General features: G+C 59.6%; 54 protein-coding genes and 4 tRNA genes (2 of these 58 running past the window's edge). 47 read left to right on the top strand and 11 right to left on the bottom strand.

Annotated elements, in window-relative coordinates; translation table 11 throughout:
- The 9 genes from L6418_RS07705 to L6418_RS07665 all read left to right on the top strand — a co-directional run.
- Positions 1-472 carry the 3' end of a glycogen/starch/alpha-glucan phosphorylase gene (locus L6418_RS07705; RefSeq protein ID WP_237246340.1) on the top strand. Its footprint begins 2,033 nt before the window's first position, so the window shows 472 of its 2,505 coding nt (coding positions 2,034-2,505); its start codon lies beyond the left edge, outside the window; its stop codon occupies positions 470-472.
- 94 nt (positions 473-566) lie between these two features.
- Entirely contained in the window at positions 567-1,871 is a 1,305-nt protein-coding gene (gene tig / locus L6418_RS07700; protein ID WP_237246339.1) for a trigger factor, read from the top strand.
- A gap of 2 nt (positions 1,872-1,873) precedes the next feature.
- Complete coding sequence (gene clpP, locus L6418_RS07695; protein WP_269807798.1) at positions 1,874-2,500, top strand: ATP-dependent Clp endopeptidase proteolytic subunit ClpP; 627 nt, start codon at positions 1,874-1,876, stop codon at positions 2,498-2,500.
- A gap of 42 nt (positions 2,501-2,542) precedes the next feature.
- Positions 2,543-3,799: an ATP-dependent Clp protease ATP-binding subunit ClpX gene (gene clpX, locus L6418_RS07690; RefSeq protein ID WP_237246338.1), complete on the top strand. Its 1,257-nt coding sequence runs from the start codon at positions 2,543-2,545 to the stop codon at positions 3,797-3,799.
- Positions 3,800-3,883: 84 nt separating this feature from the next.
- Entirely contained in the window at positions 3,884-6,301 is a 2,418-nt protein-coding gene (gene lon / locus L6418_RS07685; protein ID WP_237246337.1) for an endopeptidase La, read from the top strand.
- A gap of 127 nt (positions 6,302-6,428) precedes the next feature.
- A complete protein-coding gene (locus L6418_RS07680; RefSeq protein WP_013029928.1) occupies positions 6,429-6,704 on the top strand; it encodes an HU family DNA-binding protein in 276 nt (91 codons plus the stop codon).
- A gap of 11 nt (positions 6,705-6,715) precedes the next feature.
- Positions 6,716-6,791: transfer RNA gene (locus tag L6418_RS07675), tRNA-Val, on the top strand.
- Between the two features lie 24 nt (positions 6,792-6,815).
- A tRNA-Asp gene (locus L6418_RS07670) sits at positions 6,816-6,892 on the top strand.
- Positions 6,893-6,968: 76 nt separating this feature from the next.
- Complete coding sequence (locus L6418_RS07665) at positions 6,969-8,852, top strand: SurA N-terminal domain-containing protein (RefSeq protein WP_237246336.1); 1,884 nt, start codon at positions 6,969-6,971, stop codon at positions 8,850-8,852.
- 64 nt (positions 8,853-8,916) lie between these two features.
- On the opposite strand, the gene fabI is transcribed toward L6418_RS07665, so the two are convergent.
- Positions 8,917-9,702, bottom strand: coding sequence for an enoyl-ACP reductase FabI (gene fabI / locus L6418_RS07660; RefSeq protein WP_237246335.1), 786 nt, complete (start codon positions 9,700-9,702; stop codon positions 8,917-8,919).
- Between the two features lie 293 nt (positions 9,703-9,995).
- Here fabI and ccmA point away from each other — a divergent pair, with 293 nt between their 5' ends.
- Genes ccmA through ccmI form a run of 9 tightly spaced genes read left to right on the top strand, consistent with a single transcriptional unit; the run spans position 9,996 to position 16,936 of the window.
- Complete coding sequence (gene ccmA / locus L6418_RS07655; RefSeq protein WP_237246334.1) at positions 9,996-10,610, top strand: cytochrome c biogenesis heme-transporting ATPase CcmA; 615 nt, start codon at positions 9,996-9,998, stop codon at positions 10,608-10,610.
- Positions 10,607-11,290 carry a heme exporter protein CcmB gene (gene ccmB / locus L6418_RS07650; RefSeq protein ID WP_237246333.1) on the top strand — a complete coding sequence of 228 codons (684 nt, stop codon included), beginning with the start codon at positions 10,607-10,609 and terminating at the stop codon, positions 11,288-11,290. The genes ccmA and ccmB overlap by 4 nt, the downstream gene beginning before the upstream one ends.
- Positions 11,291-11,294: 4 nt before the next feature.
- Complete coding sequence (ccmC, locus tag L6418_RS07645; protein ID WP_237246332.1) at positions 11,295-12,038, top strand: heme ABC transporter permease CcmC; 744 nt, start codon at positions 11,295-11,297, stop codon at positions 12,036-12,038.
- On the top strand, positions 12,035-12,226 hold the full coding sequence (gene ccmD, locus L6418_RS07640) for a heme exporter protein CcmD (protein WP_237246331.1): 192 nt from the start codon (positions 12,035-12,037) through the stop codon (positions 12,224-12,226). The genes ccmC and ccmD overlap by 4 nt, the downstream gene beginning before the upstream one ends.
- Entirely contained in the window at positions 12,216-12,701 is a 486-nt protein-coding gene (gene ccmE / locus L6418_RS07635; protein WP_237246330.1) for a cytochrome c maturation protein CcmE, read from the top strand. The genes ccmD and ccmE overlap by 11 nt, the downstream gene beginning before the upstream one ends.
- Positions 12,702-12,721: 20 nt before the next feature.
- Positions 12,722-14,707, top strand: coding sequence for a heme lyase CcmF/NrfE family subunit (locus L6418_RS07630; RefSeq protein WP_237246329.1), 1,986 nt, complete (start codon positions 12,722-12,724; stop codon positions 14,705-14,707).
- On the top strand, positions 14,704-15,231 hold the full coding sequence (locus tag L6418_RS07625) for a DsbE family thiol:disulfide interchange protein (protein ID WP_237246328.1): 528 nt from the start codon (positions 14,704-14,706) through the stop codon (positions 15,229-15,231). The genes L6418_RS07630 and L6418_RS07625 overlap by 4 nt, the downstream gene beginning before the upstream one ends.
- The gene (locus L6418_RS07620) at positions 15,228-15,689 is read left to right on the top strand and encodes a cytochrome c-type biogenesis protein (protein WP_237246327.1); all 462 of its coding nucleotides are present in this window, start codon (positions 15,228-15,230) and stop codon (positions 15,687-15,689) included. The genes L6418_RS07625 and L6418_RS07620 overlap by 4 nt, the downstream gene beginning before the upstream one ends.
- Positions 15,686-16,936: a c-type cytochrome biogenesis protein CcmI gene (gene ccmI / locus L6418_RS07615; RefSeq protein ID WP_237246326.1), complete on the top strand. Its 1,251-nt coding sequence runs from the start codon at positions 15,686-15,688 to the stop codon at positions 16,934-16,936. The genes L6418_RS07620 and ccmI overlap by 4 nt, the downstream gene beginning before the upstream one ends.
- Before the next feature lie 184 nt (positions 16,937-17,120).
- Here the strand turns inward: ccmI and L6418_RS07610 are convergent.
- Positions 17,121-17,196 (bottom strand) — tRNA-Asn (locus L6418_RS07610).
- A gap of 145 nt (positions 17,197-17,341) precedes the next feature.
- Here L6418_RS07610 and L6418_RS07605 point away from each other — a divergent pair.
- Positions 17,342-20,335, top strand: coding sequence for an AsmA-like C-terminal region-containing protein (locus L6418_RS07605; RefSeq protein ID WP_237246325.1), 2,994 nt, complete (start codon positions 17,342-17,344; stop codon positions 20,333-20,335).
- A gap of 8 nt (positions 20,336-20,343) precedes the next feature.
- Here L6418_RS07605 and L6418_RS07600 read toward each other — a convergent pair whose 3' ends face one another.
- From L6418_RS07600 to L6418_RS07590, 3 genes are all read right to left on the bottom strand, one after another.
- Positions 20,344-21,309, bottom strand: a complete 966-nt coding sequence (locus L6418_RS07600) for an HDOD domain-containing protein (RefSeq protein WP_237246324.1) — start codon at positions 21,307-21,309, stop codon at positions 20,344-20,346.
- Between the two features lie 4 nt (positions 21,310-21,313).
- On the bottom strand, positions 21,314-22,507 hold the full coding sequence (locus L6418_RS07595; RefSeq protein ID WP_237246323.1) for a pyridoxal phosphate-dependent aminotransferase: 1,194 nt from the start codon (positions 22,505-22,507) through the stop codon (positions 21,314-21,316).
- A gap of 77 nt (positions 22,508-22,584) precedes the next feature.
- Positions 22,585-23,490, bottom strand: coding sequence for a sensor domain-containing diguanylate cyclase (locus tag L6418_RS07590; RefSeq protein ID WP_237246322.1), 906 nt, complete (start codon positions 23,488-23,490; stop codon positions 22,585-22,587).
- Positions 23,491-23,640: 150 nt separating this feature from the next.
- Between L6418_RS07590 and L6418_RS07585 the strand changes: the two genes are divergently transcribed.
- The 3 genes from L6418_RS07585 to L6418_RS07575 all read left to right on the top strand — a co-directional run bounded on the left by L6418_RS07585 (position 23,641) and on the right by L6418_RS07575 (position 25,831).
- On the top strand, positions 23,641-24,528 hold the full coding sequence (locus L6418_RS07585) for an ROK family protein (RefSeq protein ID WP_237246321.1): 888 nt from the start codon (positions 23,641-23,643) through the stop codon (positions 24,526-24,528).
- Positions 24,529-24,576: 48 nt separating this feature from the next.
- Positions 24,577-25,380, top strand: a complete 804-nt coding sequence (locus L6418_RS07580; protein ID WP_237246320.1) for a zinc-dependent peptidase — start codon at positions 24,577-24,579, stop codon at positions 25,378-25,380.
- Between the two features lie 121 nt (positions 25,381-25,501).
- A complete protein-coding gene (locus tag L6418_RS07575) occupies positions 25,502-25,831 on the top strand; it encodes a c-type cytochrome (protein WP_237246319.1) in 330 nt (109 codons plus the stop codon).
- Between the two features lie 192 nt (positions 25,832-26,023).
- On the opposite strand, the gene L6418_RS07570 is transcribed toward L6418_RS07575, so the two are convergent.
- A complete protein-coding gene (locus L6418_RS07570; RefSeq protein WP_237246318.1) occupies positions 26,024-26,584 on the bottom strand; it encodes a peroxiredoxin in 561 nt (186 codons plus the stop codon).
- A gap of 91 nt (positions 26,585-26,675) precedes the next feature.
- Positions 26,676-27,305 carry a hypothetical protein gene (locus L6418_RS07565; protein ID WP_237246317.1) on the bottom strand — a complete coding sequence of 210 codons (630 nt, stop codon included), beginning with the start codon at positions 27,303-27,305 and terminating at the stop codon, positions 26,676-26,678.
- A 159-nt stretch (positions 27,306-27,464) separates the two neighbouring features.
- On the opposite strand from L6418_RS07565, the gene uvrB reads away from it, so the two are divergent.
- Together uvrB and L6418_RS07555 are read left to right on the top strand one after the other, a co-directional pair.
- Complete coding sequence (uvrB, locus tag L6418_RS07560) at positions 27,465-29,489, top strand: excinuclease ABC subunit UvrB (protein ID WP_237246316.1); 2,025 nt, start codon at positions 27,465-27,467, stop codon at positions 29,487-29,489.
- A 49-nt stretch (positions 29,490-29,538) separates the two neighbouring features.
- Positions 29,539-30,027: a low molecular weight protein-tyrosine-phosphatase gene (locus L6418_RS07555; protein WP_237246315.1), complete on the top strand. Its 489-nt coding sequence runs from the start codon at positions 29,539-29,541 to the stop codon at positions 30,025-30,027.
- A gap of 70 nt (positions 30,028-30,097) precedes the next feature.
- Here L6418_RS07555 and L6418_RS07550 read toward each other — a convergent pair whose 3' ends face one another.
- Complete coding sequence (locus tag L6418_RS07550) at positions 30,098-32,581, bottom strand: Rne/Rng family ribonuclease (RefSeq protein ID WP_237246314.1); 2,484 nt, start codon at positions 32,579-32,581, stop codon at positions 30,098-30,100.
- Positions 32,582-32,942: 361 nt separating this feature from the next.
- On the opposite strand from L6418_RS07550, the gene L6418_RS07545 reads away from it, so the two are divergent.
- Together L6418_RS07545 and L6418_RS07540 are read left to right on the top strand one after the other, a co-directional pair.
- Positions 32,943-33,881, top strand: a complete 939-nt coding sequence (locus L6418_RS07545) for an RluA family pseudouridine synthase (protein ID WP_237246313.1) — start codon at positions 32,943-32,945, stop codon at positions 33,879-33,881.
- A gap of 14 nt (positions 33,882-33,895) precedes the next feature.
- A complete protein-coding gene (locus L6418_RS07540) occupies positions 33,896-34,264 on the top strand; it encodes a hypothetical protein (RefSeq protein ID WP_237246312.1) in 369 nt (122 codons plus the stop codon).
- Here the strand turns inward: L6418_RS07540 and rlmM are convergent.
- The gene (rlmM, locus tag L6418_RS07535) at positions 34,261-35,280 is read right to left on the bottom strand and encodes a 23S rRNA (cytidine(2498)-2'-O)-methyltransferase RlmM (protein WP_237246311.1); all 1,020 of its coding nucleotides are present in this window, start codon (positions 35,278-35,280) and stop codon (positions 34,261-34,263) included. The two genes, L6418_RS07540 and rlmM, sit on opposite strands and share 4 nt — an antisense overlap.
- 80 nt (positions 35,281-35,360) lie before the next feature.
- On the opposite strand from rlmM, the gene L6418_RS07530 reads away from it, so the two are divergent.
- Positions 35,361-36,017, top strand: coding sequence for an HAD family hydrolase (locus tag L6418_RS07530; protein ID WP_237246310.1), 657 nt, complete (start codon positions 35,361-35,363; stop codon positions 36,015-36,017).
- A gap of 26 nt (positions 36,018-36,043) precedes the next feature.
- Positions 36,044-37,000, top strand: a complete 957-nt coding sequence (locus L6418_RS07525; RefSeq protein ID WP_237246309.1) for a S49 family peptidase — start codon at positions 36,044-36,046, stop codon at positions 36,998-37,000.
- Here L6418_RS07525 and L6418_RS07520 read toward each other — a convergent pair.
- Positions 36,992-39,025: a thioredoxin domain-containing protein gene (locus tag L6418_RS07520; RefSeq protein ID WP_237246308.1), complete on the bottom strand. Its 2,034-nt coding sequence runs from the start codon at positions 39,023-39,025 to the stop codon at positions 36,992-36,994. The genes L6418_RS07525 and L6418_RS07520 overlap by 9 nt on opposite strands.
- On the bottom strand, positions 39,025-39,633 hold the full coding sequence (locus tag L6418_RS07515) for an arylesterase (protein ID WP_237246307.1): 609 nt from the start codon (positions 39,631-39,633) through the stop codon (positions 39,025-39,027). Before L6418_RS07515 ends, L6418_RS07520 begins: the two co-directional genes overlap by 1 nt.
- Here L6418_RS07515 and L6418_RS07510 point away from each other — a divergent pair.
- From L6418_RS07510 to pheT, 19 genes are all read left to right on the top strand, one after another.
- Entirely contained in the window at positions 39,632-40,300 is a 669-nt protein-coding gene (locus L6418_RS07510) for an ABC transporter ATP-binding protein (protein WP_237246306.1), read from the top strand. The two genes, L6418_RS07515 and L6418_RS07510, sit on opposite strands and share 2 nt — an antisense overlap.
- A gap of 34 nt (positions 40,301-40,334) precedes the next feature.
- Entirely contained in the window at positions 40,335-42,809 is a 2,475-nt protein-coding gene (locus L6418_RS07505) for an ABC transporter permease (RefSeq protein ID WP_237246305.1), read from the top strand.
- 120 nt (positions 42,810-42,929) lie between these two features.
- Positions 42,930-43,307: a 30S ribosomal protein S6 gene (gene rpsF, locus L6418_RS07500; protein WP_237246304.1), complete on the top strand. Its 378-nt coding sequence runs from the start codon at positions 42,930-42,932 to the stop codon at positions 43,305-43,307.
- Positions 43,308-43,333: 26 nt separating this feature from the next.
- Complete coding sequence (priB, locus tag L6418_RS07495) at positions 43,334-43,612, top strand: primosomal replication protein N (protein WP_237246303.1); 279 nt, start codon at positions 43,334-43,336, stop codon at positions 43,610-43,612.
- Positions 43,613-43,621: 9 nt separating this feature from the next.
- Complete coding sequence (rpsR, locus tag L6418_RS07490) at positions 43,622-43,891, top strand: 30S ribosomal protein S18 (protein ID WP_237246302.1); 270 nt, start codon at positions 43,622-43,624, stop codon at positions 43,889-43,891.
- A 10-nt stretch (positions 43,892-43,901) separates the two neighbouring features.
- Positions 43,902-44,351: a 50S ribosomal protein L9 gene (gene rplI, locus L6418_RS07485; RefSeq protein WP_237246301.1), complete on the top strand. Its 450-nt coding sequence runs from the start codon at positions 43,902-43,904 to the stop codon at positions 44,349-44,351.
- A gap of 174 nt (positions 44,352-44,525) precedes the next feature.
- Positions 44,526-45,911, top strand: coding sequence for a replicative DNA helicase (dnaB, locus tag L6418_RS07480; RefSeq protein WP_237246300.1), 1,386 nt, complete (start codon positions 44,526-44,528; stop codon positions 45,909-45,911).
- A 63-nt stretch (positions 45,912-45,974) separates the two neighbouring features.
- A tRNA-Val gene (locus L6418_RS07475) sits at positions 45,975-46,051 on the top strand.
- Between the two features lie 37 nt (positions 46,052-46,088).
- On the top strand, positions 46,089-46,643 hold the full coding sequence (locus tag L6418_RS07470) for a hypothetical protein (RefSeq protein ID WP_237246299.1): 555 nt from the start codon (positions 46,089-46,091) through the stop codon (positions 46,641-46,643).
- Positions 46,644-46,654: 11 nt separating this feature from the next.
- Positions 46,655-47,605 (top strand): MlaD family protein, encoded by a 951-nt coding sequence (locus tag L6418_RS07465; protein ID WP_237246298.1) that lies wholly within the window; start codon positions 46,655-46,657, stop codon positions 47,603-47,605.
- 11 nt (positions 47,606-47,616) lie between these two features.
- Positions 47,617-48,414 carry a hypothetical protein gene (locus tag L6418_RS07460; RefSeq protein WP_237246297.1) on the top strand — a complete coding sequence of 266 codons (798 nt, stop codon included), beginning with the start codon at positions 47,617-47,619 and terminating at the stop codon, positions 48,412-48,414.
- A 7-nt stretch (positions 48,415-48,421) separates the two neighbouring features.
- Positions 48,422-50,209, top strand: a complete 1,788-nt coding sequence (locus L6418_RS07455) for an adenylate/guanylate cyclase domain-containing protein (RefSeq protein ID WP_237246296.1) — start codon at positions 48,422-48,424, stop codon at positions 50,207-50,209.
- Positions 50,209-50,991: an ABC transporter permease gene (locus tag L6418_RS07450; RefSeq protein ID WP_237246295.1), complete on the top strand. Its 783-nt coding sequence runs from the start codon at positions 50,209-50,211 to the stop codon at positions 50,989-50,991. The genes L6418_RS07455 and L6418_RS07450 overlap by 1 nt, the downstream gene beginning before the upstream one ends.
- 111 nt (positions 50,992-51,102) lie before the next feature.
- Positions 51,103-53,016, top strand: coding sequence for a threonine--tRNA ligase (thrS, locus tag L6418_RS07445; RefSeq protein ID WP_237246294.1), 1,914 nt, complete (start codon positions 51,103-51,105; stop codon positions 53,014-53,016).
- A 21-nt stretch (positions 53,017-53,037) separates the two neighbouring features.
- A complete protein-coding gene (gene infC / locus L6418_RS07440; protein WP_237248712.1) occupies positions 53,038-53,556 on the top strand; it encodes a translation initiation factor IF-3 in 519 nt (172 codons plus the stop codon).
- A gap of 129 nt (positions 53,557-53,685) precedes the next feature.
- Positions 53,686-53,883: a 50S ribosomal protein L35 gene (rpmI, locus tag L6418_RS07435; RefSeq protein ID WP_013029864.1), complete on the top strand. Its 198-nt coding sequence runs from the start codon at positions 53,686-53,688 to the stop codon at positions 53,881-53,883.
- Positions 53,884-53,892: 9 nt separating this feature from the next.
- The gene (gene rplT / locus L6418_RS07430) at positions 53,893-54,252 is read left to right on the top strand and encodes a 50S ribosomal protein L20 (protein WP_237246293.1); all 360 of its coding nucleotides are present in this window, start codon (positions 53,893-53,895) and stop codon (positions 54,250-54,252) included.
- Between the two features lie 60 nt (positions 54,253-54,312).
- Entirely contained in the window at positions 54,313-55,323 is a 1,011-nt protein-coding gene (gene pheS, locus L6418_RS07425; RefSeq protein WP_237246292.1) for a phenylalanine--tRNA ligase subunit alpha, read from the top strand.
- Positions 55,324-55,325: 2 nt separating this feature from the next.
- Positions 55,326-57,671: the 5' portion of a phenylalanine--tRNA ligase subunit beta gene (pheT, locus tag L6418_RS07420; RefSeq protein ID WP_237246291.1), read on the top strand. It continues 9 nt past the right edge of the window; only the first 2,346 of its 2,355 coding nucleotides appear in the window; its start codon is at positions 55,326-55,328; its stop codon lies off the right edge, out of view.

Here is a 57,671-nt window from a genome sequence, read left to right as displayed (position 1 = left end):
GAAGTTCATGATGAACGGTGCCATCACCATCGGCACGCTGGATGGCGCGAACATCGAGATCCGCGAGGAAGTGGGCGAAAAAAATTTCTTCCTGTTCGGGTTGACCGCAGGTCAGGTGGAGGCGGCTCGGGGAAGCTACGATCCCGCTTCCATCGTCGCTGCCGATGCCGACCTGGCGCGGGTCATGCACCTGCTGGAAAGCGGACATTTCAACCTGTTCGAGCCGGGGTTATTCGACCCCATCGTCCAGTCCATTCTGAGCCCGAACGATCCATGGCTGACGGCAGCCGATTTTCGCGGTTTCGTGGACGCCCAGCGCAAGGTGGCGGAGGTTTATCGCGACCGAGAGCGCTGGACGCGCATGAGTATCCTGAATTCAGCAGCCAGCGGCAAATTCTCCAGTGATCGTACCATCCTCGATTACAACCGCGACATCTGGCAGCTGAGTCAAGTGCCTGCGCATGCCGAGTGAGCGGACGGACGGGCCTTCCCGTCCCGTTTCATGTATCATTGAGACCTGCGATATCCGATTTGTGAAGCCTGCTTAATTCAAAGGAAGTGTCAGTATGTCAAATGTAGAGACTTTGAGTGGATTGCAACGCCGTTTGAACGCATCCATCCCCCAACAACAATTGCGCGGCGAAATGGAAGCGCGCCTGAAGCGCATAGGCCGTACCGCAAAGGTGCACGGTTTCCGCCCGGGCAAGGTGCCATACAAGGTGCTGGAACAGCAATATGGAGCATCGGTGCAGCAGGAAGTGCTGGGCGAGAGCCTGCAGCGCTCGTTCGCCGAGGCTGCCATCTCCAATAAGCTGCAGGTCGCAGGCTATCCGCAGTTCGAGATCAAGACTGCGGATCTGAACGCACCGCAGATCGAATACAGCGCGACCTTCGAGGTCTATCCGGATGTCGTTATCGGCGACATCTCCGGCGAAACCGTCAACCGCGTCGTATTCACGCTGAGCGATGCCGATGTGGAGGAGACGATCAATACCATGCGCAAGCAGCGCGCCACGTTCAAGAAAACAGATCGTGCCGCGCAGAACGACGACCAGGTGCGTATCGATTTCAGCGGTACCTTGAACGGCGAGCTGTTCGAGGGCGGTACGGGCAAGGATTTCGCATTCGTGCTGGGGGCAGGGCGCATGCTGCCGGATTTCGAAAAGGCGATCGTCGGTATGAAGGCTGGAGAGACCAAGGCGTTCGACATGACTTTCCCGGCCGATTATCACGGCAAGGATGTGGCGGGCAAACAAGTCACCTTCACCATCACCGTGCATGCGGTCGAAGCGGCGCATCTGCCTGAAGTGGATGCCGAGTTCGCCAAATCCATGGGGGTGGCGGATGGCGATGTGGCCAGGCTCAAGGCCGAGATTCGCGACAACATCGGCCGCGAGGCGGCGCGCCGGGTGAAAGTGCGCAACAAAGACAACGCGATGGAGGTGCTGCTCAAGGTTGCAGAGCTGGAGGTGCCCCAATCCCTGTTGGAAAGCGAGGCGCAGAATCTGATGCACCAGGCGAGGCAGGATATGGAAGCGCGCGGCATCAAGCTTCCGAAAGGCATGCAGTTGCCGGCGGATCTGTTCGTTGAACGTGCGACCAAGCGCGTGAAACTGGGCCTGATTCTGGCTGAGTTGGTGAAGAAGCACAGTCTGAATGCGAAGCCGGAGCAGGTGAATGCACTGGTACAGGAATACGCCCAAAGCTATGAGCATCCGGAAGAGGTGATACGCTGGTACAACGGAGATCCTTCGCGTCTGCGCGAAGTGGAGAATCTGGCGCTGGAAGACAACGTGGTCGCATGGGTGATGGCGGGAGCCAAGGTCAGTGACCAGCCGACCACGTTCAACGAATTGATGGGGAGCAACTGAACATGCTGAATGATTCCACCAGGCAAACGATGGAACCGCAAGACATCGGCATGATCCCGATGGTGGTCGAGAGCAGCGGACGCGGCGAGCGTGCCTATGACATCTATTCGCGTCTGCTCAAGGAGCGCGTGGTGTTTCTGGTGGGCGAAGTCAACGACCATACTGCCAACCTGATCGTTGCGCAGATGCTGTTCCTGGAATCTGAGAATCCGGACAAGGATATCCACTTCTACATCAATTCGCCGGGCGGATCCATCTCTGCGGGCATGGCGATCTACGACACCATGCAGTTCATCAAGCCCCAGGTCTCCACGCTGTGCATCGGCATGGCTGCATCGATGGGCGCCTTCCTGCTGCAGGCAGGCGCGAAGGGCAAGCGTTTCGCATTGCCGAATTCAACCGTGATGATCCATCAGCCGCTGGGCGGGTTCCGTGGCCAGGCTTCGGACATCGAGATCCATGCCAAGTACATCCTGAGCCTGCGCGAGCGCCTGTATACCCTGATGGCCCAGCATACCGGACGCACCGTCGAGGAGATCGCGCGCGACAGCGAGCGGGACAACTTCCTGACCGCAAAGGAGGCGATGGAATATGGCCTGGTGGATCAGGTACTGGACAAGCGGGTTTAAGTAATTTGGTTGGCTGCCGATAATTTCGGAGCGGAGGTGCAAATGACGTCGGATAAGAACAAGGGTGACAAACTGCTGTACTGCTCGTTCTGCGGGAAGAGCCAGCACGAGGTGCGCAAGTTGATTGCGGGGCCGTCGGTGTTCGTGTGCGACGAGTGCATCGCGCTGTGCAACGACATCATCCGCGAAGAAACGCAAAGCAGCATCGGTGCGGAAAAGACCGACAAGAATGACCTGCCGGTCCCGCACGAGATATGCGCCAGGCTGGATGAATATGTCATCGGCCAGCGCCAGGCGAAGAAGATATTGTCGGTGGCGGTGTACAACCACTACAAGCGCCTGCGGAGCACGGATGCGGACGGTGTGGAGCTGGCCAAGAGCAACATACTCCTGGTGGGTCCAACAGGATCGGGCAAGACCCTGCTGGCGCAGACGCTTGCAAGGCTGCTCAACGTACCTTTCGTCATGGCGGATGCCACCACCCTGACCGAGGCAGGCTATGTCGGCGAGGACGTCGAGAACATCATCCAGAAGCTGCTGCAGGCCTGCGACTACGATGTGGAGCGGGCGCAGCGCGGTATCGTCTACATCGACGAAATCGACAAGATCTCGCGCAAATCCGACAATCCATCGATCACGCGGGACGTCTCGGGCGAGGGCGTGCAGCAGGCCTTGCTCAAGCTGATCGAAGGGACCAAGGCATCGATTCCTCCGCAAGGCGGACGCAAGCATCCGAATACCGAGTTCCTGCAAGTCGATACCAGCAACATCCTGTTCATCTGCGGCGGTGCGTTCGACGGCTTGGAAAAGGTGATCCGCAATCGTTCCGAGAAGGCCGGAATCGGCTTCTCGGCCAATCTGGCCAAGCGTGAAGACAGCAAGGATATTGGCGCAGTGCTGCGCGATGTCGAACCGGAAGACCTGATCAAGTTCGGCCTGATCCCCGAGTTCGTCGGCCGCTTGCCGGTGGTGGCGACCCTGGAAGGGCTGGATGAGGCTGCATTGATGCAGATACTGACCGAACCCAAGAATGCGCTGACCAAGCAATACCAGAAGCTGTTTTCGATGGAAGGTGTGGAGCTGGAATTCCGCGAAGGCGTATTGAATGTGATTGCCAAAAAGGCGCTGGCACGCAAGACCGGTGCGCGCGGATTGCGTTCGATCCTCGAAAATGCGCTATTGGACATCATGTTCGACCTGCCTTCGGAGGAGAACGTGAGCAAGGTGGTGCTGGACGAGAATAGCGCCGGCGAAATCAAACCCATCGTGATGTACGCTGATACGCCCAAGGTGGCGTAACGACGGCCCTGGCGGGCAGGACTTGAATTACGGGGTCCTGTCCCCATATCACCGTCACTCCCCAAACTTTGAGAGTCCCGAATCATGGCCGAAAACGATCCTATCTCTACATCAGCTGACCTGTTCCCACTACTGCCCTTGCGCGACGTGGTGGTATTTCCGCATATGGTCATTCCGCTGTTCGTCGGCCGAGCCAAGTCCATCAAGGCGCTGGAGGCAGCCATGGAGGCTGGCAAGAGCATCGTATTGGTGGCGCAAAAATCGGCTGCCAAGGACGAGCCGGCGACCGAGGACATCTATCGCATCGGCAGTATCGCCAATATCCTGCAGATGCTGAAGCTGCCGGATGGCACGGTCAAGGTATTGGTTGAAGGTACGCAGCGCGCCAAGGTATTGCGCATATTCGACGACAAGTCTCATCTGGATGCGGAAATACAGCCGGTGCCGATCGACGAGGAGATCGGGCATGAGGCGGAAGCGATGCGCCGCGCCCTGATCAACCAGTTTGATCAATACGTAAAACTGAACAAGAAGATACCGCCGGAGATCCTGACTTCGCTGGCGGGGATTGACGATGCCGGCCGTCTGGCCGACACCATCGCCGCGCACTTGCCGCTCAAACTGGAACAGAAGCAGGAAGTGCTGGAGATATTCGATGTGCGTCAGCGCCTTGAACACCTGCTTGGCCTGCTGGAGGCCGAACTGGACATCATGCAGGTCGAGAAGCGCATTCGCGGGCGAGTCAAGCGCCAGATGGAAAAGAGCCAGCGCGAGTATTACCTGAACGAGCAGGTCAAGGCGATCCAGAAGGAGCTGGGTGAAGGCGAAGACGGCGCGGATATCGAAGAGGTCGAGAAAAAGATCAAGGCCGCGCACATGCCGAAGGATGCGCGCGCCAAGGCGGAAGCGGAATTGAAGAAGTTGCGCCTGATGTCGCCGATGTCGGCCGAGGCAACCGTGGTGCGCAATTACATTGACGTGCTCGTCTCGCTTCCCTGGAAGAAGAAGACCAAGATAGATACCGATCTCAAGCATGCTGAAGATGTGCTGGAAGCCGATCATTACGGGCTGGACAAGGTTAAAGAGCGCATCGTTGAATATCTTGCCGTGCAGCAACGCGTGAGCAAGATGAAGGCGCCTATCCTTTGCCTGGTCGGCCCTCCGGGCGTGGGAAAAACTTCGCTGGGGCAGTCCATTGCCCGGGCCACCAACCGCAAATTCGTGAGGATGTCCCTCGGCGGCGTGCGCGACGAATCGGAGATACGCGGGCATCGCCGCACTTACATCGGTTCCATGCCCGGCAAGATATTGCAGAACATGAGCAAGGTCGGGGTGAAGAATCCGCTCTTCCTGCTCGATGAAGTGGACAAGATGGGCATGGATTTCCGCGGTGATCCCTCGTCCGCGTTGCTGGAAGTGCTCGATCCCGAGCAGAACCATACTTTTGTCGATCACTACGTCGAAGTCGAATACGACTTGTCCGACGTGATGTTCGTTGCCACTTCCAACAGCATGAACATCCCTGCGCCATTGCTGGATCGCATGGAAGTGATTCACGTCTCCAGTTACACCGAAGACGAGAAGGTCAACATCGCCACCCGTTACCTGCTGCCCAAGGCCATCAAGAACAATGGCCTCAAGGAAGAGGAGATCAGCGTTTCCGAAAGCGCGATCCGCGACATCCTTCGCTATTACACGCGCGAAGCAGGGGTGCGCAGCCTGGAGCGCGAATTATCCAAGATCTGCCGCAAGGTGGTGAAGTCGCTCTTGCTGAAAGGGCGCGACAACAAGGTTACGATCAATGCCCGCAACCTGGACAAGTATCTGGGAGTGCGCCGCTACAGCTATGGCATCGCAGAGAAGACAAACCAGGTCGGCCAGGTCACGGGTCTGGCATGGACTGAAGTCGGCGGTGAATTGCTGACCATCGAAACTGCCGTGTTGCCGGGCAAGGGCAAAACCACTACTACCGGCAAGCTGGGCGAGGTGATGCAGGAGTCGATTCAGGCCGCCTTGAGCGTTGTGCGCAGTCGTGCGCGGACATTGGGTATCGCCGAGAACTTTTACGAGAAGAGCGATCTGCATATCCACTTACCCGAAGGTGCGACACCGAAGGATGGCCCCAGCGCCGGTATCGGAATCTGTACCGCGATGGTGTCGGCCTTGACCGGCATCCCGGTGCGTGCGGATGTTGCAATGACCGGCGAGATCACCTTGCGTGGCGAAGTGTTGCCGATCGGCGGCCTGAAAGAGAAGCTGCTGGCCGCTCAGCGCGGAGGCATCAAGGTCGTGCTGATCCCGGAAGAGAACACCAAGGATCTGGTCGAGATACCTGATAACGTGAAAAACAAACTGGATATTCATCCGGTTAAATGGATAGAGCAAGTGCTGGAGATGGCGCTGGAGCGCACGCCAGAGCCGTTGCCGGAGCCGGAAGCAGTAGCGGTATCATCTCCCGCAGTGATAAGCGAAACAGGAGCATCGGCTGCAATCAAGCATTGACGCGGGTTGGCGCGGTGTCGGTATGCTTGGAAATTTTTTGCAATTGCTTGACCCACTCAAAAACCCTTGATATAAAGCCGCTGCAGGGCTTTCCTGTGTTCTCAACTAACAAGCAAAGGGGAATCGCGTGAGTAATAAATCTGATCTGATCGAAGCAATTGCAAAATCCGCTGACATTTCCAAGGCCGCTGCAGGTAGAGCGCTGGACGCGACTATTGAATCCATCAAGAAATCCCTGAAGAAGGGCGAACTCGTCAGCTTGGTTGGTTTTGGCACTTTCTATGTCGGTAAGCGTGCTGCACGAAACGGCCGCAATCCCCGCACTGGCGCAACGATTAAAATCAAAGCTGCGAAGGTTCCGAAATTTCGCGCTGGCAAAGGTCTGAAAGATGCTGTAAACTAGCAATCTTTGTCGGGTGCTTAGCTCAGCTGGTAGAGCACCGCCCTTACAAGGCGATTGTCGGCGGTTCGATCCCGTCAGCACCCACCAGAGATTGTTGGTTTTTAGGTTCATGGAGTGGTAGTTCAGTTGGTTAGAATACCGGCCTGTCACGCCGGGGGTCGCGGGTTCGAGTCCCGTCCACTCCGCCAAACAGAGGCGAACGAAAGTTCGCCTTTTTTCATATGGGATGTCCGAAGTGACGTTCCTTCTTTCGGGTAGGATGTTATGTTCGATTTCGTACAAGAGAAGAAACGGCTGGTGCAGATCGTACTGGCATTGATCATTTTGCCGTTCGCTTTCTGGGGTGTGGATTCATACCGTAAATCCGGCGGCGCTTCGCCACTGGCAACTGTTGACGGCGAAAAGATCGGGCAGCAGGAATTCGATAATGCGCTGAACCAGCAGCAGCAACGATTCCGCGAAATGGCAGGCGCCAATTTCGATCCCTCTTTTTTCGACAAGCCGGAAATCAAAACCTCGGTGCTGGACAGGCTGGTCACCCAGCATCTCATGGCGATAGAGGCAAGAAAAGCCGGCCTCAGTATCGCTGACGAACAGATCGGGCAAATAATCCTCAGCATCGGCGCTTTCCAGAAAGACGGGAAATTTGATCGGGGGCTCTACGAGTCCGTGTTGAAGGAAAAAGGCAAAACACCGGCGGATTTCGATGCGGAGATCCGACGCGCGCTGCTCATTCAGCAATTGACAGATGCCTATTCCCAGAACGGTTATGCCGCCAAGGCTGTGGCCGAAAACCTGATCCGTTTGAACGAGCAACAGCGCGTCGTGGCGGTTGCGAATCTGGATGCTGCCTCCTTCCTGAAACAGGTCAAATTGCCGGACAACGCGGTCAGCGATTATTACGACAAGAATTCCCAGGAGTTCCAGGTGCCCGAGCGTGCCAAGGTCGAATATGTGGTGCTTTCCGCAGATTCCTTGCTGTCGCAAGTAACGGTATCCGACGATGAAGCCAGGCAGTACTACGAGGAGCACAAGGCCGAATTCGGTACTCAGGAACAACGCCAGGCTGCGCATATCCTGATCGGCGTGTCCAAACAGGCATCTGACGCCGAGAAGCAGGCGGCAAAGGACAAAGCCGAGCAGGTATTGCAGCAGGTCAGGCAGGCCCCCGCCAAGTTTGCCGCATTGGCCAAGCAGTATTCACAAGACCCCGGTTCTGCGGCCAATGGCGGTGATCTGGGCATGTTCGGCCGGGGGGCGATGGTCAAACCGTTCGAAGATAGCGTGTTCAGTCTCAAGGTGGGGGAGATCAGCGGTTTGGTGCAGACGGATTTCGGTTACCACATCATCAAGCTGATCGCCGTGAAACCAGCCAAGGTCCAGGCATTCAGCGAGCTGAAGGGAATGATCGCACAACGCCTGAAATCCCAGAAAGCCGGTGACAAATTTGCGGAGCTGGCGGAGAAATTCAGCAATACCGTCTATGAACAGAGCGACAGCCTGAAACCGGCAGCGGAATTGGCGAAAGTCGCGGTGCAGCAGGGAACATGGCTGAGCAAGGGGCAGGCTCCGGCCGGCATATGGACGGATAAGGCATTGCAAGCGGTCTTTTCGGAAGATGCGCTGAAAAACAAGCGCAATACTGCGGCGGTGGAAGTTGCTCCCAATACCCTGCTGGCGGCACGCGTGACTGAATACAAGCCTGCAAGCATCCGTCCATTAGCGGAAGTTTCTGCCGGCATCCAGCAGAAATTGCTGCAAGCGCAGGCATCCGAACAGGCGGCGCAACAAGGCAAGAAGCTGCTGGAGCAGCTGCAAGGCGGAGAAAAAGCCAGCGTGGCGTGGAAGGCGGTACAGAGCGTCTCGCGTAACCAGCGCGGCACCATCGATCCCCAATTGCTGCAGGCGATATTCCGTGCCGACACGAGAAAACTGCCGGCTTATGTCGGGATTGCCGGTGCGAACGGCTATGTGCTGGCACGTATCGATGCAGTGAAGAACGACGCGGCCATCGATGAGAACAAGCTTGCGCGCTATGAACAGCAGATCCGCCAGATTACGGGTGAAGCTTTGTTGATGGCCTACATGGCAGATGCCAAGAAACGAGCCAGTGTCACGATGAAGAACTTTGTGGCGGATGCCAAGTAGCAAGGTTACGATTGCTGCTGTTCGAAAACGCCGCTCATCGAGCGGCGTTTTTTATTGCGGAAGGTCAGGCCTCCGTTGAGCCAAGCGCAGTGGTATTGAATCCTCCATCCACATAAGTGATTTCGCCGGTCACCCCGCTGGCCAGATCGCTGCACAGGAAAGCTGCCACATTGCCGACTTCCTCGATCGTGACATTGCGTTTGAGCGGGGCGTGTTTTGCGTTGTAGGAAAGCAGTTTGGCGAAATCCCCGATGCCTGCCGCAGCCAGCGTTTTGATCGGTCCGGCCGAGATGGCGTTGGCACGTATGCCTTTGCGGCCGAGTTCCATGGCCAGATAGCGCACGCTGGATTCCAGGCTCGCTTTGGCCATTCCCATCACGTTGTAGTGCGGCATGGTACGCACCGCGCCCAGGTAGCTCATGGTCAGCAATGCCGCCTTGTCGGATAAATATGGCAGGGCCATTTTGGCCATGGCCGGGAAACTGTAGGCGCTGATGTCGTGAGCGATGCGGAACGCCTCGCGACTGAAACCATCGAGAAATTGTCCGTCCAGTGCCTCGCGCGGCGCGAACGCGATGGCGTGGACGAAACCGTCGAATTGGGGCCAATGCTTGGCCAGTTCGCTGAACAGTTGTTCAATCTCTGTATCCGAAGAGACGTCGCAGGGAAATACCAGCTGGCTGCCGAACTCCTTGGCCATTTCCGTCACGCGTGCTTGCACGCGTTCACCCTGATAGGTAAAGGCGAGCTCGGCTCCTTCCCGATGCATGGCCTGGGCGACGCCATACGCGATCGAGCGATTGCTGATCATTCCCGTCACCAGAATGCGCTTGCCTGCCAGAAACCCCATATTAACCCCTTGTAATAAATTGATAATTTTCGATTATAGCTGCATCACCCTGCCAGCAGTATATAGATGGAAGCGGATTCATGGGGTGGGGCGGCGATGCTTGCCAATGAATGGATCGATGGTTGGATCTGTTGCGGCCGGATTGCAGATGGGGCTGCGCAGCTGATTTCCGTCAAGAGAACGTTCATTTGCGGTTCTGTTTGCGAAATTTGGACGGAGAACAGCGCCACGCTTTAGAAGTGCCGCCTTTAATCGTATATAATTTCCAACTATTCATTTCGGATACTCCCTTCATGCTGGAAGTTGGCAATCTCGCGTGCAGTCGCGGCGATCATCGCTTGTTTTCTGGATTGAGCTTCAGCTTGCATGCCGGGCAGATCATGCAAGTGCAGGGGGCGAACGGCAGCGGCAAGACCAGCTTGTTGCGCACGCTATGCGGCTTCATCACGCCGGACGAAGGTGAGATATGCTGGAACGGCAAGCCTGTCGGCGAGCTGGGCGAGGATTACTACGCCGAGCTGCAGTACATAGGGCACTTGAATGCCATCAAGGATGAATTGAGCGCGCTTGAGAATCTGCAGATGAGTGCCGGTCTGGCGGGTTACACGGTGACCGAGCAACAGGCAGTTACTGCTTTGAGGCGTATGGGTTTGCAACGCCGCGAGCACTTGCCGGTGCGGGTGCTGTCGCAAGGCCAGCGACGCCGAGTCGCGCTGGCGCGCTTGTTGATTAGCGACGCGCATTTGTGGATACTGGACGAGCCATTGACCGCACTCGATGTGGGGGCTGTTGGTTTGATGCAGGAACTGATCGGCGAACACTTGTCAAAAGGCGGCATGGTGATCTTTACCACGCACCAGCCCTTGCAGGTGGCAGGCGTGCAGACACGAGAGTTGGTCTTGTCATGAACAGGCTCTCGCTGTTCGGATTGCTGGGCCTGGTGATTCGGCGTGATCTGCTGCTGGCGATGCGCCGACGCGCAGATGTGCTGACCACCCTGGTCTTTTTTGTGATGGTGGCGAGCTTGTTTCCCCTGGGGGTGGGGCCGGAACCGGAGATGCTGCGCAAGATGGCATCCGGCGTGGTGTGGGTCGCGGCTTTGCTGGCCTCCATGCTGTCCTTGCCGCGCATGTTCTCGGCTGACTACCTGGACGGCACGCTGGAGCAGATGCTGCTTGCGCCTCAATCCCTCACTGCGCTGGTGCTGGGCAAGATCGTGGCGCACTGGATGTTGTCCGGCCTTCCGCTGGTGCTGATCGCACCGGTGCTGGGGCTGCAATTCGATATGTCGGCACAGGCATTGGGAATGCTGGTGCTCGCGTTGCTGCTGGGCACGCCGATACTGAGCATGATCGGGGCGGTCGGCGCTGCGCTGACCTTGGGATTGCGTGGCGGCGGCGTGCTGGTGTCGTTGTTGGTATTGCCGTTGTGCATACCGGTACTGATCTTCGGTGCGGGCGCAGTCGAGGCAGTGACCAGCGGGATGAGCGCAGTTTCCAACCTGTCGTTGTTGGGGGCGTTCATGTTGTTCGCTTTGGTGTTTACGCCGTTCGTGGCGGCGCAGGCATTGCGTATTTCGATGGAGTAGCGATTTGGCAATCAACTGGTTCAAATATTCGGCACCGACGACGTTTTATGGCCTGGCAGGCAGGTTGGTTCCCTACTTTGCATGGGCCGCCGCGATCCTGTTCATGCTCGGCCTGTATATCGGTTTCTTCGTTGCGCCGACCGATGCCGTGCAGAGCGAGGCCTACCGTATCATGTTCATTCATGTACCGGCCTCCATCCTCTCCATGTTCATCTATCTCGTCATGGCGGGTTACGCTGCATTGGGGCTGATCTTCAAGACCCGGCTTTCCGCCATGATGGCGCAGGCCCTGGCTCCGACCGGTGCACTGTTCGCTTTCATCTCGCTGTGGACGGGAGCGCTGTGGGGAAAACCGATGTGGGGTGCATGGTGGGTATGGGATGCACGCCTGACCTCCGAGCTGATCCTGCTGTTCCTGTATCTCGGTTTCATCGCCTTGCAGGCTTCCATCGAAGACTCGCGCCGGGCAGACAAGGCCGGCGCTTTGCTTGCCATCGTCGGCTCGGTGAACGTACCCATCATCTATTTCTCGGTCAAATGGTGGAACACACTGCACCAGGGATCGACCATCAAATTCAGCGGAACCAGCATGCATATCGCCATGCAGCAGGCGATGTTGGCGATGTTGATCGCCTGCTGGATGTATGCGATTGCAATGACGCTGGCGCGCGTGCGCAGCATCATCCTGGAGCGTGAGGCGAACACGACCTGGGTCAACGAATTGACCGAAATGAAGGTGCAGTCATGAGTTGGGCCGATTTTTTTGCCATGAACGGCTACGCCTTCTACGTATGGGGATCCTACGGTGCGGCACTGCTGGTATTTGCTGTCGAGATCGTCATGGTGCGCCACCGCAGGCAGAAAACGCTGCGCGAATTGCGCCTGATGCGCGACGAGATGGGTGAGACGGAACAGGGGAAGCGGTATGACGCCTAGAAAGAAAAGATTGTGGTTCATCGTGGCAGGATTGGCCTTGGTCGGCATTGCGGTCGGTCTGGTGCTGTATGCGCTCAAGAACAATGTCAGCCTCTATTTCACGCCGACCCAGGTTTACAACAAGGAAGCTCCGCAAGGGCGCAGTTTCCGTATCGGCGGACTGGTTGAGCAGGGCAGCTTGCAACGCGAGAAGGACGGGCTGACCGTGCGCTTCAACATAACCGATACCGTCAAGACGATGGCCGTGGTTTACAAGGGCATCCTTCCCGATCTGTTCAAGGAAGGGAAGGGCGTGGTTGCCCAGGGCAAACTGGAAGACGGCAACGTCTTCCATGCCGAAGAAGTGCTGGCCAAACATGACGAGAACTATATGCCACCGGAAGCCGCCGACGCATTGAAAAAGGCCAAGGCCGCCGAGTCTGCCGCAACACAGCCCGGCAATGGCGCATCCCCGGCATATCCCGCAGCTAAATAATTTTTGAGAGCCCCAGTATTATGATTCCAGAGATCGGTAATTTTGCACTCATCGTCGCCTTGCTGCTTTCCATCATTCAAGGCGCGCTTCCCATCATCGGGGCTGCTCGCAACAACGCCGTGATGATGTCCACTGCGCGCACATTGGCAACAGGGCAGTTCGTTATCGTCGCGATCGCAATTGGCTGCCTGGTCCAGTCGTTCATCGGCAACGATTTTTCCGTGCTGTATGTGGCAGAACATTCCAATTCGCAATTGCCGATCCAGTACCGTATTGCAGCGCTGTGGGGCGGGCATGAAGGCTCGCTACTGCTGTGGACATTCATCCTCACCGTATGGACGGTCGCGGTCGCGACGTTCAGCCGCCACCTGCCGCAAGAGATGGTCGCGCGCGTGATAGGCGTGATGGGACTCATTTCTGCTGGCTTCCTGCTGTTCATGCTGCTGACTTCCAATCCGTTCGACCGCCTGCTGCCCGCAGCGATGGATGGGCGGGACCTGAACCCGTTGCTGCAAGATCCGGGCCTGGTGATCCACCCGCCGATGCTGTACATGGGATATGTCGGATTCTCGGTGGCGTTTGCGTTTGCGCTGTCTGCGCTCCTGGGCGGCAAGCTCGATTCCACCTGGGCGCGCTGGTCGCGTCCATGGACCACGGTGGCATGGGTGTTCCTCACCATCGGCATCATGCTCGGCAGCGGCTGGGCGTATTACGAACTGGGATGGGGCGGCTGGTGGTTCTGGGATCCGGTGGAAAATGCCTCGTTCATGCCCTGGCTGGTCGGCACGGCGCTGATCCATTCCCTGGCGGTGACGGAGAAGCGCGGCGCATTCAAGAGCTGGACGGTGTTGCTTGCCATCGCCGCCTTCTCGCTCAGCCTGCTGGGAACCTTCCTGGTGCGCTCCGGCGTGCTGACCTCGGTGCATGCCTTTGCCACCGATCCCAAGCGCGGCATTTTCATCCTGTCCTTCCTGGTGGTGGTCATCGGCGCTTCCTTGCTGCTGTTTGCATGGCGCGCACCGAAGATCGGCCTGGGCGGCAAGTTCGACCTGATCTCGCGCGAATCCATGCTGCTCACCAACAATGTCCTGCTTTCCGTGGCTTCTGCCTCAGTATTCCTGGGGACACTGTATCCGTTGTTCATGGATGCGCTCGGTTTCGGCAAACTGTCCGTCGGTCCTCCCTATTTCAACACCGTCTTCGTGCCCCTGATGGTGCCGATGGTGATGATGATGGGCCTGGGACCGATCGCGCGCTGGAAACATGCCAACCTGCCGGACATCTGGGTGCGCGTGCGCTGGGCATTGGGGGCAAGCATGGTCGTGGCCCTGCTGTTGCCGCTGGTAATGGGCAAATGGACGCCGCTCATCGCACTCGGCCTGCTGCTGGCCGCCTGGCTGATCAGTACTTCCCTGCTTGATTTCCGCAAGCGTATCGCCGGCTCCGGCGAACTGTGGCAACGCCTGAGCATTCCCGCGCGCAGCTATTACGGCATGTTGCTGGCACACCTCGGCATTGCGGTGTTCATCATCGGCGTGACCCTGGTGAAAGGCTATGAAACCGAGCGCGATGTGCGCATGGACGTCGGCGACACGGTCGATGCAGGCGGATACCAGTTCCGTTTCGATGGCGTGATCGATGTGCCGGGCCCCAACTATGTAGCCTCGCAAGGGCGCGTGACCGTCACCAGGGGCGGTACGCTGGTGACCGAGCTGCATCCTGAAAAGCGCCAATACAATGCCTCCGGCATGCCGATGACCGAAGCTTCCATTCAGCCGGGACCGCTGGGCGACCTGTACGTGTCGCTGGGCGAGCCGATCCCCGGCACCACGGCTTGGGCGGTGCGCGTCTATATCAAGCCGTTCGTGGACTGGATCTGGGCCGGATGCCTGATGATGGCATTGGGCGGGATACTGGCGATCAGCGACCGCCGCTATCGTATACACGCACGTAAAACAACGACCGCTACGACTGGCGGCGAGCAATTGAAGGAGAAGACGGCATGATGCGATTCATTTTGCCCCTGGTGGTTTTCCTGGTACTGGCGGCTTTCCTGTATGTCGGATTGGGTCTCGATCCGCGCGAAGTTCCTTCGCCGCTGATCGACAAGCCGGCTCCCGCGTTCACCCTGACGCAATTGCACGATACCCGGAAGCAATTCTCCGTGCAGGAGATGAAGGGCAAAGTCTGGCTGCTCAACGTGTGGTCGTCCTGGTGTGTGTCCTGCAAGGAAGAGCACCCGGTGCTGCTGTCCTTGGCCGAGCAGAAGATCGTTCCGATCTACGGGCTCGACTACAAGGACAAGAAAGAAGATGCGGAAGCCTGGTTGCGCCAGGCGGGCGACCCCTACACGCTGAGCGCGATGGATATCGACGGCCGCGTGGGCATCGACTATGGCGTCTATGGCGTGCCGGAAACCTATGTCATCGATAAGCAGGGCATCATCCGCTACAAGCAGATCGGCCCGGTGACACGGGAAAGCCTGCAGCAGAAGATCTTGCCCATGGTCGCGGAGTTACAAAGCAAATGAGAACGTTATTGATCCTGCTGTTTTGCCTGTTGCCAGTCAGCGCCTTCGCCGGTGAAGCGAAAGACCTGGCTGCCGACCCCGTGATTGAGAAGCGCATGATCGGTTTGGCAGAGAATCTGCGCTGCCTCGTTTGCCAGAACGAATCGTTGGCCAGTTCGCATGCCGAGCTGGCAGAAGACCTGCGCCGCGAAGTGCGCGAGCAGATGCAGCAGGGCAAGAGCGACAAGGAGATCATCGATTATCTCGTGGCCCGCTACGGCGATTTCGTGTTGTACAAGCCGCCGGTGAAGAGCTACACCATATTGCTCTGGTTTGGCCCCTTTGCGATGCTGCTGATCGGTGCAGCCGTGCTGGTCTTCCAGTTGCGCAAGCGCCGCAAGGCGATACAGGAATACGAGCTCACCCCTGAAGCGCAGCAGCGCGCCGCCTCCTTACTCAGTGAAGAAGAAAACAAATGACTTTATTCTGGATCATCTGTGCGGCGATACTGATCGTCGCCGTTCTGTTCGTTGCCTTGCCGCTGTGGCGAGGCACTTCCAAAGACAATTCGGTGGCGCGCGATGCGGCCAACCTGGAGATCCTGCGCGACCAGATCGCCGAGATGGATGCCGACCTGAAAAACGGCCTCCTCACGCCCGAACTGCACGAACAAGGCAAACGTGAATTACAGGCGCGCCTGCTGGAAGAGGTCGGGAATGGCCAGGCCAACCAGGCCTCGAACAAGCCTCACCCGCTGAAGATCACGGCCGTCGTGCTGGCTGTGTTGCTGCCGCTGGCCGCGGTGGGGCTGTATCTGAAGCTGGGCAATCCGAATGCATTCGTTCCGCAGATGCAATTCGGCGCTGGCGGCATCGTGCGCGACGAAGCCGGGCTGCAGGCGCTGGAAGAGAAACTGGCGAAAAATCCGCAGAACCCGGAAGTGCTGCTCATGCTCGCCCGCTCCTATGTCGAACTTGGCCGTTATGCCGATGGCGCGAAGAAGTACGATGCCTTGATCAGACTGGTGCCTGATGAGGCCATGTTGTGGACGGACTATGCCGACGCATTGGCGATGACCCATAACTCGCTGGTCGGTGCGCCGACCAAATTGCTGGATCGCGCGCTGGAGATCGATCCCAACTTTGCCAAGGCATTGGCATTGTCTGGAACGGCAGCGATGGAGCGGGGGGATTTTGCCGCTGCAATCCGCTATTGGGAAAAGCTGATGCAGCAGCTCCAGCCGGGAGGCGAAGATGCCAAGATGATCGATGAAGGCCTGCGACAGGCGCGGCAGCTGCTGGCACAGAGCAAAGGAGGCAAGATGGCTCCTGCACTGGAACAGATCAATGAGCCGCCGGCAAAGGCGCAGGCAGCTGCGGGCAGCGAGCGCATCACGGGAACGGTGACACTGGGCGCCGCCCTCAAGGGACAGGCCGATCCGGACGATACCCTGTTCGTGCTGGCACGTGCCCTGCAAGGCCCCAAGATGCCGCTGGCCATCCTGCGCAAACAGGTCAAGGATTTGCCGGTGAACTTCTCGCTGGACGACAGTATGGCGATGTCGCCGCAGATGAAGATGTCCAATTTCGACCAGGTGGTCGTGCTGGCGCGCATCTCGAAATCGGGCAATGCCATGCCGCAGCCGGGTGACCTGGTCGGCATGAGCAAGCCGCTCGCGCTGGGAACCAAGGGGGTCAAGATCGAGATAGACCAGGCTGTTCGCTAAGGCCTGGGCGGCTCCGGCTGCAAAAAAAAGGGGGCTGCCGCTTGCAACGGCAGCCCCTTTTTTCCTGGTTTACCGATAGAATCGCGGCCAGTAGCGCAGGCGAATGAGGCGGGATGATGGGGCGGGCCCCACCACGTCCGGAAAACAAAAGGGCCAGCGTCTGAACGCTGGCCCTTGTCAAAACTGGCTCCCCGACCTGGACTCGAACCAGGGACCTGCGGATTAACAGTCCGTCGCTCTACCGACTGAGCTATCAGGGAATTGATGAGGGCGCTATACTAATGACTGTGAGCGTTTTGGTCAATATGAGAAACGTCTTGGGGAGAAGATTTCTTATATATTTTGCTATGGCTCGCCCCCGCAGAAATCATGCGAGGCCGACAGTAGGCATATCTAACGTGGATCATGGATAAAAAAACGATATTCATCAAAACCGCCAAAGGCGAACAGGAAGGTGCAAATCTTTCGAGTGATCTGAAACGCATCCTGTCCCTCATCGACAGCAAATCCACATCAGAAGAACTGGCCAAGCGTGCGCCGCCCAGTTTACGCGCCAGCTGGGATGACATTCTCAGAGAGTTGATTGCGGGTGGATATATCCGCGACAAAAACAAGCCTCACGTCGAACCCAAGATCACCGCCCCAAAGATCTCCCCCCCGAAGATGTTCGTGCCGAAGCCGCCGGAAGATCTGGACCTCGATTTCAATACGATCAGGCCTGCGTCCGCACCGAATGCGGCCGAGCAGGCCGCCAGGCAGAAGGCTGAAGAGGCCGCGCGCGCGCGCAGCGAACTGGAAGCGGCAATGAACGCGGCAAAAATGCGCGCGAATGCCGATGCGATCGCCAAAGCCGAGGCCAAGGCGCGGCAGGAAGCAGAGATGGCTGAGCGTGCCAGGGCGGTGGCCGAAGCCAAGGCCAAGCAGGAGGCGCTCATTCGCGAGCAAGCCGAAGCAAGGGCAAAGCAGGAAGCGGCTGCGCGTATGCAGGCCCAGCAAGAGGCTGCGCGCGCCAAAGCGGCCCTGGAAGCGGCAGCCAAGGCAAAGGCCGAAGCCGAAGCGCGGGTTCGTGCCGAGATCGAAGCAGCGGCACGCGCCCAGCAGGAGGCCGAAGCGAAGGCCAAACGGGAGGCCGAGGCTGCACGTTTGAAAGCCGAACAGGAAGCGGCACGCATCAAGGCTGAGATGGAAGCGGCTGCCAAAGCCAGGGCCGAAGCGGAAGCAAAGGCCATACGCGAAGCCGAGATCGCGCGCCTGAAGGCGGAAGAGGAAGCGGCACGCATCAAGGCCGAGCTGGAAGCGGCGGCCAAAGCCAAGGCCGAAGCGGAGGCGCGGGCCAAGCGCGAAGCCGAGATCGCGCGGCTGAAGGCGGAAGAGGAAGCGGCGCGCGTCAAGGCCGAACTGGAAGCGGCGGCCAAAGCCAAGGCCGAGGCGGAAGCTGCGCGGTTGAAAGCCGAAGAAGAAGCCGCCCGCGTCAAGGCGGAACTCGAAGCGGCCAGGATTCGTGCCGAGGCGGAAGCGCAGGCATTGGCCGAAGCGCGCGCGAAACAGATCGCCGAGGAAAAGGCCAGGCAGGAAGCGGAAGCACGCCTGAAGGCCGAGCAGGAAGAGGCTCGCATCAAGGCAGAAAAAGAAGCGGCAGCCAAAGCCCAGGCCGAAGCAATTGCAAGACGCGAGGCTGAAGAAGATGCCAAACGCGCAGCCGTGCTTGCAGAACTCGAAGCTCAGGCAAAAGCCCGTGCCGCCAAGGAAGGTGAGACAACCGAGGCTCCGGCATTCGAGATCAAGCTGGATGAATTCCTCGGCCCGGCTGTACCCGAAAGCCCCGTCGTTGCTCATGTGGCGCCCCCAGAGACACCGGCGGTTGCTGAGGGCGAGGAGGCGGCACAGCAGGAGGCTGCACATCGTGCCGAGGCGGAAGCGCAAGCCAAATCGAAGGCCGAATCCGGAAAGCAGGCCAAGAAGAGTGCAGCTGCCGAGATGGAGCGACTCAAGCAGGAGGCCGAGGCGGCCCGCCACAAGGCGGATGAGGACAGACGCCGGCAGGCAGAAGAACAGGCCCTGGCGGAAGAACAGGCCCAAGCCTGGGCAGAGGCGGAACATCGTGCAAAGGCCCAAGCCATCCTCGAGGCCGAGCAGGCAGCGCAACAGGCGGCGTTGTCCCAGGCCAAGGCGACAACCAAGGCTCCTGTCGCCAGGAAGCCGCGCAAGCCGTTGCCCCTCGGCAAGATCGCCTTCAGCCTGATCGCGCTGGCCCTGCTGGTGGTCATCGTCCTGCCCTACGTCTATCCGCTCAAGGAATACATCGCTCCGCTGGAACAACGCCTTTCTGCACAGCTGAATCAGCCGGTGCATATCGGCGAGTTGAGCGCAGCATCGCTGCCTCCAAGATTGCAGCTGCGGAACGTCACGGTCGGCAATGCGCAGGAAGTGAAAGTCGGCGCTGTGGTGCTGAACTTCAATGTGTTCTCGCTGCTTTCCTCGATCAAGGTCATCAATGAGGCCGAGTTGCAGGATGTCAGCATCGAAGGGAGCGCACTGGGCAAACAGGCCGCCAGCCTGAAACTGCTGGGCGGCAACGCACAATTCCCGGTGCGGCACCTGACCTTGCAACACGTGAAGATCGTGACCGATGAGGTTGCGTTGCCCACGCTCGACGGCATCGCGGAGCTGGATGCACAGGGTGCCTTCAGCCGGGTTGCGCTGCATAGCCCGGACGACAAGTTCGGCGTCGACCTGCAAAACAGCGAAGGCCGCTGGCAGCTTGGCCTGAACCTGAAAGAAAGCAGCCTGCCGGTGTTGCCGGCAGTCGTGTTCAGCGACCTCAGCGTGAAGGGGGCCTTGGGCGACGGTGAGATCAACTTCACCGAAATGGATGCCCACATCTTCAACGGCATCCTGCTGGGCAACGCGAAATTAAGCTGGAAGAACGGCTGGCAGTTGCAAGGCAGCCTGGACGCCAAGATGTTCGATCTGGACAAGATGTTCCCGAAATTCCATGTCGAAGGCGAGATGAGCGGCGAGGCCTTGTTCTCGATGGCCGGCGCCAAACTGTCGCAGATGGACGATGCCCCGCATCTGGATGGTAACTTTACCGTCAAGAAGGGAACCGTCAATGTCGACATCGTGGAGACTGCGCGCTTGCTGAGCCGGGATAACCTGGTTGGCGGCCGTACCCATTTCGACGAAATGATCGGTCAAGTCCTGCTTGATAATCGTGTCTGCCGTATCCGCCAATTGAAGATTGTTTCGGGAATGTTGAGTTCGAACGGCTCGTTCGAGGTGAACGGAAACAACCAGCTTGTGGGGACGCTGAATGCCGAGATCAAGATGCGCGCAGGCAACAACGTGCTCACCTTGTTCGGCACACCGGCCGAGCCGAAGTTGCGCGCCGGGCGCTGATCAGCAGGTCACTTGAACAGATTGAACAGACCGGACAGCATTCCTGTGGTGCTGTCCGGTTTTTCTTCGGCCATTGGCTGAGCCGGCGTCGTTGACGCGATGGCAGGAGTTGCCGGAGCCTGCTTCCCGGAGTTCGATGGGGCAAACCCCAGCATCTCGCGCACAACATCAAGCTGTTCCGCATGGGAGGAGAGGAAGTTCTGGCATTCGCCGGGCGTGTAGCCGAGCCTGTTGGCAGCGTGCACGTTTTCCCACGCGACGAATTTTGCAGTCGTCGGCATCATCAGGTTGGCCACCGTTACCACATCCGTATAGTCTGAAGCGCCATCCACAGTCGAGCGCTGCAGATGGTTGTATTGTCCGATGACCCCCACGATCTCGGGAGGGAAATGCCAGCTCTCCAATAACTTGACGCCGATCTGCGGATGGAACTTGCGGATCAGTGCTTCCAGCGTCTGCTGCTCGAGGCGGGGATGATGGCGGTCGGCGTACAAGCAAAGCGGCAGTGCCCCTAGGCCGTGTACCAGGCCTGCCAGCATGGCCTGCTCCGGTTTCAGATGTTTTTGATGCAATGCCAGGACATAACTGTTTGCGGCGACCTCGCGGCTGTGATCCCACAATCTGTTCAATTTCTGATTGATGGCGGGACTTTGTGCCTTGAAAATATTGTTCATGGTGATGAGCATCACCATGTTGCGCAGCATGCGATAACCCAGGCGGGAGATCGCTGCACGCAGGTCTTTCACCGGTGAGCCCTTGGAGAACGCCGCGCTGTTCGCGGTCTTGATGATCTGCGCAGAGATGGCCGGGTCGGTGGAAAGCAGGCGGATGAGGGCGTCTGCCGACACGTTCGGATCGTCGATCATCTCGCGGATCTTCAGCGCGATGTCCGGCAGGGTGGGAAGCTCCAGGCGATCGCTCTCCAGAGCGGCGAAGACCTCCGCGGCGACAGCTTGTTGTTGCTCGATACTCATGCTGCTACGACAGGGCTTTGGCCATGCGCTCCAGCGCTTTTTGCAGATTATCCATCGACGTGGCGAAAGACAGGCGGATGTAGCCCTCGCTGCCGAAGGCCGATCCCGGCACCACGGCGACTCCCGCTTCCACCAGCAGGTATTCGGACAGGGCGATATCGGTCGCTTCCTTGATGGTGCCCTTCTTGTGCAGCGTGGCGATGGCCTGGCGCGCATCGGGGAATGCATAGAACGCGCCGCCGGCCATGATGCAGCTCAGGCCCGGGATCTTGTTCAGGGTGTTCACCACATACACATGGCGCTCGCGGAAGGCCTTCAGCATCGGCGCGATGCAGCCCTGGTCGCCGTTCAGCGCAGCTTCCGCCGCTACCTGCGAGATCGAGGTCGGGTTGGAAGTGCTTTGCGACTGCACATTCTCCATCGCGGTGATGATGTTCTCGGGACCCGCCGCGTAACCGATGCGCCAGCCGGTCATCGCATAGGCCTTGGACACGCCGTTCAGCACCATGGTGCGCGGGTACAGATCGGGACAGGCGTTCAGGATGTTGGCAAACTTCGCATCGGTCAGGGCGATGTGCTCGTACATGTCGTCGGTGGAGATGAGGATGTTCGGATGCTTGCGCAATACCTCACCCAGCGCTTTCAGGTCTTCCATCGAATAGACCGCGCCGGACGGGTTGCTCGGGCTGTTGATCACCACCATTTTAGTTTTTGGCGTGATGGCGGCCGCCAGTTGTGCCGGCGTCATCTTGAAGCCCTGCTCGATGCCGGCCTGTACGATCACCGGCTTGCCTTCGGCGATGAGCACGATATCCGGATACGAAACCCAATATGGCGCGGGGATGATCACCTCGTCGCCGGGATTGATGGTGGCAAGCACAAGGTTAAAGAAACTCTGTTTGCCGCCGCAGGAGACCAGGATCTGCTTTGGCGTGTAGTCCAGTCCGTTGTCGCGCTTGAACTTGGCGATGATCGCTGCCTTGAGCGATGGCGTGCCGCCGACGGCGGTGTACTTGGTGAATCCTTTGTTGATCGCCGCGATGGCGGCGTCCTTGATGTGCTGCGGCGTATCGAAATCCGGTTCGCCCGCGCCCAGTCCGATGATGTCCTTGCCTTCCGCCTTGAGCTTGGCCGCTCGGGCAGTCACGGCAAGAGTGGGGGAGGGTTTGATGGCTTGTACGCGGGTGGAGAGAGACACGATTATTCCTTGGGGTTGAACGATAGTGCGAATTATACCCTCAGCGGGGCAAGAATGAATCGGGAGGGGGCCGATGCCTATGCGCAGGCTACCTGGTTCCTGCCTTGCTGCTTCGCAAGATACAGCGCTTTGTCTGCTTCGCGAACCAGGAGCATTTCCGTCTGTTGGCTATCCGGGATCACAGAAACCACCCCGGCACTAACGGTTATTCTTTTTGCTTCGCGATGGTACATGTCGAGTTCTTCGATTTTTTGTCTGACCGCCTCTGCGATTTTGGCAGCGGCCTCAAGGCCGGTGCTGCCCAGCAGCAGGCCGAACTCCTCGCCGCCATACCGCACCGCAAGGTCGCTGGGCCTGCCGGCAAACGCCTGCAGGACCTGGCCAACCCTGACCAGGCATTGATCGCCGGCAAGATGTCCCAGTTCATCGTTGTAATCCTTGAAGTGATCGAGATCGAACATGACAAAACTGAGCGGCGACCGGCTGCGAATGCCGCGCCGCCATTCGTTGTTCAGGAACTGGTTGAAATGACGCCGATTGGCCAGCCCGGTGAGCGGGTCATGCAGCGACAGGTATTCGACCTGTTCCTCGGCCAGCTTGCGTTGGGTGATGTTGTGGTGGGAGATCACGAACAGGTTGCCCGGATCGCCTTGCAGCGGCGCAGCCCGCATCATGAACCAGCGTTTTTCCGCAGGGCTGTGGCAGGGATATTCGAAGTGGAAGGAAGCGCGCTCGCCGGCCAATACGTCGCGAATCCCTTCTGCGGCTTCGCCGGCAAGGCTGTCGCCGCCGGAGCCGGACATGTTGCAGACCCCCAGATAGTTGCTGCCCGTGCCGGCAGAAGCGGAAGCCAGCCCGTTTTCGAGCCCGAAGGTTGTCCAGGCAAGATTGACGTAAACGATGGTGCCTTCGCGGTCGATCACGGCGATCTGCTCTTCGAGCGAATCGAGCAGCAATGCGTGCAGTGCGGCCTGATCAGGCAAGGCTGCACCCCCGACTGCGGGAAAAGGCACCCTCAAGCGGCGGACAAAAAGTCTTCATGGGTGCATCGTGCCGTGAACCCGGCGTGTTGGCAATCCAATCTTTGTCCGTACAATGCGTGACTGACAAGCACATTTCCACTTTTTCAGACCATGAGACTCGGCATAGACCTCGGCGGCACCAAGATAGAGATCATCGCGCTCGACGATGCCGGCCGCGAATTGCTGCGCCGCCGCGTGCCCACGCCCAAGGGTGATTACTACGAAACCTTGCAGACCATCACCCAGCTGGTGCGCGATGCCGAAGCCGAACTGGGGCAGCAGGGCTCGCTCGGCATCGGCACGCCCGGTGCGCTCTCGCGGGCTACCGGCCTGCTGAAGAATTCCAATTCGGTCGTGCTCAACGGCCAGCCCATCCTGCAGGATCTCGAATCCCTGTTGCAACGCAAGGTGCAGATCAGCAACGACGCCAACTGCTTCGCGCTGTCCGAAGCGACGGACGGCGCGGCGGCAGGGGCGGAGGTCGTGTTCGGCGTGATTCTCGGCACCGGCGTCGGCGCGGGTATCGTCGTCAACGGCCATGTTCTCACCGGTCCCAACGGCATCGCCGGCGAGTGGGGCCACAACCCGCTGCCCTGGCCGCAGGCGGAGGAACTTCCCGGTCCGCCATGCTATTGCGGCAAGCACGGCTGCATCGAGACCTTCCTCTCCGGGCCGGGCATGGCGAAGCTGCACCAGATCGAAACGGGCGTATCGCTGGGTTCAGAAGAGATCATGGTGCGTGCAGGGCGGGGCGATGTCGCCTGCGAGCGCAGCATGCAACTCTACGAGAACCGCCTTGTACGTTCCCTCGCACACGTCATCAATATCCTCGACCCGGACGTCATCGTGCTGGGCGGCGGCATGTCCAACATCGAGCGGCTGTATGCGAATGTGCCGAAGCTATGGGGCAACTGGGTGTTCTCGGACAGGGTGGATACCAGGCTGGTGAAGCACCGCTTCGGCGACTCAAGCGGCGTGCGCGGCGCGGCGTGGCTATAGTCGTCCTGTCTCCATCCATGAATCCCGATCTGAGAGAGAAAGCGGAACATGCGGTTGCGTGATGCAAAGAACATTCCTCTGGCGCTATTGTCCAGCTTGTTCAGCAGCGGCAAGGGCGAGCATGCGCTGGACGAGGCAACCTGGCAGGCGGTCATGGGGCTGCCGCTGTTCGACGGGCTGGAGGTCGCAGAGCGGGCGCGGCTGCGCGAACTGGCGATGCAGTTGCTGGCCGACAAGGCGTTCTCCGGGGCCGGCGGGATCGAGGTGGACGACGGCATGGCTACCGCCATCGCCGCCTTCGCGGCACTGCCGGTGCTGAACATCGGCTACGACTGGTACGAAGGCTGGCGCGAGATTGTGGTCTATCCGGGCGAGTTTATTTACGACGGCGAGCAGATGGACGAGGCCGGCGTCGTCCACCATGTCCGCCATGTGCGCAGCGGCGAAGCGATGCAGGGCGGCCCGATGGTGCTGTCGTGGGAGGACGTGGAACACTCCGGGCAAGGCGAGGGCTTCAACGTCGTGATCCACGAATTCGCCCACAAGCTGGACATGAAGAACGGTGACGCCAACGGCCGGCCGCCGCTGCATTCCGGCATCGACCCGGCAGAATGGGCGCGCGAATTTCAAACTGCCTACGACGACCTCTGCCACCGCGTGGACGACGGCGAAGATACGGTGATCGACCCGTACGCCACCGAGAGCCCGGCCGAGTTCTTTGCGGTGCTCACCGAATATTTCTTCGAGGCGTCTGACCTGCTGAAGCTGGAGTATCCGGCGGTGTATGGGTTATTGGCGCGCTTCTATCGGCAGGACCCGCTGGCACGACTATCGCAGGGGACGGGGCTGTAGTCCCATATGTCTGGATGTCATGCCTCCGATTTTCGGCAGATGAAATCATGGGCAGGAAACGGCTAGAATGCTAATGCTTCCAGACTCGGCGAACATAAACTTACTCCAGCAAAGGAAGATCATGACCAAGTTATCGATTCCCATCGCAGCTCTCTCTTTCGTGGCTGTGGTTTCGGCCGCCCATGCCGATCCGCAGAAACTCGCCGAAGAGAAGCAATGCCTCATCTGCCACTCGGTGGATAACAAGATCGGCAGGGCAACCGGGTTCAAGACGATCGCGCAGAAATACAGCGGCAAAGCCGATGCCGAAGCGAACCTGGTGCAAATGATCAAGAAAGGCGGCGTGGGTCACTGGGGTTATGTCCCGATGCCACCTGCAGGGTGGAAGCGCCCCGACGTGTCCGAGGCCGAGGCGAAGGAACTGGTGGACTGGATACTCGCGCTGCATTGATCAGAGGCGGTTGTCGCGCACTCGTGCGCATCTGCACTTAGTTAAGCTGCCTGCAAGCCGCACCCAAAGGCGATCTGCAAGCATATATGCCGAAGATCGCCGTCTTTCCTTGTTGCTAGACGATATGTCATGAAGATTCCCGTTCCTGCTTGCTTGCGGCGAGGGTGTATTTTCGAAAGCGATCTTTCGCGGTCAGGCCCTGTTCGTCCGCAGCCAGGCGATGACATTGTCCGCGTTCTCGTTCGGCGGAAAGACCGGATAGAACACTTTGCGTATCCTTCCATCTTCGATGATGAGCGTAAGCCGTTTGATCAGGCGTAACGAGTTGTATTCGAAAGTCGGCAGGTGCAAGGCGCTCGTCAATTCAAAGGCACTATCGCTCAACAACTCGAAAGGCAGGTGCAGGCGCTGCACCGCTTCCTTCTGGTCTTCCTGCGCTTGCGCACTCACGCCATACACCGTGGCCCCCAATCCGCGCAGCTCGGCATGATGATCGCGGAAAGCACAGGTTTGCGGCGTGCATCCACGCGCCCCCGGAATCTCGTTCCAGCCGATCATCGGCGGTGCATCCGGCCTGCCGGTCATGGGGTAGAAATAGGCAACGACCATTCCGCTTTCCGAACCGAGGTCGACTGTGCGGCCAGACGTACTTGCCAAGGAGATGGAGGGCATTTGCATGCCATGCAAATGGGCACACGCACCGTCATCCTGGGGAACGGGCAGGTCGTCTGGCAGTACGTGAAGGTTTTTCATATTTATTTTTTTCGAGGCTAGCATAATGACTGACATACTATTGTGAACCCCTTTAATTCTTTAATTGGGTTTTCTAATTGGGGAAGCGCAGTTAGGTGTGAGAATCGTCTGGCTGGACATGGTAATCATCCCATTTCCCGTTCCAAGTGAACTGAACACGAATGAATACGGGCTTCACGTTTTCTCCTGATACCTGCACTGTTAATCGGAAGGTGCCTTTGTCGTGAAGAAAACCGACATATCTATGTGGTAAGGGTTTTATTTCGAGTCGGTAATTATCTGAAATGCTGCGTACGGAAACGACGTCAATAAATTGCGCTACTCCGTTTGGTATGTCTACCGATTCGTATGCTTTTTCTTCGCGGCAAGACCATGCGAGGGGAATGCTGTCGCAGTAAATGGTCGGCTCAAAAGCGCCGTTGGTTTGTTTCTTTTCAATTCCAACGAGATATGCACGACATTCTTTCGCCATTGGTCGCGCATCGTTAATGACCCTAATTCTTACGTACTCTGCCTCATGGTTGCTATGGATAGGAACTGCCGAAATTTCTGGATCACGAAATGTCGCCGTTTCAGGCGTGCGCGTTCTGTAATCTAAGCTGTCTTCGAAGCTAAGAATGAGTTTAGGGCTAAAAATCCACCGCCGGAGCGGTTCCGCAAATATCGCAGATGCAAAACCAATCGCGCCGGCTATTACAAGTGATGACAATTCTGTGGACATAGCGACGCCTTTTGTTCACGCCTAACAATTAGGTTTAGACAGCCTATTTATTGAGCGGGCATGCTACCTATTTACGGTGGCATTGTCACTTTGTGAATGACTCAGAGATTTTCATTGGTTTGGCAATCCACCCATTCCCCGTACAATACGCGGCTGACCATGAAAACCATCACCTTTCCCAACAGCCCGTACCTGCTGCACCTGCCGTTCGACCCGGCGGGCGACCAGCCCACGGCCATCGCGCAGCTGGTGGAAGGCATCAATGACGGGCTGGCGTACCAGACGCTGCTGGGGGTGACCGGTTCCGGCAAGACCTTCACCATGGCCAACGTGATCGCGCGCACCGGGCGGCCGGCCATCGTGATGGCGCCGAACAAGACGCTGGCGGCGCAGTTGTATTCCGAGATGCGCGAGTTCTTCCCCGAGAACGCGGTGGAGTATTTCGTTTCCTATTACGACTATTACCAGCCCGAGGCCTATGTGCCGTCGCGCGATGTGTATATCGAGAAGGATTCCAGCATCAACGAACAGATCGAGCAGATGCGCCTGTCCGCGACCAAGTCCATGCTGGAGCGACAGGACTGTGTGATCGTTGCCACCGTCTCGGCCATCTACGGTATCGGCGATCCGGTGGATTACCACGGCATGATCCTGCACCTGCGCGAGAACGAGAAGATGGCGCAGCGCGACGTGATCCAGCGCCTGGTGGCGATGCAGTACGAGCGCAACGACATCGATTTCAACCGCGGCCACTTCCGCGTGCGCGGCGATGTGATCGACATCTTCCCTGCGGAAAGCAGCGAGAACGCGCTGCGCGTGACGCTGTTCGACGACGAGGTGGAATCGCTGTCGTTATTCGATCCGCTCACCGGCCACATCCAGACGCGTTTGCCGCGCTACACCGTTTATCCTTCCAGCCATTACGTGACGCCGCGCGAAACAACCTTGAAGGCGATCGAAACCATCAAGGTGGAGCTGGCCGAGCGCATTGCGTTCTTCATCGCCGAAAACAAGCTGGTGGAAGCGCAGCGCATCGAGCAGCGCACGCGCCACGACTTGGAGATGCTGGCCGAGATCGGCTTCACCAAGGGCATCGAGAACTATTCGCGTCACCTGTCCGGGCGCAAGGCCGGCGATCCGCCGCCGACGCTGATGGATTACCTGCCGCCGAACGCGCTGATGATCATCGACGAGAGCCACGTCACCATCCCGCAGATCGGCGGCATGTACAAGGGCGACCGGGCGCGCAAGGAGAATCTGGTCAACTACGGCTTCCGCCTGCCGTCCGCGCTGGACAACCGCCCGCTGCGTTTCGACGAGTTCGAGAAGATCATGCGCCAGACGGTATTCGTCTCCGCCACGCCTTCCACCTACGAGGCCGAGCATCAGGGCCAAGTGGTGGAGCAGGTGGTGCGCCCGACCGGCCTGATCGACCCGACCATCGATGTGCGTCCCGCCACCAACCAGGTGGATGACCTGATGTCCGAAGTGACCTTGCGCACCAACGTGGGCGAGCGCGTGCTGGTCACCACGCTGACCAAGCGCATGGCCGAAGACCTCACCGAATACTTCTCCGAGCACGGCATCAAGGTGCGCTACCTGCACTCCGACATCGAAACCGTGGAGCGCGTGGAGATCATCCGCGACCTGCGCCTGGGCATGTTCGACGTGCTGGTGGGCATCAACCTGCTGCGCGAAGGTCTGGATATTCCCGAAGTGTCGCTGGTGGCGATCCTGGATGCGGACAAGGAAGGCTTCCTGCGCTCCGAACGTTCGCTGATTCAGACCATCGGCCGCGCGGCGCGTCACCTGCACGGCACCGCCATCCTGTATGCCGACCGCATCACCGACTCGATGCGCAAGGCCATCGACGAGACCGACCGCCGCCGCGCCAAGCAGGTGGCCTACAACGAGGCCAACGGCATCACGCCGCAGTCCGTGATCAAGCGAATCAAGGACATCATCGACACCGAATACGACATGGATGGCGAACGCCATGCACTGAAGCTGGCACAGACCGAGGCCAAGTATCTGGCGATGAGCGAGAAGGAAGTGTCGAAGGAGATCGCGCGGCTGGAGAAGGAGATGCTGCAGGCCGCGAAGAATCTGGAGTTCGAAAGGGCCGCGCAGCTGCGCGACCAGTTGAAGAAGCTGCGCGAAAGCGTGTTCCAGTCGCCGTTGTGATTAAGGGATGGCACATATTTCGTGCCGAATTGTTCGAGGTTTACTGCATATGAAGGTCAAGGTCTTATTCGTTTGCATGGGCAACATCTGCCGCTCGCCCACGGCCGAGGCGGTGTTCCGCCATTATGTCGAGCAGGAGGGACTGGCCGGGCATATCGACATCGATTCGGCCGGCACGCACGATTACCACATCGGCGAGGCACCGGATGCGCGGACGCAGCGGGCGGCAAGGCAGCGCGGCTATGACATGAGCAGCCTGCGTGGGCGTCAGGTTGAGGCGGGGGACTTCAGGCGCTTCGATTATGTGCTGGCGATGGACGAGGCGAACCTCGATATCCTCAAACGCTTGCGTCCGCAAGATGCGACGGGCCATCTGGGCCTGTTCCTGGAGTTCGCCCGGCGCCATGACGAGCGCGAGGTTCCCGATCCGTATTTTGGCGGGGCGGATGGTTTCGAGCACGTGCTGGACCTGGTCGAGGATGCGGCGAACGGCTTGTTGCAGCACGTGCGCCAGCGCGATCTGCAGGTTTCATCCTGACGGCAGGTAGTTCGATCCAAATAAAAAAGCGCACGGCATGCCGTGCGCTTTTTGTTATCCGCCTGCGCGATCAGTTGCGCGTTTGCGTTTCCACCTGTTGCAACGGTTCGTTGTTTTCGATGGTATAGACCTCGCGTGGACGCTGGCGACGGCGCGGTGCATGTCCGTGGCTCTCCGGCACAGGGGCGATGCTGGCCGCCTTGTTCGGATCGGTCTCGATCATGGTCAGGCCGCTGTTGCTCAGGTCGATCGGGGCGGCGACCGGTGCAACGGCTGCTGCCGCTGCCTGGACGGGTTGCGCCACGGTCTGGGTCGGGTAGCACACCACTTCGGTCGGCTTCGCTCTCTTCATCGATTCCGGGTAGGCGATGTATTCGGTCGGCTTGGCGCGGGTGGCTGGAACCGGCGCGGCTGCGACAGCCTGTTCGCTCACCTGGGCCTCGCCATTGCCACCGGCCGGGGCCACACCTTGCTGCTCGCGACGCTCGCGCTCGCGACGGCCGCCGCGGCGACCGCGCTTGCGGCCCTCGCGGTTGCCATTCCCGCTGCCTTCTTCGCCCTGTTCACCCGCTGCGAGCGGCTTGGGCGTTTCCAGTACCGGTTTTTCCGCGTTGGCCGGGCGAGGCTGGCGCGGCTGCTGTTGCTGGCGCTCGCCGCGATTCTCTGCCTGGGCCTTGTCGCCGCGCGGAGCTTCTTCGCGCTCGCGGCGCGGTTTGTTGCCTCCTTCGCCGCGCTCACCACGTTCTGCCCGCTCGCGGCGCGGTTTGTTGCCGCCTTCGCCGCGCTCGCCACGTTCCCCGCGCTCGCGGCGCTGGTTGTTGCGACTGCCCTTGGCGGGTGCCGCGGGTTTCTCGGGTTCGCTTTCACCGCCCAGCGACTTGAACCAGCCGAACAGTCCGCCGAGCAGGGAGGTCTTCTTCTCCACCTTGACTTCATGCTTGGGAGCCGGTTGTGCCGGGGTGATGCCGCGCACCGCAGCTTGCGGGCGCTGTGCCTTGATCTCTTGGGCAGTGGGCGTAGTCGCCGGCTTGGTTTCTTCCGGTTTTTCCACCAGCTTGTAGCTGGCTTGCAGGTGGTCGGCAGTGATGTCGTCCTGGCGCAGGCGGTTCACGCTGTAGTGCGGCGTTTCCATATGCGGATTGGGGATGATGGTGACGCCGACCTTGAAGCGCGATTCGATGCGATGGATGTCGTTGCGCTTTTCGTTGAGCAGGAAGGTGGCTACGTCCACCGGCACCTGTGCATGGATGGCGGCGCTGCTGTCCTTCATTGCTTCTTCCTGGATGATGCGCAGGATGTTCAGCGCGGACGATTCCGTGCCGCGGATATGGCCGATGCCGTTGCAGCGCGGGCAGGTGGTGTGGTTGCTTTCTTCCAGGCTGGGTGCCAGGCGCTGGCGCGACAGCTCCAGCAGGCCGAAACGCGAGATCTTGGCAGTCTGGATGCGGGCACGGTCGAAGTGCAGGGCGTCGCGCAGGCGGTTCTCCACTTCGCGCTGGTTCTTGCTCGATTCCATGTCGATGAAGTCGATGACGATGAGGCCGCCCAGGTCGCGCAGGCGCAACTGTCGGGCAATCTCGTCGGCCGCTTCCAGGTTGGTGTTGTAGGCGGTGGTTTCGATGTCGCCGCCGCGCGTCGAACGTGCGGAGTTGATGTCGATCGCGGTCAGGGCTTCGGTATGGTCGATCACGATGGCGCCGCCGGAAGGCAGGTTCACCTGGCGTGCATGGGCGGACTCGATCTGGTGCTCGATCTGGAAGCGCGAGAACAGCGGTACATCGTCGTGGTAGCGCTTGATGCGGTCGACATGGTCCGGCATCACCGTGCCCATGAAGGCTTGCGCCTGCTGGAAGATGTCATCGGTGTCGATCAGGATCTCGCCGATCTCCGGGTTGAAGTAGTCGCGGATGGCGCGCACGACCAGGCTGCTTTCCAAGTAGATCAGCGACGGGGCTTTTTCTGCTTTGGCGGCGCCTTCGATGGCGTCCCACAGTTGCTTGAGGTAATCCAGGTCCCACTGCAGCTCTTCCAGGTTGCGGCCGATGCCGGCGGTGCGGGCGATGATGCTCATGCCATGAGGCACTTCCATCTGCGCCAGCACGTCGCGCAATTCGTTGCGGTCCTCGCCTTCGATACGGCGAGAAACACCGCCGCCGTTGGGGTTGTTTGGCATCAGCACGATGTAACGGCCGGCCAGACTTATATATGTGGTGAGGGCGGCGCCCTTGTTGCCGCGCTCGTCTTTTTCCACCTGAACCAGCAGTTCCTGGCCTTCTTTCAGCGCTTCCTTGATGGAAGAACGGCTGCCGGCGCCGGGCTGGTAATACTGGGGGGAGACTTCCTTGAAGGGGAGGAAACCGTGGCGGGTACCGCCGTATTCCACGAAACAGGCTTCGAGGCTGGGCTCGATGCGGGTGATGATGGCTTTGTAGATGTTGCTTTTGCGCTGCTCTTTGCCGGCGGTTTCAATGTCGAGGTCGATGAGTTTCTGACCGTCCACAATGGCGACGCGGAGTTCTTCCGGCTGCGTCGCATTGAATAACATGCGTTTCATATTTTTCTCCCGCGCTCTGACACGGGCAGGACAAAGCTACGCGCCGCTTAGCGCGCGAGAATGAGGGTCGTGCAAACTGCCAATGAGTTGTGGTGACGACGATGTTTCAAAGTTCTTCTTCTCGTTGTTTAGCTTGTCTGTAGCTGTATGCCGCCTGAATAAGGGGGCAGCACACCAAAATCTATCTGCTTTCGTGCTTAGAGCGCGCAAATCAATTACCATCACTGCTTGTCTCCGGTGAGTGAGATAACCGGGCGGGGCTGCTTCGTAGGCGGCTTGATTGCCTGCCTTAGGTTGGACGGGGGAAAATGATCATCCCGTTTCACGAAGGCGCACACGCGAGGCGCGAAGTATATTCAAAATGAATGGTTTAAGCAAAGACTCTGTCAGCTGGCTGGAAATAGACGAGGGCAGCGACGGGCAGCGTATCGATAACTTCCTGTTCCGCCACCTGAAAGGCGTACCCAAGAGCCATGTCTATCGCATCCTGCGGGGGGAGGTCCGGGTCAACAAGAAGCGTGTGGACCAGACCTACCGGCTGCAGACGGGCGATATCCTGCGTATTCCCCCTATTCGCGTAGCGGAAAAGCCGGAAAGCGAATACGTTCCGGCCACCGAATTCCCCGTTTTGTACGAAGACGAAGCACTGATCGCCATCAATAAACCGTCCGGGACGGCGGTACATGGCGGCAGCGGGGTGAGTTTCGGGGTCATCGAGCAACTGCGCAGCGCGCGGCCGCAAGCCAAGTTCCTGGAACTGGTACACCGGCTGGACCGCGAGACATCGGGCGTGCTGCTGGTGGCCAAGAAGCGTTCGGCGCTGACCGGACTGCACGAGATCATGCGCGAGGGCAACAGCGACAAGCGCTATTTTGCCCTGGTGCTGGGGCAGTGGAAGAACGCCAAACAGCATGTGAAGCTGCCGCTGCACAAATTCGACACGCCGCAGGGCGAGAAGCGGGTGATGGTGCGCGAAGACGGGCAGGCCTCGCATACGATCTTTACCTTGCAGAAGGGCTGGCCGGAATTCACTTTGCTGGAAGCGCAGCTGAAGACCGGACGCACCCACCAGATCCGCGTGCACCTGTCGCATCTCGGCTTCCCCATTGCTGGCGACGACAAATACGGCGATTTCGCACGCAACAAGGAACTGGCGAAGCGCGGCCTGAAACGTATGTTTTTGCATGCGCATTCCATCTCCTTCAACCATCCGCTGACCGGCGAGCCGCTCAGCATCGTGGCACCGTTGCCGCCCGAACTGCAGAGTTTCCTCGTCAAGCTGGATGCCGCAACCGCTTAAGTTTCGGGCGGGTTTTGCCGATAATTGCAGTACCGGCCATGATGGCCAAGGAGGATGCCATGCGCTACGTGCCCAGCCTGCCGCCAGTGACGACGAGTCCGAACACCCGCCAGGTGAAGGGGCTGTCAGCGGCTCAGGCCGTGAAGCCGGTGAGCCCGCGCGAGCAGCCTGAATCCTACGTCGCACCGCAGGCGGTGCATCAGGCGGTAGCCGGCGTGCAGCAACAGCCGCTTCGCCGGGCTTCGCCCTTCGAGGATCGCCGCAAGGCTTGCCGCCGCGTCAGTCACCAGCCCGTTCTGGTCGAGCTGCGTTCAGGGATAGACCGTCGCCGCCATAATATGCGCGAGGGCGACATGGTCGAGCATATCGACGAACAGGCCTAGCGCTTCCTGGCCAGGAAAACGGTCACTTCTTCACGGTCGTGGTAGAGCTGCTTGGCTTCCAGCCGGTAGCGCAAGCCTTTTGCGTTGATGGCGGTACGGATGCCATTGAGCGCTTCATGCAGGGCGGCGACGCGTTTCTTCATCGGCAGCTTGAGGTTGAACACGGCGCGCTGTGTCAGGCCGTTGACGAACCATTCCGTCATCAATGCCGCGACCCTTTGCGGCTGCTCCACCATGTCGCACACCAGCCAGTCGACAGGGCGCTGGGGGCGGAAACGGAAACCGTCCTGACGCAGATGCCTGATGGACGGGTGACCAGCCGCAGCGCCCTTGAGCGGACCGTTGTCCACCGCGACGACTTTCAGGCCGCGTTGCACCAGTTGCCAGGTCCAGCCACCGGGCGCGGCGCCCAGATCCACGGCAGTCATGCCCGGTTTCAGCCATGATGCCTGTTCCTTCCGGTCGAGGAAGACCTCGAACGCTTCCGCGAGCTTGAGGTAGGAACGGCTCGGCGCATCGCCGGCCATGCTCACCCGCTGGATGCCATTCAGTGCGGCCGAGCTGTTGAGCGGATCGCTGGTGGCGATCAGGGCACGCTGGCTGTCGGGAAAGAAGACATGCAGGCGCGGTAACGCGGGGTCGTCCACCAGGCGGGAGCTTTTGCGCAACGGGTCTTCCAGCAACGGCTGGAAGCGTCGCGTGAAACCGGAGAGCGTCTTGCCCTCGTTGGTATCCGGCACTTCCAGGTACAGCGCGCCGAACTTTTCCGGCGTGGCGGGTATCGCTGCCAGCAGCGGGCTCAGGCGGTCGCGCTCCGGCAATTCGCGCACTTCCGTATGCAGGCGCAGCAACTGGCGTGCAAAGGCCAGTTGCCGGTAAGCCAGGTTCGGCTTGCCCTGCAGCACGACATAGCCGCTGTTGTCCTCGGTTTCAATGGGTTTGGCCTGGGTTTCTTCCACGCAATCGCGTTCGAAACCGGGGCGGCAGTAGATCAGCCAACTGGGTAGGGTACTCATGGCGCGGCATGGTATGGGTTGTCTAAAGCATGGGCAAGCGAAATGGTAGAATTCACGTCCACATTATTTTGGCGGTATGGATGACAAAACGTTATGACTTGATCGTGTTCGACTGGGACGGTACGGTAATGGACTCCACGGCCATTATCGCCGGTTCGATCCAGGCAGCGTGCCGCGATCTGAAATTGCCGGTGCCGGATGAAGAAACGGCGCGCCACGTGATCGGGCTCGGGCTGATGCAGGCCCTGCGCCATGCGGTCCCCGATGCCCCGGAAGAGATGTACGAACCGCTGACGCAGCGTTACCGGCATCATTTCCTGTCGCAGAACGAATCGATCCCCTTGTTCGACCAGGCGCGCGAGACCATCGCCGAGTTGCACGATGCCGGATACCGGCTGGCGGTCGCGACGGGCAAGAATCGCAACGGACTGGATCACGCGCTGGAATCGACCGGCATGGGGGAATACTTCCATGCAACGCGCACGGCGGACCGGACCTTTTCCAAACCGCATCCGGCCATGCTGCTGGAGATCATGGATGAACTGGATGTGTCGCCGGAGCGCACCCTGATGGTCGGCGATACCACGCACGACCTGCAGATGGCGATCAATGCCGGGGTCGATGCGATCGGTGTAACACATGGCGCCCATCCCGAGGATCAGTTGCGCGAATTGAAGCCGATTGCCCTGCTGGACGATTTTGCCGGGTTGCGCGCATGGTTCAGGGCCAACGCCTGAAAAATTTAGTGAAGGAGTGAAACGATATGTCAGAAGAAAACAATAACAGCTGGGAACGCGGCGTGCTGGAAAAGCTGGCGCTGTCGGCCATTCAGGAGCAGCGCCGTGCGCGGCACTGGGGCATCTTCTTCAAGGTGCTGACCTTCGGTTACCTGTTCTTCCTGCTCTACCTGGTCATGAACTGGAGCGGCGACAAGGTCGATGGTTCGCTGACCGGCAAACATACGGCACTGATCGAGCTGACCGGAGTGATCTCGGCCGACAGCAATGCGAATGCCGACAACCTGATCGGCAGCCTGCAGGATGCGTTCAAGGACAAGAACACGGCGGGCGTGCTGCTGCGCTGCAACAGCCCCGGCGGCAGCCCGGTGCAGGCCGGGCTGGTGAACGACGAGATTCGCCGCCAGCGGACCCTGCATCCCGATATCCCGCTGTATGTGGTGGTTGAGGACATGTGTGCTTCCGGCGGCTATTACATTGCGGCGGCAGCGGACAAGATCTTCGTCAACAAGGCCAGCATCGTGGGTTCCATCGGCGTGCTGATGGATGGCTTCGGCTTCACCGGTACCATGCAGAAGCTCGGCGTGGAGCGTCGCCTGATGACGGCGGGCGAGAACAAGGGGTTCATGGATCCTTTCTCGCCGCGCAATCCCAAGCATGAGGAATTTACCCGCAACATGCTGGAAGACATCCACATGCAGTTCATCGATGTGGTGAAGCAGGGCCGCGGCAAGCGCCTGAAGGAGACGCCGGAAACCTTCAGCGGCCTGTTCTGGACCGGCGACAAGGCCATCCAGATGGGATTGGCAGACGACATCGGCAGTGTGGATTCGGTGGCGCGCGATGTGATCAAGGCGGAAAACGTCGTCGACTTCACCACCCATGAAGGATTGGCTGACCGTCTGGCCAAGAAGTTCGGTGCGGGCGTGGCGAGCGCCTTCCCGGGTTTCGGTGCCCAGATGGGCGGCGTCACGCTACGCTAAGGCAGCGAGCAATGCATCGAGGCTGGTGATCGGCGGCAGGCATTGCGTGCCGCGACACAGCCAGGCAGCGGCGCGGGCGTGGTCGGGCTTGTCCAGCGGCGGCGGCAAGTCTGCCTCATCCCCCGTCAGCACGATGCACATCAATCCAGGCCGATATGCGGCCGCTACAGCCGCCCGCCAGGCGGCTGTTTCTTTTTCCGCGCCGCGCAATACCAGCAAGGAGGGCGGTTGCACGGCGGCCCCAAGGGCGGTGCACAGGCTGCTGAAATGACCGGCGGCCCGTTGCATGAGCGGGAAGAACAGTTTCAGGCAGCGTTCCGCCGCATCCGCATAGCGCATGTCGCCGGTCAGTTCCGCCAGTTGCAGCAGGGCCTGGGCAGCGATGCCGTTGCCGGACGGCGTGGCGTTGTCCTGTCCGGTCTTGTTGCGCTGGATCAGCGCTTCGTGGTCATGGCTGGTGAAGAAGAAGCCGCCGTTGTCGCGGTCTTCGAAACGCGTCAGCAGCGCATCGGCGAGCTGCATGGCAAAGCCCATATCGGCGGGACGATATTCACTCTGCATCAGCTCCAGCGCCGCATTGAGCAGGTAGGCATGGTCGTCGAGGTAGGCGTTCAGGTGGGTCTTGCCATCCTTGTGCGTCGCCAGCAGCCTGCCGTCCTGCCACAGGGTGGCATGCACGAAATCCATCGCCCGCTGCGCCGAATGCAACCAGTCTGCGCGCCGGAAGACGCGTGCGGCTTTGGCCATGCCGGCAATCATCAGGCCATTCCAGCTGCCGAGTATCTTTTCGTCGCGACCGGGACGGATGCGTTGCTCGCGCGCGGCAAACAGTTTCGCCTGTGCCGAAGCGAGCAACGAGGCTGCCTGCTCGTTGTCCAGGTGCAGCTGCTGCGCGATCTCGCCCAAGGGCCGGGTCACGCGCAGGTTCCAGGCGTGGTTCTCGAAGTTGGGCGTGCTGTCCAGGCCGTAGTAAGGCTGGACGAGCGCGTATTCGTCTGCACTCAACAGGGCGCGGATGTCGTTGCGCTGCCAGACGTAGAACTTGCCTTCCTCATGCTCGGAGTCGGCATCCAGCGAGGCGTAATAACCGCCGTGCGGCGACTGCATCTCGCGCATCACCCAGCCGGTCGTCTGTTCCACGATATGGGCGAAGAACGGATCGTTGCTGCTCAGCCACGCATCGCAATACAGGCCGAGCAACAGGCCGTTGTCGTAGAGCATCTTCTCGAAATGCGGGATATTCCACTCCGCATCCACGCTGTAGCGGCAGAAGCCGCCGCCAAGCTGGTCGTACAGGCCGCCCAGCGCCATCTGCCGCAGGGTGAACAGGGCCGTATGGCGGGTCCGGTCATCTTGCCTGGCCTGTGCCTGACGCAGCAGCAGGTCCAGTTCCGCGGGATGCAGGAACTTGGGGGCGCCGCCGAAGCCGCCGTTCACGGGGTCGAAATCCTGGTTGTGCTGCTGCACCGCCAGGTCGATTGGAGCTGCGTCGAGTGCGATGTCCGTCGCGCTTTTCTCAGGCTGCCATGTGGCGAGCTGGGCGATGAGCTGTTTGCTTTGTGCGGCAAGCTCGTTGCGGTTCTCTTTGTAGGCTGCAGCGACCCTCGACAGCAGGTCTGGAAAGCCTGGCAAGCCATAGCGCGCCTGCTTGGGGAAATAGGTGCCACTGTAGAACGGGGTGCCGTCCGGCGCCAGGAACATGGTCAGTGGCCAGCCGCCGCCGCGGCGCGAGAGCAGGTGATGCGCATTCTGGTAGATCTGGTCGAGGTCGGGGCGTTCTTCCCTGTCCACCTTGATGTTGATGAACAACTCGTTCATCACGGCAGCGACGGATTCGTCCTCAAACGATTCGTGCGCCATCACATGGCACCAGTGGCAGGCCGAGTAGCCGATGGAGAGCAGGATGGGCTTGTCCTGTTCGCGCGCGAGTCGCAGCGTCTCGGCATTCCACGGATGCCAATCCACCGGATTGTCGGCGTGCTGCAGCAGGTAGGGGCTTGTTTCGTGCGTGAGGTGATTGGGCATCAGTCGAGTAGGGGCATCAGTGAGCGCAGGATATGGCGCATGATACCCGGTTGTGCCTCGGCATTCGGATGCAGATTGTCGGCCTGGAACTGTTCCGGCAAAACCCCTTCCAGCATGAAGGGGACCAGCGTGATATCGTGCTTTTTCGCCAGTCTCGGATAGAGGGTGCGGAATCGCCTGGTGTAATCGGGACCATAGTTCGGCGGCAGCTGGATGCCGAGCAGCAGCACCCTGGCATTGGCTTTTTGCGTCTGTCCGATGATCTTGTCCAGGTTCTTTTCCGTTTCGGCCAGATTGGTGCCGCGCAGTCCGTCGTTTGCCCCCAGCTCGACGATCACGATCTCGGGATGATGTTCCTGCAAGGCCTTGCCGATGCGGCGCAGTCCGCCTGCCGTCGTTTCACCGCTGATGCTCGCATTCACCACCTCGAACTGCGGGTGTTTTTTCTTCAGTTCCTGCTGCAATAAATTCACCCATGAATCGTCCCGCGCAATTCCATAGCCGGCTGATAAACTGTCGCCGAACACCAGGATGTTCTTCGCCGCAGAAGCGGGCTGGGACAGCGCAAACGCAGCGATCAGCAAAACGATTTTCAGGAAGGTCTTCATGGCGTCGATTGTGCAAGCAGTAGGGCTCACCAAGCAAGTTTTAAGTGGCGACCAGCCGCTCACTATCCTGCACGATGTCACCTTCGACGTGGCTGCGGGCGAAAGCTTGGCTATCGTCGGTGCGTCGGGTTCCGGCAAATCCACCCTGCTCGGGCTGCTGGCCGGGCTGGATGTCCCGACCGGCGGCAGGGTAGTGCTGCACGGTGCCGACCTGTTCGCGCTGGACGAGGACGGCCGCGCCCGCCTGCGCGGCGAACTGGCAGGCTTCGTGTTCCAGTCGTTCCAGCTGCTGCCGGCGCTGAACGCGCTGGAGAACGTCATGCTGCCGCTGGAACTGGCCGGCGCCAGGGATGCGCGCCAGCGTGCCGAGATGTCGTTGCGGCAGGTCGGTCTTGCTGCGCGCATGCATCATGTGCCCAAGCACCTCTCGGGCGGCGAACAGCAGCGCGTTGCGCTGGCCCGTGCGTTCGTCACCCGGCCCAAGATTCTTTTTGCCGACGAGCCGACCGGCAACCTCGATGCCGCCACCGGCGCGCAAGTCATCGAGCTGATGCTGGAACTCAATCGTGCGCAGGGCACGACACTGATTCTGGTCACGCACGATGAGGCGCTGGCGCGACGTTGCGGCAAGCAGCTGCGGTTGGCGGCAGGGCGGGTGGTGGAATGAAGGTTTTTTGTATTGCCAAGGTGGGAGAAGGGGCGTGAACATCCTGCGCTTGTCGCTTAACTTGCTGCGCCGCGACTGGCGCGCAGGAGAGTGGCGCGTGCTGTTGCTGGCGCTGGTGCTGGCGGTGGGCAGTCTTGCCACCGTCGGCCTGTTTGCCGACCGCGTGCGGCAGGCCTTGCAGCAGCAGGCGCAGAGCCTGATCGGCGCCGACCTGCGCATCACCTCCACCCGGCCGTTCTCGCCCGATTACCGCAAGCTGGCCCAGGCTCGCAATCTGCGCGTGGTGGAGAACCGTACTTTCCCCAGCATGGTGTCGCATCGCGAGCAGGCGATATTGGGCGAGATACAGTCGACGGAGACGGGCTACCCGCTGCGCGGCAAGATCGAGATCGACGATGGCAGCGTGCATGTGGCGCAGGCGATACCGGCAGGCGGTACGGTGTGGGTGGACGAACGCCTGTTGCGCCGCCTCGGCATGCAGGTGGGCGATGAAGTCGGTATCGGCAACCGTCATTTCGTCGTCGCGGCGCGCATCGTGAAGGATATCGATCAGTCCATCGGCTTTGCCAGTTTTGCGCCGCGAGTGCTGATGAACGATGCCGATCTGGCTTCCACCGGCCTGCTGCAGGAAGGCAGCCGCATCTCCTACCGGTTGATGGTCGCAGGCGATGGGAAGCAGGTGGCTGCCTTGCGCGCAGTGCTGCAGGACAAACTTTCCGGCAACGAAAAGATGGAGGATGTGCGCGATGCCCGCCCGGAGATACGTACGGCGCTGGAGCGCGCCGAGCATTTCCTCGGCTTGGCTGCGCTCACTGCCGCGATCCTGGCCGGCGCGGCGCTGGCGCTGGCGGCACGGCGCTTCGTGCTGCGCCACCTGGATGGGTGCGCAGTGATGCGCTGCCTCGGCGCGCAGCAGGGACAGGTGCTGTGGCTGTTCCTGTATCAGTTCATCCTGCTCGGCGTGGTGGCGGTGTTGTGCGGCGGCTTGCTGGGCTATGCCACACAAGCGGTGCTGGTTGCGAGCATCGCTTCGATGCGCGACGCGATCCTGCCGCAGCCCGGTGTACTGCCTTTGCTGAAAGCCGCCGTCAGCGGCTTTGCCTTGCTGCTCGGTTTCGCCTTCCTGCCTTTGCTGCAATTGCGCAAAGTGTCGCCGCTGCGCGTACTGCGCCGCGAACTGGGTTTGCCCGCTGCCAGCAGCTGGCTGATCTATGGCCTCGCGGTGGGCGTGCTGGCGCTGCTGTTCCTGTGGCAAGCCGGTTCGCTGAAACTGGGCCTGGCAGTGCTGGGCGGCTTGCTGGCCGGATTGTTGATGTTCGGCTGGCTGGCCTGGCTGTTGCTGCATGGCCTGGCGCGCAATGCGTACTATTTCCAGTCGCAGTGGCGGCACGCCTTCAACAACCTGGCACGGCACGGGCGTAGCGCCGCGGTGCAGGTGGTGGCGCTGAGCCTGGGCGGCATGGCCTTGCTGGTGCTGACGCTGGTGCGTGCCGATCTGCTGGAAAGCTGGCAGGGCAAGCTGCCGCCGGATACGCCGAACCGCTTTGTGGTGAACATCCAGCCCGACCAGCTGCAGCCGGTGCGGGATTACTTTGCGCGTAATGCGTTGCCGGTCCCCGAGCTGCAACCGATGGTGCGCGGCAGGCTGATCGCCATCAACGATCGCACCATCAACGGCAACAGTTATCCCGATCCGCGTGCGCAGGCGCTGGTGGAGCGAGAGTTCAACCTTTCCTGGATGGAGCGAATGCCGGTGTGGAACCAGCTGGTGAGTGGCAGCTGGTGGACCGCGGGGGAAAATGGGCAGTTGTCGGTGGAAGAGGGCATCGCCAGGACTCTGGGGATTCATCTTGGTGACATGCTTACCTACGACGTGGCCGGCAGCGTCTTTACCGCGAAAGTCACCAGCCTGCGCAAGGTGCAGTGGGATTCGATGAAGGTGAATTTCTTCGTCATTGCCACACCGGACCTGCTCAGGGATTATCCGGCCAGCTACCTGGGCAGCTTCTACCTGCCGCCGGACAAGGTGCGCGCGGGCGACGAGCTGTCGCGCACGTTCCCCAACCTGTTGCTGATCGATACCGGTGCGGTGATTGCCCAAGTGCGCAACATCATGGACCAGATCGCGCAGGCTGTCAGCGCAGTGTTCCTGTTCACGCTGTTTTCCGGCCTGGCGGTACTGTATGCCGCCCTGCTGGCCACGCAGGACGAGCGCAGCCACGAGGCGGCGATCCTGCGCACGCTGGGGGCGGACAGCCGTTACCTGCGGAACCTGCACCTGTCGGAATTCGCCGTGCTGGGCGGCCTGAGTGGCCTGTTTGCGGCGGCAGGGGCGGAAATGCTGGGCTGGGTGCTGGCGCGGTTCGTGCTGGATATCCCTTACCAGACAAGCGCTTCCATCTGGTTCGTCGGTGCCGGCGGCGGCATGGCCGTGGTGATGGCAGCCGGCTGGCTGGCGACCAGGAAGCTGGCGTTACGCCCGCCGTTGCGCATTCTTGCGGCGGATTAATGGCTTAGCGCTTGACGCGGCACGGAATATCCCTATAATGCGCCCCTCCCTGAAAAAGGGAGTTTTGACCTTGCTCCACCGTCCATCATGTCGGGGGGCTTTAATCCACAAGGAGATGTAATGCGACACTACGAAATCGTATTTATCGTGCATCCCGATCAGAGCGAGCAAGTGCCCGCGATGGTCGAGCGTTATCGCACGTTGGTGACCAGCAAGAACGGTCACATCCACCGTCTGGAAGACTGGGGCCGCCGCCAGCTGGCATACCCGATCCAGAAGATCCACAAGGCACACTATGTGCTGATGAACATCGAAGTCGACCAGCCCACGCTGGACGAGCTCGAGCACGCATTCAAGTTCAACGACGCCGTGCTGCGCCACCTGACCATCAAGACCAAGGCTGCAGTCGTTACGCCTTCCGCCATGATGAAGGAAGAGAAGTCGCGTTCGTTCAGCGATGCAGCTGAGGCAGCTCCGGCTCCCGCAGCGGCTGAGTAATTCAAGGATTGAGCAGCAACCGTTGTGTGATTGAAGGGGAACTCGTCGAGCTGGAAGGCTTGCGTTATACCCCGGCAGGTTTGGCGAGAGTGGCGTTCAAATTGCGCCATAGCTCGATGCAGCAGGAAGCAGGGATGCAACGTCAGGTTCAGTGCGAGATTCCGGCATTGGCGATCGGCGAGGCGGCACAGCAAGTCAGCCGTTTGCAGCCCGGACAGATGGTGAGAGCCGAAGGTTTCCTGGCGCAGCGCAGCCTGAAGATCGCGCAGCTGGTGTTGCACATTGATAACGTTACATTGAGATAGGAGCACAGCATGGCTCGTGTATTTAAGAAGAAAGACGACAAGAAGAACAACGCTTCGCGTCAGCTGTTCAAGCGTCGCAAGTTCTGCCGTTTCACCGCCGAGAAGATCGCGGAAGTGGATTACAAGGACATCAACATCCTGAAGGAATTCATCTCCGAGAACGGCAAGCTGATCCCGGCCCGCATCACCGGCACCAAGACGCGTTACCAGCGTCAGTTGAGCGTGGCCGTGAAGCGCGCGCGTTTCCTGGCGTTGCTGCCTTACACCGATTTGCACTAAGGAGTAGATCATGCAAGTGATTCTGATGGAAAAAGTGATCAACCTCGGCCAGTTGGGCGATGTGGTCAAAGTGAAGAACGGTTTCGCGCGTAACTTCCTGATCCCGCAAGGCAAGGCCAAGCGTGCGACGGAAAGCAACGTGGCGGATTTCGCGGCACGCCGCGCTGAACTGGAAGCGGCTGAAGCAGCCAAGCTGGCCGATGCGCAGGCTCGCGGTGCCAAGCTGGAAGGCTTCACTGTGCAGATCGCGCAGAAGGCCGGCGTGGACGGCAAGCTGTTCGGTTCCGTGACCAATGCGGACATCGCCGCAGCGCTGGTGGCACAAGGCCACAAGGTGGAAAAGAGCCAGGTACGTATGGAAACCGGCCACCTGAAGCAGATCGGCGATCATTCGATCACCATTGCGCTGCATCCGGATGTGGTTGCAAACGTCACTGTGACCGTGGTTGCCGAGCAGTAACCCATGGCTTGGCCGCCGTTTTGGCGGCCTGCCCAGCGGGCTGTGCAAAGCTAATCCTGCGTTGTCAGGTAGTTGGAAAAAGGGCTGGCGACAGCCCTTTTTCACATTCTGAATTCGAGCGTGCAAACTCGCTCGTCAGTGTAGAATCTCCTTCCCGAAATTTGCGGTCACATCATGCAAAATTTTTCAGCTCCCGTTGCCGATTCCCAGCTTGAAGCCCTGAAGCTCCCTCCGCATTCCGTCGAGGCGGAACAGTCGGTGCTGGGTGGCATCCTGCTGGATACCAGTGCCTGGGACAAGATCGCCGACCTGTTGAGCGAAAGCGATTTCTATCGCAACGAGCACCGCCTGATCTGGCGCCATATCGGCCGCCTCACCGAACATGCGAAGCCGGTCGATGTCATTACCGTGGCGGAGTCGCTGGAGAGCCATGCCGAACTGGAGAAGGCAGGCGGGCTGGTTTACCTCGGCACGCTGGCGCAGAACGTGCCGTCCGCGGCCAATATCCGCCGTTATGCCGAGATCGTGCGCGAGCGCGCCATCATGCGCAAGCTGGTGGAAGTCGGCAGCGATATTGCCACCAGTGCCTACAACCCCGGCGGGCGTTCGGCGGAGCAATTACTGGACGAGGCCGAGAGTCGCGTGCTGGAGATCAACGAAGAGGGCGAGCGAGGCAGCCAGGGCTTTGTGGCCATGCCGCCGCTGCTGACGCAGGTGGTGGAGCGCATCGAGACCCTGTATGGGCGGGATAACGCCAGCGACGTGACCGGCACGGCGACCGGCTTTGCCGACCTGGATCGCATGACCTCCGGCCTGCAGCCGGGGGATCTGATCATCGTGGCGGGACGCCCCAGTATGGGCAAGACCGCGTTCTCAATCAACATCGCCGAGAACGTGGCGCTGGAAGGCAAGCCGGTGGCGATCTTCAGTATGGAAATGGGCGGCGCGCAGCTGGCGATGCGTATGATCGGATCGGTCGGGCGCCTCAATCAGCACACCTTGCGCACCGGGCGGCTGGAAGACGATGACTGGTCGCGCATGACCCATGCCCTGGGTCTGCTCAACGATGCACCGATTTTCATCGACGAGACCCCGGGCCTGAACGCGCTGGAGCTGCGTTCGCGCGCACGCCGTCTGCACCGGCAGAACAACGGCCTCGGACTGGTGGTGATTGACTATATCCAGCTCATGTCTTCGCCATCGGGCAAGGCGAGCGAGAACCGCGCCACCGAGATCTCCGAGATATCGCGTTCGCTGAAGTCGCTGGCCAAGGAATTGCACGTGCCGGTGATCGCGTTGTCGCAGCTTAACCGCAGCCTGGAGCAACGCCCGAACAAGCGGCCGGTGATGTCGGACTTGCGCGAATCGGGCGCCATTGAGCAGGATGCCGATTTGATCCTGTTCATCTATCGCGACGAAGTCTACAACCCGGATTCGCCGGACAAGGGCAAGGCCGAGATCATCGTCGGCAAGCAACGTAATGGTCCGATCGGTGCGGTGAGCCTGACTTTCCGGGGCGAGTTCACGCGCTTTGAGAACCATGCCCCTGCCCAGTACTGAGATAAAACAGCATTAATTTCTTGGCTCTGCCGAACTGTTCGGTTACAATGCGCGTCCTTTTACAGGCGCGTAGCTCAGCTGGTTAGAGCACCACCTTGACATGGTGGGGGTCGTTGGTTCGAGTCCAATCGCGCCTACCAATTTCCCGAATCGTCCCGGATTCTTCTGAGAAATGCCATGTTCACATTGAGCTTGCATGGAGAAGAAGCTACCCAAGCCCTGCTGCAATCCGGCTATTCCTACTGTCTCGTCGTCCGTTCGGAATCTCAGCGCGCTGCGCTGCTCAAGAGTTTGGGCGAACAGCCCGGTGTGGTCATCGTGCCGCATAACGGCGGATTGATCAGCAATCTGCGCGTGTGGGAGAACATCGTCCTGCCGGTGCAATATCATGGCATCGAGCTTGCCGGCAAGCTCGAAGACAACGTGGCGCGGTTGCTGAATCAATGCGGGTTGCCGGACGAAGCCGCCGTCACCGAACTGCTGCTCAAGCTGCCGGATCAATTGTCGCTATATGAAAAGCGGCTGGTCGGTTTCGTGCGTGCCATGCTGATGAGTCCGGAACTCATCATCTACGATTCCATGCTCGAGGGGTTGTCGCGCAAGGAGCTGGCGCGTGCGGTCGGTTTCGACAAGGTATTCCGTTTATACTTCCCGTTCCGCACGTCGGCGCTGGTAAGCTTCGAGGAATATGGCGACAAGGACGATCCAAAGCGACGCTTGATCCACCTGTAAAGAAATCCGGGATGAAATTATCCACCTACAACCAGAGATTGCTGACCATTGAAAAGCGCACCAGGCGATTCATGCTGGGGGCCGTCGGTGTCATGTTGCTGGTGTTGCTGATGATTGCCATCCAGCAGGATTACTTCCACCGCAGCACCACAATCTATTTTTTCACACCCAATGCACAGGGACTGAGCAAAGGGATGGCGGTCAAGTTCGTCGGCTTCAAGGTCGGCAGCGTGCAGGATGTGAGCATGCAGCCCAATGCCACGGTGCGGGTGAAAGTGGCGCTGGATGACGAATATGTCCACCTTATCGGACAAGATGCCAAAGCGCGCCTCATCAAGGAGGCGCTGGTCGGCGAGAGTGTGGTGGAAATCATCCCCGGTTCGCAGCAGGTGAAGCAGGTGACGCATAACAGCGTGCTGGCTTTCGAGCGCGGACAGGATGCCAGCACCGTGGTCGAGAACTTGGCCGCGCAGTTGCAGCCCATCCTGGGTGACATCCATCAGATCACTTCTTCCATCAACAATCCCGATGGCGATGTGCAGCAAACGCTGAAAAACCTGAACCAGGCCACGGGCGCCTTCCGCGAGACCGTGCACCAGTTCACTCAGTTGGGTGCCAGCAGCAACCAGAAGCTCGATGGGGCGTACGGGAAATTCGACAAGGCGCTGGATAAGGTCAATTCCAGCCTGGAAACGCTGGACAAGTCGATTCCGAAGCTGGTGGAGAAGGCCGATTCGACCCTGGACAACGTCCAGTCCGCGACCTCCGATATCAAGAAGATGACGAGCGAATCCGCCGCCGAGGTGCCTGCGCTGGTGCGCAATACCAATGCGCTGGTACAGGACAGCCAGGACACGCTGGGTGGCGTGAGGAAGTCGTGGCTGCTCAATGGATTGTTCCCCCAGCCCGAGGAGCAGGTGCTGCCGGTGGACGGCTACGTCCCTCCGAAACCCTTGCCGTGATGGAGGCCCGCTTGATCGTTCGCCCAGTCATCGTCCTGTTATGCAGTCTCTTGCTGTTGTCCGCCTGCGGCCATGTCGAAGAGGTGCGTAGCGCACGGCAGGAGCAGGCGACCGAATTCAATCAGCGCGCACAGCGCGCATTCCAGCGCGGCGAATACCAGACTGCGGCCGCGTTGTTTCAGAATGCACTGCAGCTGGATGTCGCCATCGAGAACGTGAATGGCATCGCCATCAATACACTGAATCTTGCCCGGGTGAGCCAGGTCATGGGCCAGCCTGCGCAGGCACAGCGCTATCTCGACAGCCTGCTGGAAGACAAGGCGCTCCACTATGCACCGGCACAACTTGCGGCGGCGTCGGTACAGAGATCCTTGCTGAGTTTGCAGCAGGACGATGAGGCGGGTGCCGGCAAATGGGTGGAGCAGGCCGCCGCGTATTGCGTGTCCGGCTGCACGCTGGCAGGTGTGATCGACAATGCCCGCGCCAGTATCGCGCTGCACGCTAACGATGCCGACAAGGCCTTGCATTGGAGCGAGCGGGGAGCCTCGGAAAACAGGAATGCATCGCCACTGGAATATGCCAATTCCCTGCGCCTGGCCGCATCGGCCAAATTGCTGAAGAACGATCCCGATGCAGCGCTGCATCTGGCGGAAGAGGCGCTGGCTATCGACAAGTCGATGGGGCTGCCCGAGAAAATACGCCAGGACTTGCTGCTTGCTGCACAGGCGCACGAGAAACTGGGCCGGGCGGAACTGGCGGCACAGTGCCGCGACAGGGCGGGCCGTATCGCCGCAGTGTCGGTGAAGTGAGGCGCTGATGGATGCGTTCAGCCGGCTGGACAGGCATAAGGCAACAATGCTGCTGGGGCTGGGCATCTGCGTGCTGGCAGCAGTGCTGCTGCATGTATTCCAGGCCGGGGATCAATTGAGCCGCACGGTGCTGGACGAACAATTCGATTTGATGCATCGGTACGACGTGCATCAGCCGAAGAACGATGTGGTCATCGTCGGTATCGATGAGGATGCCACCAAGGCGCTGATCGAGCCGTTTTCCCTGTGGCATCCGCACCTGGCCAGGTTTCTCGATGCGATGGCGCTAGCCCGTCCGTCCGTGGTCGGCCTGGATATACCGCTGCCGGAACGATCCTACCAGTTCCTCGTGCCGCAATACGACCAGATCCTGCTGCAAGGTCTGCAGCGCTTGAAGGCGCAAACGCCGTTGGTGCTGGCCCAGATGCTGGACGATAGCGGCACTTTCCGTCCGGTGTACGCTCCTTATGTTGCCGCTGTCGGAGAGGATGCATTGGCTTCGGTGGTGCTTTGCCAGGATGACGATGGGGTGGTGCGTCGCTTCGATCCCAACCTGTGTACGGTGAATGCGCGCGGTTCCATGCTGGTCGAAAAAATGGCGGCTCGCCTCGGGACGCCGCACCCCGGAACCGGATTGGTGGATTTCAGTGCGGGCGAAAAATTCGAATACATTCCTTTCCTCAAGGTGCTGGAGTGGCAGAGGCAGGGGAATGCCGAATTGCTGGAGCGCACTTTCCGCGGCAAGCCGGTGTTGCTGGGTGTGGTGGCTCGATTCGGTGATCGTGCCAAGGCGCCGGTTCCGCTGGCATCCTGGGAGCCCAGCAAGCTGCGGGTACCAGGAGTGCTGATGCAGGCGCAGATACTGCGTTCGATGCTGGGCGCTGGGCTGGTCCGCGAGGCGAACACCTGGCTGGTGGGCGCGTTGACGGCGCTGGCCGCATTATTCTGGCTGGGACGCATCAGCTGGTTCAAGCTGGCAGCAGTGATCGTGTTCCCGCTCCTGCTGTTGCTGGTCTCGACGTGGTTGCTGGGGCAGGGGATATTCCTGCCAATAGGCGGGATACTGCTCGCCGGCGTGCTCGCCTTCCTTGCCCGCCTGGCCTATGAAGGAGCGCGACAAGTGCGGCAACGGAAGTGGCTGCGCGGCACTTTCGGCAGCTATGTCAGCCAGGAGGTGCTGCAGGAGATCATGGCGGGCAACATCCGCTCCGGACTGGAGGGGGCCCGCATGCGTCTGTGTATCCTGTTTGCCGACATCCATGGGTTCGGCCCGCGCAGCGAGAATCGGCCGCCGCAGGAGGTGGTATCCCTGCTGAACGATTATTTCTCCGAGATGACCGTGGCTATCCACCAGCACAAGGGTACGGTGGACAAGTTCATCGGCGACGGCATCATGGCATTCTTCGGCGCGCCGCAGACGCTGGAATGTCCGGAAAAAAACGCGCTCGAAGCGGCCCAGGAGATGTTGCTGCGCTTGCGCAATGTCAATTCTCGCCTGCAGGAGCAGGGCGTCGCACCCATCGAGATCGGTATCGCGCTGCATGTGGGAGCGGTGGTTGTCGGCCACATCGGTTCGGAGTCCAGGCATGAATACACCATCATCGGCGATGCGGTGAGCAGGACCGGCAAGCTGGAACAGCTGACCATGACTTTGAAATATCCGGTGGTGTGCTCGGCTGCGGTGGCAAAAGCAGTGGAAGGCTCGGGTGACCTGATCGATTGCGGCGAGCAGGTGGTCGCCGATGCTGCTATCCAGGTATACGGCTGGACCCCGCCGTTGTTGGCTGCCAACTGATGTCCGCGCTCTGGCCCAAACTCCTTGCCTGGCTGAAGATGATGCAGATGCGCCAGGCGGTAGCGGGAGCCGCGCAACTGTTGTGGTATGCCTTCACCCACCTGCGCGTGCTGCGTATCGCTCCGGTGAATGCCGTGTTCCACCGCCAGATATTCTTTACCGGGGTGGAGGCGCTGGGCATCGTCGCCGTGTTCGGCCTGTTGAGCGGAGCGCTGGTCATCACCCAGATCACCTCGCTGGTTGGCGGTGATAGCGGGCTGACCGTGAAGATCCTGATCTGGACTGTGGTGCGCGAAGTGGGGCCATTGTTCGCGGCTATCATCATCATCGCCCGCAGCAGTGCAGCCATTGCCTCCGAGCTGGCTTTGATGAAGACACGCCACGAGATGACCAGCCTGGTCCGCATGGGGATCCCGCCGCACGACTACCTGCTGGTGCCGCGCATCGCCGGGGTCACGCTGGCCGTTCTGGCGCTCACCATTTATTTCCAGGTCGTCGCCATCGGTGGCGGCCTGGCGATCAGCGCCATGTTCCAGAACGTCTCCTACATGGAGCAGGTCGGACGTTTCCTGCAGACCGTCAAGCTTTCCGAGTTCGTCGTGGTGGGCATCAAAGGATGCCTGTTCGGCCTGGCCATCTCCACCATCTCCTGTTACAACGGCATGCAGGCGCAACCTTCGGTGACCGAAGTACCCAAGGTCGCCATCAGGGCTGTGTTGCAAAGCCTGTTGTTCGTGTTCACGCTGGATGCGCTGATCGCCTACCTCGGCATGGTGGAGTGAGTTGCGCTATACTGCGCGCCTTCCGGCGCTGGGTGTGCCGGGTCTGAAGTTGCCAAGTTCGAATTTGAAAGTGCGGCGGTGGCCGCATTTGTTTTTAGCAGAGTGAATAAGATGCCTGTCATTACCTTACCGGATGGTTCGCAACGCAGTTATCCCAATCCCGTGACCGTGGTCGAGGTCGCCCAGAGCATCGGCGCCGGCCTGGCGCGTGCTGCGCTGGCAGGCAAGGTGGATGGGAAACTGGTGGATACCTCGCACCTGATCTCGGTCGATGCAACACTGGCCATCATCACCGACAAGGATGCCGACGGATTGGATATGATCCGCCATTCCACCGCGCACTTGCTGGCCTATGCCGTGAAGGAACTGTTTCCCGAAGCGCAGGTGACCATCGGTCCGGTGATCGAGAACGGTTTCTATTACGACTTCTCCTATTCGCGCCCTTTTACTCCGGAAGACCTGGCGGCCATCGAGAAGCGCATGGCCGAGCTGGCGAAAAAAGACCTGCCGGTCACGCGCAAGGTATTGCCGCGCGACGAGGCGGTGGTCTATTTCAAATCCATCGGCGAAAAATACAAGGCCGAGATCATAGCGTCCATCCCCGCCGACCAGGATGTGTCGCTGTACAGCGAGGGCGAATTCACCGACCTGTGCCGCGGTCCGCACGTACCTTCCACCGGCAAGCTGAAGGTGTTCAAGCTGATGAAAGTGGCCGGCGCCTATTGGCGCGGCGACTCGAAGAACGAGATGCTGCAGCGCATCTACGGCACGGCCTGGGCGAAAAAAGAGGATCTGGATGCCTACCTGGTTCGCCTGGAAGAGGCGGAGAAGCGTGACCACCGCAAGCTGGGCAAGCTGCTCGACCTGTTCCACATGCAGGATGAAGCGCCGGGCATGGTGTTCTGGCATCCCAAGGGATGGGCGATGTGGCAGGTGATCGAGCAATACATGCGCAATGTCTATCGCGACAACGGCTACCAGGAGATCCGCTGTCCGCAGATCATCGACCGCGTGCTGTGGGAGAAGTCCGGCCACTGGGAGCATTACAAGGCCAACATGTTCACCACCGAGTCGGAAAAGCACGATTACGCGATCAAGCCGATGAATTGCCCGGGCCATGTGCAGGTGTTCAATGCCGACCTGCGCTCCTATCGCGAACTGCCGCTGCGCTATGGAGAATTCGGCTCCTGCCATCGTAACGAGCCGTCCGGCGGTTTGCATGGACTGATGCGGGTGCGTGGTTTCGTGCAAGACGATGGCCACATTTTCTGTACCGAAGGGCAGATCGAGTCCGAGGTGACGGCCTTCAATGCCTTGGTGCTGAAGGTCTACAAGGATTTCGGCTTCAATGACGTGACGGTCAAGCTGGCGCTGCGCCCGGAAAGCCGGGTCGGTTCCGACGATATCTGGGACAAGTCCGAGAATGCCTTGCGCGCCGCTTTGCGTGCTTCCGGCATGACCTGGGAGGAGTTGCCGGGCGAGGGGGCGTTCTATGGCCCGAAGATCGAATTTCACATCAAGGATGCCATTGGCCGTTCCTGGCAGTGCGGCACGATCCAGGTGGACTTTTCCATGCCGGGCCGCCTGGGCGCCGAGTTCGTGGATGAGGACAACAGCCGCAAGGTGCCGGTGATGCTGCACCGTGCGATCCTGGGCTCGCTGGAGCGTTTCATCGGTATCCTGGTGGAAAACCATGCCGGCGCGCTGCCATTGTGGCTGGCGCCCGTCCAGGCGGTGGTGATGAATATCTCCCAGGCGCAGGAGGAATATGCCGGGAAAGTAGCCGAAACATTGCGAGCATCCGGCTTCCGGGTGCAATCGGATTTGCGCAATGAGAAGATTACCTATAAAATACGAGAACATAGCTTGCAGAAGTTGCCTTACCAGCTGATCATCGGCGATAAGGAAATGGCTGCAGGTCTCGTTGCCGTGCGATCCCGATCAGGTGAAGACCTTGGGCAGATGTCGGTGGAGGCGCTGTTACAGCGCTTGAATACCGAGCTGCAGGCGGATGGTGCGGTTTAATTTTTTAATGGAGAAATTGCAATAGCACAGGATAAGTCGCAGCGTATCAATGAGCAGATAACAGCACCGCAGGTGCGACTCATTGGCGCGGAGGGAGAGCAGGTTGGTGTCGTGGCAGTCGCGGAAGCGCTGCGTATGGCGGACGAAGCGGAGCTGGATCTGGTGGAGATCGCCCCATTGGCGGAACCGCCCGTGTGCCGGGTCATGGATTTCGGCAAGTTCAAATATGCCGAAAGCAAGAAACAGCACGAAGCCAAGCTCAAACAGAAACAGGTCCAGATCAAGGAAATCAAGTTTCGCCCGGGTACGGACGAAGGCGACTACAACATCAAGTTGCGCAACCTGATCAAATTCCTTGAGGACGGCGACAAAACCAAGATCACCTTGCGTTTCCGCGGTCGCGAGATGGCGCACCAGGAGATTGGCATGAAGCTGATCGAGCGCATCAAGGCCGATCTGGACGAGCATGGGACTGTGGAGCAGTTTCCCAAGATGGAAGGCCGGCAGATGGTGATGGTGATCGGCCCGAAGAAGAAATAGGTTTACGTCGCAGCGGAGCAAGGGACTTGCCGTTGCGGTGGTAGTGAAAAGAGTCCCAGACAAGTGGTTCCGGGTTTTCAAGCGTTCCTGTCAGGGACCTCCCGGCGTCATCAAATAAATGGAGTCGTTATGCCAAAGATGAAAACCAAGAGCGGTGCGAAAAAACGCTTCAGCGTTCGCGCCGGTGGCAGCATCAAGCGCGGTCAAGCGTTCAAGCGCCACATCCTCACCAAGAAGACCACCAAGAACAAGCGCCAGCTGCGCGGGTCCACTGGTGTCCATGAAACCAACACGGCGTCCGTTCGCGCCATGATGCCCTACGCATAAGGAGTCAACATGCCAAGAGTTAAACGTGGTGTAACGGCGCGTGCGCGCCATAAGAAAGTCCTGAACCTGGCCAAGGGTTACCGCGGTCGTCGCAATAGCGTCTATCGCATCGCCAAGGAAGCGGTGATGAAGGCAGGGCAATATGCTTACCGTGACCGTCGTCAGAGGAAGCGTCAGTTCCGTACCCTGTGGATCGCGCGTATCAATGCGGCTGCTCGTGAGCAAGGCATGGCATATAGCGTGTTCATGAACGGGCTGAAGAAGGCTGCGATCGAGATCGATCGCAAGGTGCTGGCCGATCTGGCCGTGTTCGACAAGGCTGCGTTCGCGCAGATCGTCGCACAAGCCAAAGCCGGCCTCGGCGCATAAGTATTGCGCAATATAAAAAAGGAGGCGTCATGCCTCCTTTTTTTGTTTCAAAACTAGACGATGCAAGAACTACAAAAAATTCTCGATGAAGCGCTGCAGAGTTTTGCGGCGATAGAAGATGCAGCCGAGCTGGAGAACGCCAAGGCGCGTTATCTCGGCAAGGAAGGCAGCTTGACCGGCCTGCTGAAGGGCTTGGGCAAACTTTCCGCCGAGGAACGTCCGGCAGCCGGCGCGCGCATCAACCAGGTCAAGCAGCAGATCGAGGCGGCTTTGCAGGCCCAGCGCGAAGCCATCCAGAACCGTGCGCTGCATGCCAGGCTGGCGGCCGAATCCCTGGATGTGACATTGCCTGGACGAGGCACTGGCGTGGGCGGATTGCATCCGGTCACGCGCACCCTGGATCGCATCGAAACGCTGTTTCATTCCATCGGCTACGCCGTTGCGGAAGGCCCTGAGATCGAAAACGATTTCTACAATTTCACCGCGCTGAACATCCCCGCCGACCATCCGGCACGCGCCATGCACGACACCTTCTATATCGACGAACAGCACGTGCTGCGCACGCACACCTCGCCGATCCAGATCCGCTACATGCAAGCGCATATGGAAAAGTACAAGCATCTGGAAACGATGCCGGACATTCGTATCATCGCGCCGGGGCGGGTATATCGCGTGGATTCCGATGCCACCCATTCCCCCATGTTCCATCAGGTGGAAGGCCTGTGGGTAGGGGAGAAGGTCAGCTTCGCCGACCTGAAAGGCGTAATCGCCGATTTCCTGCAGAACTATTTCGAGACCGAAGACATGCAAGTGCGCTTCCGACCCTCGTTCTTCCCGTTCACCGAGCCTTCGGCCGAGATGGACATGAGCTGGAAAGGCGGCTGGCTGGAGATCGGCGGCTGCGGTATGGTGCATCCTAACGTGCTCAAGCATGTCGGCATCGACAGCGAGAAATACATCGGCTTCGCCTTCGGCATGGGCGTGGAGCGTCTGGCCATGCTGCGTTATGGCGTGAATGATCTCAGGTTGTTCTTCGAGAACGACCTGCAATTCCTCAAGCAGTTTAATTAACTATGCAATTCTCTGAATCCTGGTTGCGTACCTTCGTGAATCCTTCGCTCTCGAGCGAAGAGCTGTCGCATCTGTTGACCATGGCCGGGCTGGAAGTGGAGGAAATGTCGCCTGTTGCGCCTGCCTTCGAGAAGGTGGTCGTGGGGCAGGTGCTGACCAAAGACAAACATCCCGATGCGGATCGCCTGAACGTCCTGACGGTAGACGTCGGACAAGCTGAACCACTGAACATCGTGTGCGGCGCTGGGAATGTAACCGTGGGCATGAAGGCGCCTTGTGCGCTGGTCGGCGCGAAGCTGCCCGGTATCGAGATCAAGCAGGCCAAGGTACGCGGCGTCGCTTCTTTCGGCATGATGTGCTCGGAGAAGGAACTCGGTCTGGCGGAACAAAGCGACGGGTTGATGGTGCTGGCAGCCGATGCAGTTGTTGGGCAAAGCATACGAGAACATCTCGATCTCGATGACCGCCTGATCACCCTCAAGCTCACGCCGAACCGCAGCGATTGCCTGTCGCTGAACGGTATTGCGCGCGAGGTGGCTGCGCTGACAGGCGCTTCCCTGCACAGCGTTCCGCAGGCGTCGATCAAACAAGCAGGCGGTCAAAGCCGCGAGGTCAAGCTGACTGCTGCAGCAGCCTGTCCGCGTTACACGGGGCGCGTGATTTCCGGGGTGAACGCCAAGGCTGTTACGCCAGCATGGATGGTCCGACGCCTGCAGCGCTGCGGCCTGCGCAGCATCAGCGCGCTGGTGGATGTGACGAATTATGTGCTGCTGGAACTTGGGCAGCCGCTGCACGCCTTTGACCTGAATAAACTGGATGGCGACATCGAGGTGCGTTTCGCACGCGGCGGCGAGCAACTGAAGCTGCTGAACGAGCAGACAGTGGAACTGCAGGAAGACATGCTGGTGATTGCCGACGGTAACGGACCGGTGGCGCTGGCTGGCGTGATGGGCGGTGCTGACAGCGCAGTGGGCGAGGCAACCAGCGATATTTTCCTCGAAAGCGCGTTCTTTGTACCCAATGTGATCGTCGGCAAATCCCGCCTTCTCGGTTTCGGTTCCGATTCTGCCTACCGTTTCGAGCGCGGCGTAGATTTTGCAGCCACACAGGCGGCACTGGACCGTGCCACGCAATTGATCATCGACATCTGCGGCGGGCAGGCCGGTACGGTCACGGAAGTGTTGGGCGAGTTGCCGAAGCGCCTGCCTGTGAAGCTGCGTACCTCGCGCGTGCACCGGGTGCTGGGTGTGGCGCTGCAAGCAGATGCCATCGCCCCGATATTGTCCAAGCTAGGTATGGTTTTCCAGCAAAAAGGCGATGAATTTTCAGTGACGCCGCCAAGCTACCGCTTCGATATTTCCATCGAAGAGGATCTGATCGAAGAAGTGGCGCGTGTCCATGGTTACGAAAACATCCAGCCTGTGCCGATACAGGCGCGCATGAGCATCTTGCCGCAGGTAGAGGCACAGCGCCCTCTGGCGAGATTGCGCCAGGCCATGGTGTTGCGCGACTACCAGGAAACCATCAACTACGCCTTCGTGGAAGCCGCGTGGGAGCGCGACTTGTGCGGCAATGCCGCGCCCATTGCTCTGAAAAACCCCATTGCCAGCCAGATGAGCGTGATGCGCAGCAGCCTGCTGGGTGGTTTGCTGGCCGCATTGCGCGCCAATCTGGCGCGCAGGCACCCGCGCGTGCGCTTGTTCGAGATCGGCGGTTGCTTTACCGCCGAGGCAGGCAGCTATGAACAGCACGAACGCTTGGCCGGATTGGCCTATGGTGGTGCTGTATCCGAGCAATGGGGAGAGCCGGCACGCAGTGTGGATTTCTTCGATGTGAAGGGCGATGTGGAAGCCTTGTTCGCGCCGCGCAAATTGGGATTCCAGGCAGCATCGCATCCGGCATCCCATCCGGGCCGCTCTGCCCGCATTCTGCTGGACGGCAGGCCTGTCGGCTGGATCGGTGAATTGCATCCGCAATGGCAGCAGCAAAACGACTTGCCGCAGGCCGTTGTCTGGTTCGAGATCGAATTGGCTGCCTTGACTCAAGGTACAGTGCCGCACCTGGCTGTCATATCCCGCTTCCCGCCAGTACGCCGCGATCTGGCTGTCCTGGTGGACGAGGGCATGTCCGTTCAGGTCCTGCTGGATGCGATGCAGGCTGAAAAAGTGCCGGGTGTGGCCGAATTGGACCTGTTTGACGTGTATCGCGGAAAAGGAGTGGAGCAGGGCAAAAAAAGCCTTGCATTCCGTGTGTTATTGCAAGATACTCAAAAAACTTTGACTGATAACGAGATTGAAGAAAAAGTGGCTCGTCTGGTTGCGGTAATGTTGAACCAAGGCGCGCAGTTG

It is taken from the genome of Sideroxyarcus emersonii, from assembly GCF_021654335.1.
GTDB classification, from domain to species: domain Bacteria; phylum Pseudomonadota; class Gammaproteobacteria; order Burkholderiales; family Gallionellaceae; genus Sideroxyarcus; species Sideroxyarcus emersonii.
This window is presented reverse-complemented; position numbering and strand designations above follow the sequence as displayed.

Coding starts and splice junctions, on each gene's coding strand:
- L6418_RS07620 (WP_237246327.1), top strand. CDS start 15,228: ATGAGAACGTTATTGATCCTGCTGTTTTGCCTGTTGCCAGTCAGCGCC.
- rplT (WP_237246293.1), top strand. CDS start 53,893: ATGCCAAGAGTTAAACGTGGTGTAACGGCGCGTGCGCGCCATAAGAAA.
- uvrB (WP_237246316.1), top strand. CDS start 27,465: ATGAAAACCATCACCTTTCCCAACAGCCCGTACCTGCTGCACCTGCCG.
- clpX (WP_237246338.1), top strand. CDS start 2,543: ATGACGTCGGATAAGAACAAGGGTGACAAACTGCTGTACTGCTCGTTC.
- rpmI (WP_013029864.1), top strand. CDS start 53,686: ATGCCAAAGATGAAAACCAAGAGCGGTGCGAAAAAACGCTTCAGCGTT.
- pheS (WP_237246292.1), top strand. CDS start 54,313: ATGCAAGAACTACAAAAAATTCTCGATGAAGCGCTGCAGAGTTTTGCG.
- ccmD (WP_237246331.1), top strand. CDS start 12,035: ATGAGTTGGGCCGATTTTTTTGCCATGAACGGCTACGCCTTCTACGTA.
- ccmB (WP_237246333.1), top strand. CDS start 10,607: ATGAACAGGCTCTCGCTGTTCGGATTGCTGGGCCTGGTGATTCGGCGT.
- L6418_RS07465 (WP_237246298.1), top strand. CDS start 46,655: ATGAAATTATCCACCTACAACCAGAGATTGCTGACCATTGAAAAGCGC.
- dnaB (WP_237246300.1), top strand. CDS start 44,526: ATGCAAAATTTTTCAGCTCCCGTTGCCGATTCCCAGCTTGAAGCCCTG.
- L6418_RS07510 (WP_237246306.1), top strand. CDS start 39,632: ATGGCGTCGATTGTGCAAGCAGTAGGGCTCACCAAGCAAGTTTTAAGT.
- ccmE (WP_237246330.1), top strand. CDS start 12,216: ATGACGCCTAGAAAGAAAAGATTGTGGTTCATCGTGGCAGGATTGGCC.
- L6418_RS07455 (WP_237246296.1), top strand. CDS start 48,422: ATGGATGCGTTCAGCCGGCTGGACAGGCATAAGGCAACAATGCTGCTG.
- clpP (WP_269807798.1), top strand. CDS start 1,874: ATGCTGAATGATTCCACCAGGCAAACGATGGAACCGCAAGACATCGGC.
- ccmI (WP_237246326.1), top strand. CDS start 15,686: ATGACTTTATTCTGGATCATCTGTGCGGCGATACTGATCGTCGCCGTT.
- L6418_RS07555 (WP_237246315.1), top strand. CDS start 29,539: ATGAAGGTCAAGGTCTTATTCGTTTGCATGGGCAACATCTGCCGCTCG.
- L6418_RS07520 (WP_237246308.1), bottom strand. CDS start 39,025: ATGCCCAATCACCTCACGCACGAAACAAGCCCCTACCTGCTGCAGCAC.
- L6418_RS07565 (WP_237246317.1), bottom strand. CDS start 27,305: ATGTCCACAGAATTGTCATCACTTGTAATAGCCGGCGCGATTGGTTTT.
- L6418_RS07545 (WP_237246313.1), top strand. CDS start 32,943: ATGAATGGTTTAAGCAAAGACTCTGTCAGCTGGCTGGAAATAGACGAG.
- L6418_RS07625 (WP_237246328.1), top strand. CDS start 14,704: ATGATGCGATTCATTTTGCCCCTGGTGGTTTTCCTGGTACTGGCGGCT.
- L6418_RS07450 (WP_237246295.1), top strand. CDS start 50,209: ATGTCCGCGCTCTGGCCCAAACTCCTTGCCTGGCTGAAGATGATGCAG.
- ccmA (WP_237246334.1), top strand. CDS start 9,996: ATGCTGGAAGTTGGCAATCTCGCGTGCAGTCGCGGCGATCATCGCTTG.
- L6418_RS07530 (WP_237246310.1), top strand. CDS start 35,361: ATGACAAAACGTTATGACTTGATCGTGTTCGACTGGGACGGTACGGTA.
- L6418_RS07525 (WP_237246309.1), top strand. CDS start 36,044: ATGTCAGAAGAAAACAATAACAGCTGGGAACGCGGCGTGCTGGAAAAG.
- L6418_RS07515 (WP_237246307.1), bottom strand. CDS start 39,633: ATGAAGACCTTCCTGAAAATCGTTTTGCTGATCGCTGCGTTTGCGCTG.
- L6418_RS07630 (WP_237246329.1), top strand. CDS start 12,722: ATGATTCCAGAGATCGGTAATTTTGCACTCATCGTCGCCTTGCTGCTT.
- L6418_RS07580 (WP_237246320.1), top strand. CDS start 24,577: ATGCGGTTGCGTGATGCAAAGAACATTCCTCTGGCGCTATTGTCCAGC.
- L6418_RS07550 (WP_237246314.1), bottom strand. CDS start 32,581: ATGAAACGCATGTTATTCAATGCGACGCAGCCGGAAGAACTCCGCGTC.
- rpsF (WP_237246304.1), top strand. CDS start 42,930: ATGCGACACTACGAAATCGTATTTATCGTGCATCCCGATCAGAGCGAG.
- fabI (WP_237246335.1), bottom strand. CDS start 9,702: ATGGGGTTTCTGGCAGGCAAGCGCATTCTGGTGACGGGAATGATCAGC.
- thrS (WP_237246294.1), top strand. CDS start 51,103: ATGCCTGTCATTACCTTACCGGATGGTTCGCAACGCAGTTATCCCAAT.
- rlmM (WP_237246311.1), bottom strand. CDS start 35,280: ATGAGTACCCTACCCAGTTGGCTGATCTACTGCCGCCCCGGTTTCGAA.
- lon (WP_237246337.1), top strand. CDS start 3,884: ATGGCCGAAAACGATCCTATCTCTACATCAGCTGACCTGTTCCCACTA.
- L6418_RS07585 (WP_237246321.1), top strand. CDS start 23,641: ATGAGACTCGGCATAGACCTCGGCGGCACCAAGATAGAGATCATCGCG.
- rplI (WP_237246301.1), top strand. CDS start 43,902: ATGCAAGTGATTCTGATGGAAAAAGTGATCAACCTCGGCCAGTTGGGC.
- L6418_RS07605 (WP_237246325.1), top strand. CDS start 17,342: ATGGATAAAAAAACGATATTCATCAAAACCGCCAAAGGCGAACAGGAA.
- L6418_RS07600 (WP_237246324.1), bottom strand. CDS start 21,309: ATGAGTATCGAGCAACAACAAGCTGTCGCCGCGGAGGTCTTCGCCGCT.
- rpsR (WP_237246302.1), top strand. CDS start 43,622: ATGGCTCGTGTATTTAAGAAGAAAGACGACAAGAAGAACAACGCTTCG.
- L6418_RS07575 (WP_237246319.1), top strand. CDS start 25,502: ATGACCAAGTTATCGATTCCCATCGCAGCTCTCTCTTTCGTGGCTGTG.
- tig (WP_237246339.1), top strand. CDS start 567: ATGTCAAATGTAGAGACTTTGAGTGGATTGCAACGCCGTTTGAACGCA.
- L6418_RS07665 (WP_237246336.1), top strand. CDS start 6,969: ATGTTCGATTTCGTACAAGAGAAGAAACGGCTGGTGCAGATCGTACTG.
- L6418_RS07570 (WP_237246318.1), bottom strand. CDS start 26,584: ATGAAAAACCTTCACGTACTGCCAGACGACCTGCCCGTTCCCCAGGAT.
- L6418_RS07470 (WP_237246299.1), top strand. CDS start 46,089: ATGTTCACATTGAGCTTGCATGGAGAAGAAGCTACCCAAGCCCTGCTG.